The 57,671-nt window shown below is 58.4% G+C and carries 45 protein-coding genes and 3 pseudogenes (1 of these 48 cut by a window edge); 22 read left to right on the top strand and 26 right to left on the bottom strand.

Annotated features, from left to right (window positions below; translation table 11 throughout):
- The 10 genes from ACVWVY_RS39335 to ACVWVY_RS39290 all read right to left on the bottom strand — a co-directional run.
- Positions 1-459: the 5' portion of a cytochrome b gene (locus tag ACVWVY_RS39335; protein WP_456631421.1), read on the bottom strand. The gene continues 75 nt to the left of window position 1, outside the view; 459 of the gene's 534 nt are visible here — the first part of the coding sequence; it begins with the start codon at positions 457-459; its stop codon lies beyond the left edge, outside the window.
- Between the two features lie 253 nt (positions 460-712).
- Complete coding sequence (locus ACVWVY_RS39330; RefSeq protein WP_456631420.1) at positions 713-1,528, bottom strand: hypothetical protein; 816 nt, start codon at positions 1,526-1,528, stop codon at positions 713-715.
- A gap of 232 nt (positions 1,529-1,760) precedes the next feature.
- Positions 1,761-2,069, bottom strand: a complete 309-nt coding sequence (locus tag ACVWVY_RS39325; protein WP_456631419.1) for a hypothetical protein — start codon at positions 2,067-2,069, stop codon at positions 1,761-1,763.
- Between the two features lie 328 nt (positions 2,070-2,397).
- Positions 2,398-2,637, bottom strand: coding sequence for a hypothetical protein (locus tag ACVWVY_RS39320; protein ID WP_456631418.1), 240 nt, complete (start codon positions 2,635-2,637; stop codon positions 2,398-2,400).
- Positions 2,638-2,903: 266 nt separating this feature from the next.
- Positions 2,904-3,521 (bottom strand): glutathione S-transferase family protein, encoded by a 618-nt coding sequence (locus ACVWVY_RS39315; RefSeq protein ID WP_456631417.1) that lies wholly within the window; start codon positions 3,519-3,521, stop codon positions 2,904-2,906.
- A 352-nt stretch (positions 3,522-3,873) separates the two neighbouring features.
- A complete protein-coding gene (locus ACVWVY_RS39310; protein ID WP_456631416.1) occupies positions 3,874-4,938 on the bottom strand; it encodes an SDR family oxidoreductase in 1,065 nt (354 codons plus the stop codon).
- Between the two features lie 449 nt (positions 4,939-5,387).
- Positions 5,388-5,753 carry a transposase gene (locus ACVWVY_RS39305; RefSeq protein ID WP_456632433.1) on the bottom strand — a complete coding sequence of 122 codons (366 nt, stop codon included), beginning with the start codon at positions 5,751-5,753 and terminating at the stop codon, positions 5,388-5,390.
- Positions 5,754-6,118: 365 nt separating this feature from the next.
- Positions 6,119-6,940 (bottom strand): caspase family protein, encoded by an 822-nt coding sequence (locus tag ACVWVY_RS39300; RefSeq protein WP_456631415.1) that lies wholly within the window; start codon positions 6,938-6,940, stop codon positions 6,119-6,121.
- A gap of 108 nt (positions 6,941-7,048) precedes the next feature.
- A complete protein-coding gene (locus ACVWVY_RS39295) occupies positions 7,049-7,408 on the bottom strand; it encodes a hypothetical protein (RefSeq protein WP_456631414.1) in 360 nt (119 codons plus the stop codon).
- A 19-nt stretch (positions 7,409-7,427) separates the two neighbouring features.
- Positions 7,428-7,583, bottom strand: a complete 156-nt coding sequence (locus tag ACVWVY_RS39290) for a hypothetical protein (RefSeq protein WP_456631413.1) — start codon at positions 7,581-7,583, stop codon at positions 7,428-7,430.
- Positions 7,584-9,113: 1,530 nt separating this feature from the next.
- Between ACVWVY_RS39290 and ACVWVY_RS39285 the strand changes: the two genes are divergently transcribed.
- The 8 genes from ACVWVY_RS39285 (at position 9,114) to ACVWVY_RS39250 (ending at position 15,796) form a co-directional block, all read left to right on the top strand.
- On the top strand, positions 9,114-9,680 hold the full coding sequence (locus ACVWVY_RS39285; protein WP_456631412.1) for a sensor histidine kinase: 567 nt from the start codon (positions 9,114-9,116) through the stop codon (positions 9,678-9,680).
- A gap of 485 nt (positions 9,681-10,165) precedes the next feature.
- A complete protein-coding gene (locus ACVWVY_RS39280) occupies positions 10,166-10,939 on the top strand; it encodes a heme ABC transporter permease (protein ID WP_456631411.1) in 774 nt (257 codons plus the stop codon).
- Between the two features lie 7 nt (positions 10,940-10,946).
- Complete coding sequence (gene ccmD / locus ACVWVY_RS39275) at positions 10,947-11,096, top strand: heme exporter protein CcmD (protein ID WP_063623380.1); 150 nt, start codon at positions 10,947-10,949, stop codon at positions 11,094-11,096.
- The gene (locus tag ACVWVY_RS39270) at positions 11,093-11,716 is read left to right on the top strand and encodes a DsbE family thiol:disulfide interchange protein (protein WP_456631410.1); all 624 of its coding nucleotides are present in this window, start codon (positions 11,093-11,095) and stop codon (positions 11,714-11,716) included. The genes ccmD and ACVWVY_RS39270 overlap by 4 nt, the downstream gene beginning before the upstream one ends.
- Before the next feature lie 212 nt (positions 11,717-11,928).
- Positions 11,929-12,810, top strand: coding sequence for a c-type cytochrome biogenesis protein CcmI (gene ccmI / locus ACVWVY_RS39265; protein ID WP_456631409.1), 882 nt, complete (start codon positions 11,929-11,931; stop codon positions 12,808-12,810).
- A gap of 11 nt (positions 12,811-12,821) precedes the next feature.
- Positions 12,822-13,277 (top strand): cytochrome c maturation protein CcmE, encoded by a 456-nt coding sequence (gene ccmE / locus ACVWVY_RS39260; RefSeq protein WP_456631408.1) that lies wholly within the window; start codon positions 12,822-12,824, stop codon positions 13,275-13,277.
- A 42-nt stretch (positions 13,278-13,319) separates the two neighbouring features.
- Complete coding sequence (locus tag ACVWVY_RS39255) at positions 13,320-15,317, top strand: heme lyase CcmF/NrfE family subunit (RefSeq protein ID WP_456631407.1); 1,998 nt, start codon at positions 13,320-13,322, stop codon at positions 15,315-15,317.
- The gene (locus ACVWVY_RS39250) at positions 15,314-15,796 is read left to right on the top strand and encodes a cytochrome c-type biogenesis protein (RefSeq protein WP_456631406.1); all 483 of its coding nucleotides are present in this window, start codon (positions 15,314-15,316) and stop codon (positions 15,794-15,796) included. The genes ACVWVY_RS39255 and ACVWVY_RS39250 overlap by 4 nt, the downstream gene beginning before the upstream one ends.
- A gap of 172 nt (positions 15,797-15,968) precedes the next feature.
- On the opposite strand, the gene ccmB is transcribed toward ACVWVY_RS39250, so the two are convergent.
- The 5 genes from ccmB to ACVWVY_RS39225 all read right to left on the bottom strand — a co-directional run bounded on the left by ccmB (position 15,969) and on the right by ACVWVY_RS39225 (position 20,283).
- On the bottom strand, positions 15,969-16,640 hold the full coding sequence (gene ccmB / locus ACVWVY_RS39245) for a heme exporter protein CcmB (RefSeq protein ID WP_456632432.1): 672 nt from the start codon (positions 16,638-16,640) through the stop codon (positions 15,969-15,971).
- A 127-nt stretch (positions 16,641-16,767) separates the two neighbouring features.
- A complete protein-coding gene (ccmA, locus tag ACVWVY_RS39240; protein ID WP_456631405.1) occupies positions 16,768-17,394 on the bottom strand; it encodes a heme ABC exporter ATP-binding protein CcmA in 627 nt (208 codons plus the stop codon).
- Positions 17,395-17,689: 295 nt separating this feature from the next.
- The gene (gene hemA / locus ACVWVY_RS39235) at positions 17,690-18,940 is read right to left on the bottom strand and encodes a 5-aminolevulinate synthase (protein WP_456632431.1); all 1,251 of its coding nucleotides are present in this window, start codon (positions 18,938-18,940) and stop codon (positions 17,690-17,692) included.
- 580 nt (positions 18,941-19,520) lie between these two features.
- The gene (locus ACVWVY_RS39230) at positions 19,521-19,775 is read right to left on the bottom strand and encodes a transposase (RefSeq protein ID WP_456631404.1); all 255 of its coding nucleotides are present in this window, start codon (positions 19,773-19,775) and stop codon (positions 19,521-19,523) included.
- Between the two features lie 28 nt (positions 19,776-19,803).
- The gene (locus ACVWVY_RS39225; RefSeq protein WP_456631403.1) at positions 19,804-20,283 is read right to left on the bottom strand and encodes a transposase; all 480 of its coding nucleotides are present in this window, start codon (positions 20,281-20,283) and stop codon (positions 19,804-19,806) included.
- Between the two features lie 517 nt (positions 20,284-20,800).
- Here ACVWVY_RS39225 and ACVWVY_RS39220 point away from each other — a divergent pair.
- The 3 genes from ACVWVY_RS39220 to ACVWVY_RS39210 all read left to right on the top strand — a co-directional run bounded on the left by ACVWVY_RS39220 (position 20,801) and on the right by ACVWVY_RS39210 (position 23,206).
- Positions 20,801-21,439, top strand: coding sequence for a cytochrome P460 family protein (locus ACVWVY_RS39220; RefSeq protein WP_456631402.1), 639 nt, complete (start codon positions 20,801-20,803; stop codon positions 21,437-21,439).
- 9 nt (positions 21,440-21,448) lie between these two features.
- Positions 21,449-22,045, top strand: coding sequence for a cytochrome P460 family protein (locus ACVWVY_RS39215; RefSeq protein ID WP_456631401.1), 597 nt, complete (start codon positions 21,449-21,451; stop codon positions 22,043-22,045).
- Between the two features lie 66 nt (positions 22,046-22,111).
- Positions 22,112-23,206: a DUF7482 domain-containing protein gene (locus tag ACVWVY_RS39210; RefSeq protein WP_456631400.1), complete on the top strand. Its 1,095-nt coding sequence runs from the start codon at positions 22,112-22,114 to the stop codon at positions 23,204-23,206.
- 533 nt (positions 23,207-23,739) lie between these two features.
- Here the strand turns inward: ACVWVY_RS39210 and ACVWVY_RS39205 are convergent.
- Both ACVWVY_RS39205 and ACVWVY_RS39200 read right to left on the bottom strand, forming a co-directional pair.
- Positions 23,740-23,942, bottom strand: a pseudogene (locus tag ACVWVY_RS39205) (LLM class flavin-dependent oxidoreductase); the annotation flags it as partial.
- A gap of 14 nt (positions 23,943-23,956) precedes the next feature.
- Positions 23,957-24,120, bottom strand: a pseudogene (locus tag ACVWVY_RS39200) (IS5/IS1182 family transposase); the annotation flags it as partial.
- 506 nt (positions 24,121-24,626) lie between these two features.
- On the opposite strand from ACVWVY_RS39200, the gene ACVWVY_RS39195 reads away from it, so the two are divergent.
- Positions 24,627-25,856: an ABC transporter substrate-binding protein gene (locus tag ACVWVY_RS39195; protein WP_456631399.1), complete on the top strand. Its 1,230-nt coding sequence runs from the start codon at positions 24,627-24,629 to the stop codon at positions 25,854-25,856.
- A gap of 253 nt (positions 25,857-26,109) precedes the next feature.
- Here the strand turns inward: ACVWVY_RS39195 and ACVWVY_RS39190 are convergent, their stop codons facing one another.
- The gene (locus ACVWVY_RS39190; protein WP_456631398.1) at positions 26,110-26,361 is read right to left on the bottom strand and encodes a hypothetical protein; all 252 of its coding nucleotides are present in this window, start codon (positions 26,359-26,361) and stop codon (positions 26,110-26,112) included.
- Between the two features lie 1,279 nt (positions 26,362-27,640).
- Here ACVWVY_RS39190 and ACVWVY_RS39185 point away from each other — a divergent pair.
- On the top strand, positions 27,641-33,556 hold the full coding sequence (locus ACVWVY_RS39185) for an AAA family ATPase (protein WP_456631397.1): 5,916 nt from the start codon (positions 27,641-27,643) through the stop codon (positions 33,554-33,556).
- On the opposite strand, the gene ACVWVY_RS39180 is transcribed toward ACVWVY_RS39185, so the two are convergent.
- Positions 33,522-33,911, bottom strand: coding sequence for a response regulator transcription factor (locus tag ACVWVY_RS39180; protein WP_456631396.1), 390 nt, complete (start codon positions 33,909-33,911; stop codon positions 33,522-33,524). The two genes, ACVWVY_RS39185 and ACVWVY_RS39180, sit on opposite strands and share 35 nt — an antisense overlap.
- A 1,001-nt stretch (positions 33,912-34,912) precedes the next feature.
- Between ACVWVY_RS39180 and ACVWVY_RS39175 the strand changes: the two genes are divergently transcribed.
- From ACVWVY_RS39175 to ACVWVY_RS39165, 3 genes are all read left to right on the top strand, one after another.
- Positions 34,913-35,548, top strand: coding sequence for a response regulator transcription factor (locus ACVWVY_RS39175; protein WP_456631395.1), 636 nt, complete (start codon positions 34,913-34,915; stop codon positions 35,546-35,548).
- Positions 35,549-36,195: 647 nt separating this feature from the next.
- Positions 36,196-36,867, top strand: a complete 672-nt coding sequence (locus tag ACVWVY_RS39170; protein ID WP_456631394.1) for a winged helix-turn-helix domain-containing protein — start codon at positions 36,196-36,198, stop codon at positions 36,865-36,867.
- Between the two features lie 497 nt (positions 36,868-37,364).
- Positions 37,365-37,757, top strand: a complete 393-nt coding sequence (locus ACVWVY_RS39165; RefSeq protein WP_456631393.1) for a hypothetical protein — start codon at positions 37,365-37,367, stop codon at positions 37,755-37,757.
- A gap of 1,355 nt (positions 37,758-39,112) precedes the next feature.
- Here the strand turns inward: ACVWVY_RS39165 and ACVWVY_RS39160 are convergent.
- The 5 genes from ACVWVY_RS39160 to ACVWVY_RS39140 all read right to left on the bottom strand — a co-directional run bounded on the left by ACVWVY_RS39160 (position 39,113) and on the right by ACVWVY_RS39140 (position 43,855).
- Entirely contained in the window at positions 39,113-39,715 is a 603-nt protein-coding gene (locus ACVWVY_RS39160) for a sulfite oxidase-like oxidoreductase (RefSeq protein WP_456631392.1), read from the bottom strand.
- 182 nt (positions 39,716-39,897) lie between these two features.
- Positions 39,898-40,431, bottom strand: coding sequence for a PAS domain-containing protein (locus ACVWVY_RS39155; protein ID WP_456631391.1), 534 nt, complete (start codon positions 40,429-40,431; stop codon positions 39,898-39,900).
- Between the two features lie 406 nt (positions 40,432-40,837).
- On the bottom strand, positions 40,838-41,227 hold the full coding sequence (locus ACVWVY_RS39150; protein WP_456631390.1) for a response regulator transcription factor: 390 nt from the start codon (positions 41,225-41,227) through the stop codon (positions 40,838-40,840).
- A gap of 114 nt (positions 41,228-41,341) precedes the next feature.
- Positions 41,342-41,977, bottom strand: a complete 636-nt coding sequence (locus ACVWVY_RS39145; protein WP_456631389.1) for a response regulator transcription factor — start codon at positions 41,975-41,977, stop codon at positions 41,342-41,344.
- A gap of 6 nt (positions 41,978-41,983) precedes the next feature.
- Entirely contained in the window at positions 41,984-43,855 is a 1,872-nt protein-coding gene (locus tag ACVWVY_RS39140; protein WP_456631388.1) for a PAS domain-containing sensor histidine kinase, read from the bottom strand.
- A gap of 799 nt (positions 43,856-44,654) precedes the next feature.
- Between ACVWVY_RS39140 and ACVWVY_RS39135 the strand changes: the two genes are divergently transcribed.
- The gene (locus tag ACVWVY_RS39135) at positions 44,655-49,400 is read left to right on the top strand and encodes a trifunctional serine/threonine-protein kinase/ATP-binding protein/sensor histidine kinase (protein WP_456632430.1); all 4,746 of its coding nucleotides are present in this window, start codon (positions 44,655-44,657) and stop codon (positions 49,398-49,400) included.
- Positions 49,401-50,292: 892 nt separating this feature from the next.
- A pseudogene (locus tag ACVWVY_RS39130) lies at positions 50,293-50,544 on the top strand (epoxide hydrolase); the annotation flags it as partial.
- A gap of 107 nt (positions 50,545-50,651) precedes the next feature.
- Here ACVWVY_RS39130 and ACVWVY_RS39125 read toward each other — a convergent pair.
- A complete protein-coding gene (locus ACVWVY_RS39125; protein WP_456632429.1) occupies positions 50,652-51,335 on the bottom strand; it encodes a response regulator transcription factor in 684 nt (227 codons plus the stop codon).
- Between the two features lie 227 nt (positions 51,336-51,562).
- Here ACVWVY_RS39125 and ACVWVY_RS39120 point away from each other — a divergent pair, with 227 nt between their 5' ends.
- The 4 genes from ACVWVY_RS39120 (at position 51,563) to ACVWVY_RS39105 (ending at position 56,132) form a co-directional block, all read left to right on the top strand.
- Entirely contained in the window at positions 51,563-51,976 is a 414-nt protein-coding gene (locus tag ACVWVY_RS39120; RefSeq protein ID WP_456631387.1) for a response regulator transcription factor, read from the top strand.
- 670 nt (positions 51,977-52,646) lie between these two features.
- Positions 52,647-52,949 (top strand): ATP-binding protein, encoded by a 303-nt coding sequence (locus ACVWVY_RS39115; RefSeq protein ID WP_456631386.1) that lies wholly within the window; start codon positions 52,647-52,649, stop codon positions 52,947-52,949.
- 717 nt (positions 52,950-53,666) lie between these two features.
- On the top strand, positions 53,667-54,515 hold the full coding sequence (locus ACVWVY_RS39110; RefSeq protein WP_456631385.1) for a sensor histidine kinase: 849 nt from the start codon (positions 53,667-53,669) through the stop codon (positions 54,513-54,515).
- A gap of 642 nt (positions 54,516-55,157) precedes the next feature.
- The gene (locus tag ACVWVY_RS39105) at positions 55,158-56,132 is read left to right on the top strand and encodes a LysR family transcriptional regulator (protein ID WP_456631384.1); all 975 of its coding nucleotides are present in this window, start codon (positions 55,158-55,160) and stop codon (positions 56,130-56,132) included.
- Between the two features lie 1,128 nt (positions 56,133-57,260).
- On the opposite strand, the gene ACVWVY_RS39100 is transcribed toward ACVWVY_RS39105, so the two are convergent.
- Entirely contained in the window at positions 57,261-57,383 is a 123-nt protein-coding gene (locus ACVWVY_RS39100; protein WP_456631383.1) for a hypothetical protein, read from the bottom strand.
- Positions 57,384-57,671 lie beyond the last annotated feature (288 nt).

The following is a 57,671-nucleotide window of genomic DNA, read 5'->3' as shown; positions in this document are numbered from 1 at the left end:
CACGCCGGCAACCCAGAGGATGGCGTTGCCGAGGGTGGTGTGTATTTCCATGATCAGCTGCCCCAGTCCATGCGCCTTCGCGATCGGGGGGGCGATGTCGAATCCGGGAAGGGTGACCGGAATCCCCACGAGCCAGGTACCGAGCACCGCCGTTGCTGGAATCGCGATGAGGAGCGAATAAAGCGCGAACTGCACGAGCTTCGCGGCCGCAGCCATCCATCGCGGCATCGGCCGCTTCGCGGGCGTGCTGTCGATCAGCCGCCATAGCAGCCGCAGCACGACGACAATGAAGACGAGCACCCCGAGCATCTCGTGAATCCTGCGGAGCCCGTCCGCGCCGGCGGAATAGAGCGAAGCGGGATCGCCCTTGCTCAGCACATAGGCGACTAAAACCAGCATGACGGTCAGCCAATGGAAGGCCTGGGCCCCGGCGCCGTAGCGAGAGGAAGTGCTGCGCAAACCGACTACTCCGATCTTGAGCCCGCCGCAGCAGTTGACGAACGGTGGCGGCGCGTCCCGAGAGATTTGAGTGCTTGGTAAGCTGGCCGGTTCCCCCGGGCGCTCAACTTTACCTTATGACGAACCCATTGCCCCAGGCGTCCTCAATCGGTGTCTGAGCGTCCGGCACTCTTGAACCCGGACTGCAAGAGGGAGATCATCATCGCAGCTGCGGCGGAGATTGGGGCATTCGCCAAAAAGATCAAATAGTGGTTCATGTCCTTTTCAAGCTCGTCCTCGATCGCGTCGCACTCTTGCTCTTCCGGAATGACGGGCGTTGCCGGCTTGGGCGGCGCCAGGAGGCGCCCGGCCCAGCACCGGGCTTAGGGCCAGGAGCGGCAGGCGCACCCATCGCCGGGGCTGGCCGGCAATCGGCGGTCGCAGAGGGCGCATCCCGGCGGCAGCGGGAGGATGCGGGGGACTGCCGCCGGGAGCGCCGACGCCGGGCGGGGGTGGGGATTCCCGGCGTAGCTTGTGCCGGCGCTTGCGGCGCCGGCGGAGTGGAGAACGGGTTCGTGCCATCGAGCGCGGGACGGTCATTGTGGCCCATCATGTCGGCGCTCTTCGGCTTCTGCGGCCGATCATCGCGAACCTTCACCGGACCGGCCGCCGGCAGCATCTCGCCCATGGCATTCGCCCGGAACAGCGAGCACGCTTCTAACAACAGCGGATGGCGGACCGCCGACATGCCTTCCAGCGGCGCCGAGGATGAAACCGATGTTGCGGTGGCAGTCTCGATCACCAGCCCGAGCGCCTTGAAGCCTTCGGACAGCATCTCCAAATGCTCGCGGCGGGACTCGCCATCGCGCCTGATACCTTCGAGCAATTCGTTCGCAATGGTGTTCAGCTCGCCATCATCCATCTTCGAAGCCAAGTCCGCATAGAACTTGTCATCGACGACGGACCGCCAGCGGCCCGAGCTGAAAGATCGATCGAGCCGTCCGGGTTTTCCGTGACGGCGGCGCCATCTTGCACGGTGGTAGTCGGGATGAGCGAACAGCTCATGCTTATTGTTCTTCAGGATGGGCATTGGATTGCATGTTCAGTCGTGTAGAGGGCTGAGACTCAGCTTTGTGACTAGGGCGCGTGCTAAAGGCGTAGATGTTAGCTTCTAACGGCCAAGCGGACAGATCGCGATCAATCTGAACTTTACCGCTCGTGACCCAAGAGCGACGTGCGCATGACCGAGGAACGCTAAAATCTCTCAAATACATGCTGGCTAGCGGCGGTTCGAGGGAGCCGGACGCTGCCAAGCTTTGGTGTCACCACCGGTCGTAGCCACCCCAGCCGTAAGAGAAGTCGGGATAGTAATAGGTCGGATGGCGCCAATATGAATTATAGGTCGGATAGCCCCAGTACGAAGCGTAGGGATAATCATTCGGCGTGCGTTGCACGTCGCGTGTCCCCCGATCCCGCCGCACCCGATAGCGCACGTCCGTCGTCGCGGCTGGTACCGCCGCCTTGATCGACGTGCCATTGATCGGGGCAGCAGACGATTTGGCCGTGGTGGCAACTGCGATAGGAACAGCAATTGCGAGCGCAATCGTGAGGCTGCAGACTTGAATCTTCATGGTAGCTCCTGTTCGTGTAAAAGGTGACCATCCACCACCCGATGAGAATGACCTTGCAACGTCGGCGAGGGAAATCACCTCTTGCCATAGAGTCGATAGAAGATCGTTATTGCCGCCGCGCCGCGCGATGCCGTAGCGAGGAATGCCATCAGCCGTACCTGCAGAAAACTCTAAACCCGTTGCCGCCCCTTGGACCAATCGAGGTTGCGCGTCACCCGAAGCGATTGTGAACCATGCACTGCGTAGACACGACGACGCTTGGCCGTTGCCATCGCGAACCTTCATAATCGACAGCCGGAAATCCATATGCTTGTTGTTCCGCCCCGCATCAATTCGTCCGGCCCCAGAAGAAGATCGGCCAAGGGCCAATCTTGTGTCCCACGGTATAACGATCTCTCTTTTCGATGTTCAGAATTTCCGAGGTGGTCGGCGTCTCAAGGCCGGCGAAGCCCGCAACCTTGTTCCGCGCAATCAGTAAAAGGTTCATCCAGACCGACCGGTGGGCAAATATCGCAAAGAAAATTTCAATGACGCCCGCTTCGGGCGGCGCAGCGGTGAGCGGTACCAAAATCCGCGCGTTCGATCAGAGTCTTGCCTCGGGCGCTCCCGGAAGGCACTCGTCGCACGCGGCGACAGTCATCCTGGTCTCGGAGTAAATGACGTTGCACCGCGGACGCTTTGCAGGCGGACTAATGCTCCCGCCTGCGCGGAAGAGATGAAAGGAATAAACGCAGTAACCACGGCAAACATCGAACGCATCGCGTACCTTCCTTCCCCTGCCGAGCGGCGTTGGGCGGACGAGCGGATGAGGCACCCGCAATGGCCGCGACAATTCTATTCTCGTAATTTGCGAGCTGCCTGCGCCGCCGGTCTATTGAGGCTCGCAGCCAGCCAAGCATCAAGTCTTGGGTAGGATGTGAGGTCCAACGTTAGACGGGCGAGAACGCACAGCACGCACGCAACCATAAAATCGGCCATGTCCCATTTGCCACCGCCGAAAAACTGAGTTTTGACGAGCTGGTCCTCAAGTATCGCGAGTTTTGCGCGCAGGGTTTCTTCTGCCTGAACGGCCAAGGTCTCGTTCCGCTGCTCCGGCGGAAAGAAGATCCGATTTCTGAACAGCGTTATCAGCGCCGGTTCGACCTCGGTGGTCGCAAAGAATGTCCACTGAAGCGTCCGTCCGCGGTCTTGCGGCTTCGACGGATATAGGGAGTTCTTGTAGGTCTCGGCGAGATAGAGGTCAATCGCCGCGGTCTCCCACATGACAAAGCCGCCGTCATCAATAGCGGGCACAAGTCCGTTCGGGTTCAGCGCGAGATACCAGGGTTCTTCGCATTGCGCATTTGGCACGTTGAACGTTACAGGAATGAGTTCGTAGGGAATGCCGATCTCGTTTGCGAGCCAGATGACGCAAAACGCGCGGGAGTGAGGCGCTCCATAAATCTTGAGCATGCGATTGACCCTCCGGGATAGGACTGATCCGCAAACTGAAGGATACCTTGCGCCATCCGGGGCGACAACCGCCATGCAGCCGCGCAACATCACAGGCGGCGTGTATCGGATCTACCAGCCTGATGGGTCTGCGAAGCATTTCCCGACCTTTGCCCGTATCGACGTAATCCACCGCTGGTCCACCTTTGCCGCGCGGCATGAGTCTGGAAGTGGCCCAAAGCGGCCCTGCGGAGCGCACTGAGCGATGTCCATTGCTAGGGGACAACCGGAAGTAGCCCGGTGCCGCACGAATTCCCTCTTGACCTAAGCTGAAGTTACGCTCGGTCCGAACGGATCGCGCGAGCCGCCTCGCTTAAGGTATGATTCGCATCTCACGCAGCGTAGTGAACAGCTCGAAGAAGCTTTCATCTGTCGCCTGATAATCAAGGAAACCCAGTCGACGACTCTTGCTCATGTCCGTGACGACCTCGACCGGCCGCCCGAGGTCCGCATCGGTGTGCCACACAGACGCCACCCGGTTGAGATCCGGTTCTGCCAAATGATGCTCTTGGGCGATATCGGACCAGATCGGGCCGGCGTCACCCATCTGTCGCTCAAGCGGAACGCCTTCGCCCGGAAACGCTGAAGGCTGCAGTCCGAACCAATCTGCCAAACGCCCCCACATCCATTTCCACCGAAACACGTCCCCGTTGACAACATTGAAAGCCTGATTGCGGGCCGCGTCTGTAGTGGCCGCCCATTCCAGATGTCTTGCCAGCAGTCTGGCGTCCGTCATATCGGTTAGCGCGTTCCACTGAGTTGCAGAGCCTGGAAAGAGAAACGGCCGTCTGGTCTCGCGGCAGATTGTGGCATACGCTGCAAGCGTCGTACCCATGTTCATAGTATTGCCAACGGCATAGCCTATGATTGTATGTGGCCGGTGGATGCTCCAGGTAAAGCCGTCACGTTTCGCCGCAGCGAACACTTCGTCTTCCTGCGCGTAGTAGAAATTATCGATATCGAGCCGAGGTTGGTCCTCCCGAAATGGTGTCACGATCGAGCTGCCTTGGCCATAGGCTTCGAACGGTCCGAGATAGTGCTTGAGGCCAGTCACAAGTGCGACGTGCTTGACCGAGCCGGCAGACGACAATGCATCCAGCAAGTTGCGCACCATGGCAGAGTTGACAAGGATATTCTCTGCCTCGGTCTTCTGTCTCAGCCATGTGCTGATGAAAACATGCGTAGGACGCAAATCGCGCAGGGCCGAACGGAGGGGCGCCGGATCCAACAGATCAGCGGTGATCGGCAACAAGCCGGGAATATCAATTGGCCGCCTGCGTGCCAGCCCGTACACCTGCCACCCCCGCTCACGGAGATGTCGGCCAAGATTGTTGCCGACGATGCCGGTCGCTCCTACTGCAAGCGCGGAACTTTCCATCTTCCTACCTCTTGCATTTCATCCGAGATAGGCGCGCGATTTCGCGCGAGCAATCCGAATCCCTATTTCGTGATGCTGCGAGATAGGTCGGTTTTGGCCTAACTCGGACCTCTGGGGAGGTCTGCTATTGCGCCGCTATCAGGGGCACAGCGGACCTACTATGCACCAGATCTGCATCGGTCCGGGCTGCCGTGATGTCCGGGTTCAGCGAGGCGTCCAGCTCATCATGGTCCTTTGTCGTCGATGACCGTTTCGCTTTGAGACAATAGCGTGTCGCCACGCTTGTCGAGATCATTGACGCTTTGCGAGATCGCCGCGGCGCGAGCGTCTTGTTTCTTTTTGCTGGCCTAAATCTTGGCAGACAAATCGGCAAGGCTTGTCATTGTGCCTCCTGGCGTCGTCGTCGCCTGTGCCCCAGGAACGCTGGCGAGCGTCACCGGAGGCGTTTGTCATTCTGCGTCCAAAATTTGAACGCCGATTGACACGCCGGCACGAACTGTACTTCTTCCGCTTCGAAATGATCGTTTTCGCAACTGACGTCTCGAGCCAAACAACTGCCGCGGCGACAATCCATGCCGTCGGGCTACTGAACAAACCGAGCCGCCCCTCGCCACGATCTCCGCAACGACCGCGCCTTGTCCTCGTCGCTCCACTTCCGCCGACGACCGGCTCCGGTGAACACCTCGAGCCGCCGTAGTGTGGACACTGGTGGTAAGTTTCCAGCCAGCACCAGCGCAAGCCACGCTTCCTCGCCGCGTAGCGTTCCTTCGCACAGCCGATCCACAACCGCTTTGATGGCCAGCACCCCTGTTCATGTCCACGCCAAGTGGCTTCGTGAGAACGATCTGTGACAAGGTGTGGCTTCGATCTCGACGATGAGTTCTCCCCGATCTGGCAGCACCCTCATCGGCACGCCCAGAGCGCGTCCGAGGCGCCCAGCGGGGACCACCGTCGGTTCCGTGGTCTGCCCGTCCAGCAAACAGGAGCATGGCAGTCGCGCGCGACAATGCTCAGCGCCGCCTCGCGCGTTGGTTGCTCCAAACAAGGCGGAGATGATTGAGGGGCGCCCGCCATGGGAAGTCAGCCTTGACTCTTTGATCTTTGGAGGTCAGCCGTAATCTGTTTGATCACCCGCGGCGACCGCTAGGTGCAGAGCCAACGGAGGACACCGGAGCGCCGCTCAGTGCCGGCCGAAGGCTACACTCTCGCTTAGCGTAGATGACACAGCTGGAATCTGTTGGCCCTGAGTAGCAACCGCCACCGCTTTTCGGGTGTTGTTGAAGACCTCTTCGATCGTCTTCGAAGAATTCATCTGCGTAAGAAGAACGGTCATCAGCTGACTATGTAGTTCATCCGATTCTTCAACGACCTGGCCAGGCGCTGCTGAGCTCAAGATGAGCGTGTTCTCACTCGTTTGAATGGGTGCAAGTCCGTGTGAGTAGCTCCTGAAACGTCGTTCATAGGGGTTGCGGCGCGAGGCTTCGATGACTACGAGCCGGACACGTGCTCCAGAAGTCTTGAGTTTCGAAAGGAGGAGGTCAATGCTTACACCTTGTCGACGAACATCCTCTTCATACCAGATCTTCGCATCGACTGGGATTAAGTAATTTTGACCGTCAGACTGAACGCCGTAACCTCCAAAATATATTAGCACAATCGAGTTCAAATGTACTCTTGCCGTTAAATCATCGATTGCGCGGGCCATGTCGCCGCGCGTCGCATTGTCAACGGCGACCACCAGGAAGCCATTCTTGCGAAGAGCATGTGTCAAACCTTCCGCATCGCGTGTCATTTGGGGAAGAGGAGAGTCGGCATCGGGATAGTTTGAATTGCCAATCACCAGCGCTAGCCGATTAGTATCGAGGGGTGCGGATTCACCCAACCAGCTGGGCGCGCTCCTGGGTTGGCCGTGAGCCGTCTCCAGCCGCACTGTCTTGCCGAGACCGATCGATAGCCAGCCGAGCAGGACTGCAGCGCCGACTAGTATTCTGGGAACCGTCATCTCGTTAAGAGCTCCAGTTACCGAGGAACCGGTCCTCTCCGTAAGATGACTTGGCGCTGCCAGCGTCGCGCCACAGTCGCACCCGATCGCGTGTCGCCGTCGCGTCCTTCAATTGCGTCGCGCCGTCCAGTAGCCTGAGCATTGTGCAGTTCCTGAGTGGCCGTTCCAGGTCCCCTTGCCGGACGTTGCGAACAATTTGCCCGCACCCGAGGCATATTTATCCTGGACCGTCACCGAAGCGCGAACCGCGCCGGATTTTGCGACGTAACCTCGAAATTTCACGAGATTGGGATGCGTGACAATTCCGTTGCTCACGTCGACAGTAAACCCGTAACTGGAATCGCAGGCTCCTCTTTGCGTTACGAAGACGAGGTCCCAGGAGCCGTCGTACGCTGAGCGTCCGTATGCTGCCGGTGCAAAGGCAATGAAGTAACTTGTTGCCGCGATTAAAAGCGAACGCTTTATCACGATAGTTCTCCTAACTTTGTTAAAGCAGACCATGTGTTCGAGCGTTGGCGCCCACCGAGGTAATCGCCATCACGCTCTTGGCTTCGAGATCGTCGCCGTCGGCGATCAGTTTCCGTTGATCCTTCGAGATAGCGATGTCGTCGGGTGCCGAGGTCGACCAGACCGTTTTTGGCAAGTGCGTCCGTGAGCCGAAACGACAGCGGATCAAGGCGCAACGCACCCTCGGCCAGCGTGGCCCCTGCCCAATTCAGTACGGTCCTCCGCGATCGGTCGCATACATCCGCCCCCTCTCGTCGAGCTGACGAAGTTGTTCTCTCCACGTTATTCCTCCAACTCTGGCGTCGGCCGACCCAACCGAGGTTGTGTGCCACGGCACAGCGGCCTTAAACGCATACTGCGAATTAGTTGGAGGATGTCGCCGCCGCCGGATAAAGGGAAATACCCTGTGACTATTTATCCAATAACCATTTATCATAGACCTTAATTCAGACGCGATCGCATCGCGGCAGGCCTTGCCTGCTGCGGCTGCCGTCATCACCTCGCCGTATCTTCAATCGGCGTTCTGGCCATCGGGGCGTATCCCTGCACTTGGCGAAAGGCACGGAGTGCAGCGAGCCTACGCTTACAACACCAAGTCGCTGCGTGACCGCGAGATGTTGATTGCGGCCCAGGCGGAGCAGAGCTACGAACGATTCGTGTCGAAATGGAAACCGCGGCGACCAAAAGCCGGCGCGCGGGCGCCTCAGCTTTATTCACGGCAATGCATGCGCCTCTATTGGCACCCGATCGTATCAGGTTCTCGGCGTAGCCACCGCCGGTCAAGTGATAGTGCAGCTCTGCTCCCTTCGGCGTTGCTTCAAGAAGCGCGCGAAGCTTCGGAGGAGATAGGACCGCCTCATCGAAGTGCATTTTTGCGGCCGAGCGTGGCTCTTTCGAATAACCGGGCGGTTGATCAACCATGAAGATAAAGCGATCGGTAAGCCGACCGCCCAAAGGAATCGTCGCATTTCATTCCTCCGTCGACCTGCGTCGCGTATTAAGAGGCCTAGAGTTGATTTAGGTGAAGCGCCGCTTGAGGCGGGCTCTGGGAATAGCATGGGTCATGTGAATCCGACCTCAGTATCGAAGACGTGACGCAAAGATTTTAGGCTACCGCTGTAATTTGAGAGTTGCTGTTACCGCCCGATAACTAATCCTTATCGGTAGCATTCCCAATCTTCATTTCAGCATGTGCTCGCACTCTGGGATGATGACATCGCTGGATGCGAGACACTTCGCTCTCAGCGAAAAGTCCGACGAGACCGCTTGATCACCTGGAAACATTTCATGAGTCATCTTCGGCAATGATGCGTTCCGAAAAACCTGCGAGACCAAATTGGCGATGTCGATAAGTGTACAGGGCGAAAGAGTCGAGGAAGAGCAAGACGCGACCTTGGCTCTTATCGAGGCAAGAAGCCGAGAAGAACTCGCAAAGGCGCTCCTCGAACTGAAATGGAGATCTCCTGTATCGGGGAATCGTCATCGACGTTACAGAAAGGAAGGCCGCCGAGAGATTGTTTGCCGAAACTCAGGCCGAGCTTTCGAACGCTTTGCGCCTGGCGGCTTTGGGCGAGCTTGCCAGCTCGATTGTGCACGAGGTGAATCAACCAGTGAGCGCGCTGATAACCAGCGCGGAGGCCTGCCGCTGTCGGTGTAAAGATGTCCAATGGAGATATCCGAGGTGGTCGAAGCCGCTAACCAGGTTGTAAACAAAGGAAAGCGCGATGTTGCGTTCGTGGGTCGATTGGAAGTGCTGGCCAAGGGGGCGCGGGCGAACCTCAGATTCATCAGGATCGACGGCGTCATTTTGGAAGTATTAGGCATGTTGCGTGACGAGTTGGAGAAGTCATCCATTTCCGTGCGTGCCGATATCGATGAAGGGTTGCCGGAGCTGAGAGGAGATCGCCTGCAGCTACAGCAGGTTGTTTTCAACCTGCTGCGAAACGGCATCGATGCGATGAAGGATGTGCACGGCCGGGCGCGAAGACTGGAAATATCGTGCCGTGCCGACAACGTCGAAATGCTAACTGCATTTCGCCATTGCGGTGGTGGCTCAGGGACAAACACAAACGATATGAATCGTTTGTTCGATCCATTCCTCACCACAAGAGACGCCGAAATGAATTTAGGCCTATTCATAAGCCGGCGCATCATAGAGGCGCATCGAGGACGGATCTGGGCGGAAAGGAATGAGGATTGCGGTCTGACTATCTGGTTAGCGCTGCCGCTATGAGGATGGGCCAGGAGCGCTCAGGGCGCGCTGCAGTATTTCCATCTGCTTACGAAGCAGGAAGCTTGGGCCTCCCGGCTGCGAGCAACGCCACCGAGCGAAGCCGCTGCTTCGCCCGAAACACGTCTGGTTCATCCGCACAAAGCTTCAGGTGGAAGGTTAGCTTCGAGGCCGTGCTCGGTTCAATCTCGCCATCGACAGTAATCTCCCTGGCGCTCAACGCCCATCGTTCGCAGATGTCAAAAACGGTTAAGCCGGTCAGGCCATTCGACTGCGCTGATACGCGGCAAAGGGTTCCATTCGGATGCGCCAACGGCATCGAAACGATGACCGATTGTAATTGGCGAAGTTGCCGCGGTTGCGTTGTATTACGCAATAGGCACGTCACGTGCTTTGCTGATGAAGCAATTGGGCACTAGCTGTTGGCGACCAGTCTCGAAAGAGCTCTCAACCACATCCGGGGCTGTCGATTTCAGGAGATCGGAAACTTGAAGGTCAGTTTCATCGCCTACGCCAATCCCGCCAACTTTCTGCACATTGCCGCGAAGCTGCTGCCGTGGCTGTGGGGCTTGACGGCGTTAGCCTTTGCGCTCGGCCTCTTCGGTGCGTTCACGGCACCACCCGACTACCAGCAGGGCGGGATTGTGCGAATCATGTACATTCACGTTCCGGCCGCCTGGGTGGCGATGCTAGCCTATACGCTGATGGCGATCTCGGCGGTAGGCTCGTTGGTTTGGCGCCATCCGCTTGCGAATGCGGCGCAAAAGGCTGCCGGGCCGCTCGGTGCCGCCTTCACTTTTGTTTGCCTTGTCACCGGCTCCCTCTGGGGCAAGCCGATGTGGGGAACGTACTGGGTGTGGGACGCCCGGCTTACTTCCGTGCTGGTCCTTTTCCTGATCTATCTCGGTCTGATCGGGCTCTGGCAGACAATCGAGGACACCAGCAGGGCCGCGCGGGCTGCATCGATCATGACGCTGGTCGGGTTCATCAATATTCCTATCGTCAAATTTTCGGTCGACTGGTGGAATACCCTCCACCAGCCAGCCTCCGTGTTTCGGATTGAGGGCTCGGCGATCGCCGGCCCGATGCTTTGGCCACTGCTCGTCATGTCGCTTGCATACACGCTTCTATTCGCGACGCTCCACGTTATGGCGATCCGCAACGAAATCATGCGGCGCCGCGCTCAGCGGCTCGCGATCATGCTGGCGGCCGTCGGCGAATCCGCTGGGGCCCGAATGCAATCGGTCGAAGCGGTTTCCTGAGGGTCCGATGGCTCAGCATGGCGGGTTCATCGTGGCGGCTTATCTGGTGACGGGCACGATCCTGATCGGGACGATCGCGGCCGTCCTCTTCGACTATCGGCTTCAACTCCATGCGCTGGCTCGCCTTGCACCAGGCCGTCTTGGCAATCGCTCATGAACGACACTCCTCCCTCGAAATTCCTCTCGCCCGATGTCGCGGCCACTCGGCACCACTTGGTCCGCATTGTGGCGGCGGTCCCGATTCTGGTCTTCCTCGGAATTGCCGCACTGCTCGCGGTGCGGCTCGGTGTCGACAACCCGTCGCTCGTGCCTTCCGCCCTGATCGGCAGGCCGGTGCCGCAATTCGCGTTGGCGCCGCTTGAAGGGTTCGCCACGCCCGGGCCGCCCGGCCTGTCGACTGCCGACCTGAAGGCTGGACATGTGACGCTTGTGAACGTGTTTGCGTCCTGGTGCGTCGAATGTCATAACGAGCACGAGGCGCTCATGGCCTTGTCGCGCGAACCGGCGCTGCGGCAGCATGGGGTAAAGCTTACCGGCATCATCTACAAGGATGACCCAGGGAAGGCGCGGAGCTATCTCAATGCCAAGGGGAACCCGTTCGCACAGGTCGGCATTGATCCGTCCGGCAGGACCGGCATTGATTTCGGCGTCTATGGCGTCCCCGAGACCTACGTAGTCAAAGGAAATGGAACCATCGCCTACAAGCTGGTGGGCGGCATCTCGGACGCGACGCGTCCCGCTTTGATGGCGGCAATCGCAAGCGCGCAACCGCCATGACGGCTACCTTGCCAAGTCTCGATCCATATACAACAGGTCCAAAAAGTCTGAGCTTGCTTTTACGCGCGGCGTCACTGGCTTGCGCCACGGGCCGGCAATCGATCAGCTCGAAGGAGCTGCACTGCAGGAGCATTGGTCGTGGAGAATGGCGAACGTACCATGTTTTGCAAGGTCACGCGTTCGCGGAAGTCGGCGGTAAAGGACCTTGAGACATGCTTTGGCTTGCCTTCGCAATGATGACGGCCGCGGTCTCGCTGGCGCTGCTCCGGCCGCTCTCGGCGCGGCATGAAGAGCGTAACTCGCGCGCTTCTGACATCGCATTCTATCGAAGCCTATTGGTTGAAGCGGACGATGATGTCCGCCGAGGCTTGGTCGTGGCTGAGGATGCCGTGGCGGCGCGAGCCGAAATTGCGCGCCGGCTGCTCGCCTCCGTCGACTCCGTGCCGAAGGATCGGCCGCATGCATTGGCGCGACCGAGGCGCATCTGCGCCGTTCTGGCGGTTTTTGTGGTGCTGCCGTTTATCGCGCTGGCGCTTTATCTTAGGGTGGGCGCGCCTAACCAACTTGACATGCCAGCATCACGCCGGACGGGTGCGGAGGTCAACCCCACGGCTGTAATCCCCAAGATCGGAGCGAATCAGGCGGTCGACTCCAACGAAGGACACGGCTTCCAGGCGATTGCGGTCGAGCAAGACGGCAGCACAGAAAAAGCGGGCCAACTCTGGGAGGCGCAACGAGCGGTTTCGCGATCCGACGCGCCGTGGACGGATGCTGTACATCCGCATTTGGCTGCTGTTGCCGGAGCGCCGCAGCCGGGCGTGGAGGCCGCGCGGTCCGGCCTAGACAGGACTGGCGTTGCGGCGCCGCCTCCAGAGCAGAGGACAGAGGCGACCAGTGGGATGGTGGAGGGACTCGCTGAGAAGCTCGCGAAGGACGATCACGATCTCGACGGGTGGCTGCGATTGATGAGGGCCTACGCGCCCCTGTGTAAGCAAGAGAAGCTCGAGGAGGCCGTGCCAAATGCGCGGGCCAGGTATTCGGGCAACATGAAGCGTTGGCATCCGTTGATGGGCTCGTCAGACACGTCGGGCTGAAAGGATAAATTTTGGCAAGAAAGAAAAAGCGCCTCCTCCTCATCGGCGCGGCCGGCATAACTTTGGCGATCGCGATGAGTCTCGTACTCTTTGCGCTACGCGACAGCATCGTCTTCTTCTACGGGCCGACCGAAATGGCCGAAAAAGCGCCGCCGCTGGGAACCCGGCTGCGCATCGGCGGGCTGGTAGAGCAGGGCTCAGTGATCCATGAGGGGCCGTCGACCGTCACTTTCGCGGTGACCGACCTTAAGAAGCACATCAAGGTCATCTACACGGGATTGCTACCCGATCTCTTCCGGGAAGGGCAGGGTGTCGTGGCCGAGGGTACGGTGGAGGGCCCAGGCCTCTTTCATGCCGACACTGTGCTCGCCAAACATGACGAGCGCTACATGCCGAAAGACGTTGCCGACGGGCTCAAACGGCAGGGCATTTGGCGTGACGGCGAGAAATCCGCGCAGACACAATAGAGTTGCCGTTTATGGTTCACATCAGCCTCCAGGAGTGACAGCGTGATCGTCGAAACTGGACATTATGCGCTCGCCCTCGCCTTGGCGGTCGCCCTGCTGCAGTCGGTTCTGCCGATCTGGGGTACTCGCCGCGGCGATCTCGGGCTCGCCTCCATGGCGGTGCCTGCCGCGATCACCCAATTTGCGCTGGTGGCCTATGCCTTTGCGGCGCTGACCTACGCTCATGTGGTGTCCGACTTCAGTCTCGTAACGGTCGTTGAGAATTCGCTCACCACCAAGCCGCTCGTCTACAAGATCGCGGGCGTCTGGGGCAATCATGAAGGCTCTATGCTGCTCTGGGTTTTAATCCTGGCGATCTTCGGAGCCGCGGTGGCGAGCTTTGGCCGCGGCATGGCAGATGAACTGCGGGCCAATACGCTGGCGGTCCAGGGCTGGATTGCATTTGCCTTCCTGCTCTTCATTCTGCTCACATCCGACCCCTTCGCGCGCCGATTTCCTGCACCCTTCGAGGGGCAAGACCTCAATCCGTTGCTGCAGGACCCTGGCCTCGCGATCCATCCGCCGCTGCTCTATCTCGGCTATGTCGGCTTCTCGATTGTGTTCTCCTTCGCGGCGGCGGCGCTGATTAGCGGCCGCGTCGATGCCGCCTGGGCCCGATACATTCGACCATGGGCGCTGATCGCTTGGAGTTTCCTGACGCTCGGTATCGCGATGGGTTCCTACTGGGCCTATTACACCTTGGGCTGGGGTGGATTCTGGTTCTGGGACCCGGTCGAGAATGCCTCACTGATGCCCTGGCTCGCGGGCACGGCGTTGCTGCATTCTGCGGCCGTCATGGAAAAGAGAGACGCGCTCAAGATCTGGACCATCTTCCTCGCGATTCTCACCTTCTCGCTTTCGCTGCTGGGCACGTTCCTGGTCCGCTCGGGCGTGCTTACCTCGGTGCACTCCTTCGCCAGCGACCCATCACGCGGCCTCTTCATCCTCGCGATCCTTATCCTATTTATCGGCGGGTCGCTCGTTCTCTTCGTTTGGCGCGCTCCGGCCTTGCGACCCGGCGGCCTGTTCGCGCCTGTGTCTCGGGAAGGTGCGCTCGTGATCAACAACCTAATGCTGACCATCTGTTGCGCCATCGTCCTCACCGGTACCCTTTACCCTCTGGTGCTTGAGACCTTGACCGGCGACAAGATCTCAGTTGGCGCGCCTTTTTTCAATCTGACCTTCGGCCCGTTGGTCATCCCCATCCTGCTACTTATGCCGATCGGCCAGTCGCTTGCCTGGAAGCGCGGCGACTTTCTGGGCGCTGCGCAACGGGTGATGGTTGCGGCGGTGGCAGGCGTGGCCCTTTCACTAATTTTGGCGGCGGCCCTGCGTGGCGGCCCGGTCCTCGCCCCGATAGGTGTGGGCTTGGCGGTCTATCTGATCCTCGGATCGTCCAGCGAATTAGTGTCGCGGATCTGGGGCAAAGGGCAGGCCTGGCGGGCGACTTTGGCCCGCGCGACTGGGCTTCCGCGTTCGGCTTGGGGCACGGCTATCGCCCACGCGGGGCTCGGCGTGACATTGTTGGGGCTCGCCGCAACCGGTTGGGGCGTGGAGCGGATCGCGACGGTCAAGCCGGGGCAGACGGTCGATCTCGGACCGTATCAAGCCACCATAGTCAAGATTGAGGAGCGACAGGGTCCCAACTATTCCGAAACAGGGGTCCGTGCGATTATCAGCCAGGAAGGTTCGACGGTGACGACGATTGAACCGGCCAAGCGCACGTTTCCGGCGCGCCAGACTACGATAACAGAAGCCGGCATCGTGACCCTGGGTTTTGGGCAGGTCTACATCTCGCTCGGGGACCAGCACCCGGATGGTTCGATCGATGCCCACATCTTCTGGAAGCCGCTCGTTACGACAATCTGGATTGGTGCGATCGTGATGGCGTTCGGAGGAATTGTGTCATTGTCCGATCGGCGTCTCAGGATCGGCTTTGCGCGTCGCGCCATTCACGGCCGCTTCTCTGGCGATCCCGTAGCGCCGCAGCCCGCAGAATGACCGCGCTCCGTCGCTTTTTCATTCTTTTGGCCGTGTTCGCGGGGCTCGCGCCCGGTCTGGCGAGCGCAGTGCAGCCCGACGAGATCCTAGCCGATTCAAAGCTCGAAGCGCGCGCTCGGGGAATTTCCGCTGGGCTGCGCTGTCTTGTCTGTCAGAACCAGTCGATCGACGATTCGAACGCGGAGCTTGCGCGGGATCTCCGGCTACTGGTTCGCGAACGTCTGAAGGCGGGCGACAGCGATGCGCAGGTGCGCGATTTCCTGGTGCGGCGCTATGGAAATTTCATCCTGTTGAAACCGCCATTCGACTCGGAAACCGCCCTACTCTGGGGCACGCCGGCCCTCCTGTTTGCGGTAGGCGGGATCCCGCTTCTTCTCGGACTTCGCCGCCGCAGGGAGTACCCGCCGCCTGATCCGCTGAGCCAAGTCGAGTGCGACCGGCTGGCGTCGGTATTGAACGCCGATATTCCCTCTGATTGATTTTGGCATTAGTCGGATCGTTTATCTTGCGAGATGCACGTGCCGAGGCATTTCACCTCTTCGCTTCAAGCAGTGCCGTTAGTCGCATCGCGCCGCAGATAGTCTACATGTCGGAGCCGTTTCACTGACGTGATCCGGTTCGGAACGAACTTATTTCCATCGCTTGTATCCTTTATTCCCCAGCCCCGCGAAGCGCGGCAGCTGCAGCGATCGGGGCGAGCGCGAAGGACGCGAGACCAAGCGCGCAGAGGATCAGAAAGGGCGTTAGGAATGACACCGTGCCACTCGCCGCCGCCGAGGCCGCCGAGACGCTAAAGATCATCACCGGCACCGCCAGCGGTACGACGAGAATCGAGAGCAGAAGGCCGCCGCGTCGCAACGTGACGGTAAGGGCTGCGCCGATCGCGCCCAGAAAAGTTAAAGCTGGTGTGCCTACTAGCAGGCTCGCGGTCACTCCCCCGAGCGCCGGACCATCCAGGGCCAACATCAGGCCGAACAGGGGAGAGACGATCACCAGCGGCAGCCCCGTAACGCACCAGTGGGCTAGGCACTTTACCAGGACAACGAGTTCTAGAGGTGCCGGTGACAGAAGCATCTGGTCCAGCGAACCATCCTCGTGGTCGGCTTGAAACAACCGGTCAAGGCCTAGCAGGGTCGCCAGGAATGCTCCGAGCCACAGGATGGCCGGACCGATTCGCGATAGCAGGTTCAAGTCGGGTCCGATCGCGAAGGGCACGATCGTGACGAGACCGAGGAAGAAGATTATCGCGAGAGACCCTCCGCCGCCGATGCGGCGCGAGAGCACGAGATCGCGGTAAAAGACGGCAAGAAGAGTATCTGTCATGGCCTCCATCCGCCGCCGCCATAGCGGCGTGACCGTCTCCCTTGAAGAAAAGGATCGGCCCGGCCTTGTTTCTCGCTCCGGGGCGCATGGAAGCGGAGCAGGCGGGTAGGGCGCCACGGCACTGCCCTCATTGCGCCTCAAGCCTCAGTTCGCGGGTCCCTGGCAGACCGAGTGGTTCGTGGGTCGCCGCAAGCACCAAGCCGCCGCGTCCAAGATGATCGGCCACAATACCCATCAGCATGACACGTGCGGCCCGGTCGAGTGCGGTCAACGGCTCATCGAGCAGCCATAGAGGGCGGTCAGCGACCAGGAGCCGGGCCAAGGCGACGCGGCGGCGCTGACCTGCCGAAAGATAGCCTACCGGCAAGTCGACAACGTGGGCGAGCTCGACGCGGTCGAGCGCCTCCGGAGGGGGCAGCCGGGGCTGCCCTGAAAGGGTCAGACCGAATTGGAGGTTTTCGCGAGCGGTCAGCGCGGACTTCAACCCGTCGAGGTGACCCACGTAGTGGACGCGCTCTGCGAGAGGCGCCGGATCCTTGGCTCCCCACTCGTTCAACGACGCGCAGCCGGACGCTGGGGGTAAGAAGCCGGCGATCACACGCAGCAGGGTTGATTTGCCCACGCCATTGGAGCCCGTTACTTCGCCAAGCTGTCCGGCGTCCAGCCGTAACGATACGCCACGGAGTACTGTGCGCCCTCCGCGCATAACGCAGAGGTCCGCGACTAGGAGATGGCAGAATTGTGTGTGGCTCATTTTCGCTTTCAGTTAGCTATGCCCGCGCCGCTCGCTTTTTAGAACGCTCCTCTGCTTGCTTCTCGCTCGTCGCGGCGCAGCCGGAGTCCAGGTTGGCATCACGTCGAGAGAGACACCCGACTTCGCGACGGGCGCCAGACGTGACGCCACAGTTGGGCCGATGACCCCCACCCCTCGGATGGCGGAACTTCGGTGGCTCGGCCCAGCTCGCCCATTGGCCCAACCATCGGAGCGCCCTGTTCACGTGCGGCCGAGCGCCCCGCTGTCGAGGACCCAGCTCGCCTAGGGACACGGCTCAATCGAAAGCCAGAGTATCCCAGGTCTCGACGAGCGCGGCCGTTAGTTTCGCTATGTGTGTCGCTCCGTGGAAGGGCGAGGGCGTGATGCGCAGACGCTCCGTGCCGCGTGGGACAGTAGGGTAGTTGATCGGCTGGATGTAGATGGCGTGGCGCTCAAGCAGGTGATCGGCAGCCGCCTTGCACCGCTCTGCATCACCGACCATAACCGGCACGATGTGAGTGTCGGTGATGAGCACCGGCAGACCGGCGGCCTTGAGCGCGGCCTTCGTTGCGGCGGCCTGTCGCTGGTGTGCCTTGCGCTCGGCATTCGAGTACTTGAGATAGCGCACGGAAGTGAGGGCAGCGGCGGCAACCGCAGGCGGCAGGGCCGTGGTGAAGATGAAGCCCGAAGCGAAGCTGCGTACCGCATCGCAGATTGTCGGCGAGGCCGCTATGTAGCCCCCGATGCAGCCGAAGCCTTTGGCGAGGGTGCCCTCGATTACATCCACGCGATGCATCACTCCGTCGCGCTCGCTGATCCCGCCCCCGCGGGGGCCGTAAAGGCCGACCGCGTGGACCTCGTCGAGGTAAGTCATTGCGCCGTACTGATCCGCAAGGTCACAGATCCTGCCGATAGGTGCCACGTCGCCGTCCATGGAGTAGACGGACTCGAACACGATGAGCTTAGGACGGTCGCCCGCCTCGTGTAGCAACGCCTCAAGATGGCTATGATCGTTGTGGCGGAATATCCGCTTCTCGCAGCCCGATTGACGGATGCCTTCGATTATCGAGTTGTGGTTGAAGGCGTCGGACAGGATCAAGCAGTCCGGGATCAACTTGGCGATCGTCGAGATGCCGGCCTGGTTCGAGACGTAGCCCGAGGTGAAGACGAGGCTCGCCTCCTTGCCGTGCAAGTCGGCGAGCTCGCGTTCAAGGTCCACCAGTGGCGAGTTATTTCCCGCGATGTTGCGCGTGCCGCCCGCGCCGACGCCGCAGCAACGGGCAGTCTCGATCATCGCGGCCACGACCTCAGGGCGCTGCCCCATGCCGAGGTAGTCATTGGAGCACCAGACCGTGATCTCGGTGGTCATCCCGTCGGGCCGGCGCCACTTGGCGACCGGGAAGCGGCCAGAAATGCGCTCAATGTCGGTGAAAACACGGTAACGCCGCTCATCGTGCAGGCGATCGAGGGCCTCGCGGAAGTGGCGCTCGTACGCTTGCTCCGCGCCCTTCGTGTTCTCCGGCCCGGACGCGACCCTTGCGGGCAAGTACACGGCTGGCGCTCCTTGCTCCGACATAGCGCCCAAGCACGGACGTGCTTTGCCGGCACGCGCGCCAGTTTGAAGTCTCGCCAGCAATTCCGCCTCTATAACGTGATCTGCCATCTTTATCAGGCCCTAAAGCTGAAGCCCCCGGTTGTCCATGGCTCGTTATCTTTCAGGCCCTCTCGTCTCGCACAAGTTATTGTTTGTATGCCCTCTGATAATTGCCATGCGCGTCGGCTAAATGCGATCTTTGGTGTTAGGTTGAGAAGGCAAGTAGCGCGATTCCAGCGACCTCATGACAAGAATGCAGTTCGCTGCCTTGCGCTCGGTCGCAAGCACTTGCGCGGTCGGGTTTGTGGCGCGTCGGCAGTCCATCAGTTTGTCTAGCAGTCTGCTGAAAAAACCCGGTTTGGCGGCGGAGGCTGCACGCCGGTCAATTCCACTGGGTTCACACCATGGCGGTCGACCAGCTTGGCAAGTTCATAACCCCTTGAAATTGAAATTCGCGGGGAACAGCATCGGCTTTTCTCTTGTGGACGTAGCTCTGGTGATGCGGTCGATTGTTCGGGGTTGGTGGGCGGGCCTACGCTGGGACGAGTTTCGGAACGGGGATCAGGTTGTAGGCGATCAGGTTGAGCATGAAATCGGCTGCAACGCGGCAGATGACGCGATGTTTTGTTTTGCGCAGTGAGCCATGCTGCTTGCCCCAACCGAAGATGCATTCGATCATCGCCCGGCGCGATTGCGGTATGCCATAGCGTTGGTGGCGCCTGGTCCGTTCGTCGATGGCGCTCCGGCGGCTCTTGCCAGTTTTGGTGATGCCATTGTCCTGCGTCACGTGTGGCGTGACGTTGAGGCCTTGATTTTCAGCATCCCTTCCGAGGAACGACGCTCGGCGGTGCCGTTGGCGAGAGTGAGCATGGTGGCCCATGCCGGTTCTCGATGGTGGCGTGGCCCGTGTGGGAGAGCTTTGCATCCCGCCCGGCGCGCTTTGCGAAGGCGACGTCGGGATCACTAGTACTCGCATGAGTGTCGTTCTTGCGCTTCTGGCCGTGAAAGTTCGCGCCGTCGCCGTCATCGCTGCCGTCCTTGAGGCGCAAGTTCTTCTGTGAAGCACAGGCTTCAATCTGAGGATGGTTCTCGTTCATGAGCTTCGTAAACATGTTGCCGTTCTGCAGCCGCTCACGGTTCTTCGTGAAGCTGGTCGGGTCCCAGACCGGATCGTCCGGCGACAGCCTCACGGACCGGCAGTACAAGTGATTGTCCAATTGCTTCATCAGCTGTCGTTCCGACCGAATGCCGTAGAACGCCTGCACAGGAATTGCTCCGGAGGGATCGAGGGGCATCCTTCGTTCGAACAGCTCACCAAAGCTACGGTTCAGCTGCCCAGCGCATCACAGACAAGCGCCCGAATCTTTCTCAGGGGATGGTTCGGCGGCACCAACGTCTCGGCGAGATGTACGAAAGCAGCCGGCGCTGATCCACAAATGCGCCCTGCATACGAGCCTCCACCGATCGTGACAAAAAAGTGAATCAGAAAATTCTCGCTACAGCGAGGTATTTTTCAGCAGACTGCTAGTGAGTGCTGGACCAGGTGCACGCTCTCGACGTTAAGCGCAGAGATCGCCTCGTCGAGCTGCAAATTCACAATTGCCACCGCCTTGCGAGGCAACAAGGTGCCTGGCCAAGGCAGTATCGTGTCTCGAACGATAAACTGCCCGGGATCCGCATTCCCAATGGGCATCTGTTCGATGCCAACATTCGATTTTCGCGACGCGGGCACCTGGGTTAAATCTCGCCTTGCTGAGGAAGTCATTCTCATCGCCGCCGCGAGCGAATCGCGGTTTGACTGGAGAAAAAATCATGAAGCACACGGTGTCAGTATTACTTTCCAGCGTTCTTGCTGTCGGCGCGATCACAACGGCGGTATTCGCGCAGCAACCAAAGCTTCCTCCACCGGACGACTGGCATGCGACTGGGCGCTATCTTCCGGAATACACGAGTGATGGTGCTCTCGTGCTACCGAAAAACTTCCATGAATGGGTTTATGTTGGCTCGCCTCTGACACCAAACATATTGAACAATGGGAAAGCAAACTTTCCGGAATTCCACAATGTATACATCGAGCCGGGTTCCTATGAAATCTATAGGAAGACGGGCGTCTTCCCCGAAGGAACCATATTCGTAAAGGAGCTCCAACTTATGTTGCCCGCCGATCGTGCGGACGGCTCGAGGCTAGAGCCCTCTGGGCGCGGATTCTTTCCGGGGCCCTTTAACGGCGCCGATGTAACCGTCAAAGACACCAAACGGTACACCGAGACCAATGGCTGGGGTTACTACAACTTCAACCACTTCGAGCCGAAGGCCGCGACCGCCACAGTCAGGCCACTGGAGGAATGCGCGTATTGTCATATCGCTAGTGCTAAACGGGACGACGTATGGACGCAGTTTTATGGCCTGCTTGATAGCGTACCCGTCCCCGCCGACCAAAAAAAGAAGTAGGAGGCTGCGATGAAGATTCTCAGACCAACGATGGCGGCTTTGTCGGCGTCCATAATCGCAACGGGCATTGGATGCCTTGTCTCGCTGCCAGCGGGCAGTCAGGCCGGCTCTGCGCAGGCCCAGGCCAGCTCCGCGCAGGCCCAACTCGTCGATGCGGCAGGCAATATGCACATACCGGACAATTACCGCATCAACTATGAATACCTTGGAAGTTGGTCTGTCGCAGGCGATGAGAAGGGCGCGAAAGAGATGCACACCGTTTACGCCTCACCGGGAGCTGCGGAGGCTTATCGCGCCACGGGCAAGTTCCCTGATGGATCGGTCTTAGTAAAAGAGGTCCAGAGCACATCGACTGCAGTAATGACAACGGGCACCGTCAGTCATGTAGATCGTCTCAAGGGTTGGTTCATGATGGTGAAGGACAGCAAGAACAGCCACCCTGACAACAAGCTGTGGGGTAACGGCTGGGGCTGGTCCTGGTTTGATGCTGACAATAAGGTCAAGACCACCTCGAAGGATTTTCGTACTGATTGTCTGGGCTGCCACATTCCGGCCAAGGCGACGGATTGGATCTATGTCTCCGGTTATCCCGAGCTGAAGAAGTAGGCGCGAAATCGCCAAAAGTAGTGGTCTGGCCGAGGCCAGCTATCAACACCAGTGATCGGAGCGATCATGAAATCAAGCAAGCTCCTTGGAAAATATGTTTGCCAGTCGGTGATGGCCCTGTCTGTGTTCTTCCTCCTGATGGAGGGGAGTTCGGCGGCGGACACATCCACCGAAAAGAGAATCACCAAGCTGTTCCTCACCTCGGGCCAAGTCGATCTTGCGAGAGAAGTGGTAAGATTGCCGCTTCATCGCGGTCGCCTTTCCTCCGGAGAGACAGTTTGGTTCGTTCTCACCGACGTAAGCGATTTCGCCATTTCCAAGAAAATGGGCCTCACATGGGCGCCGAGCCTCAGTAAGGTAAAAGACCTCGCGAGCACGCGGATCGCAGAAATGGATGAGTCCAATAACTTCACCTTCAAATCGGGGCGGGTTGATTTCTCACCAGTTCAAACGTTGACGGCCGGAGAGACGCCAAACTTCTTTCCGCCTAGGTTGGCACGGGCCGGGTCTGTCGGGGATGCGCACTACAGCCCGTTGGTCCGGGTGGCAAACCGTAATGACATTGTTTTCAACGCCCCCATGATCGCCTTCAACGTCGGACCAGAGAAAATCTCGTTCTGCGGCGGCAATCCCGATTACTCGGTTGTGACCGATTCGGTGGCAAGCATCTGCCCTGACAATGGCACCGTCGACTTGAAGCTGCGCTTCGGATTTGCGGACGGCAAGCACCTGCGGTACCTCAGCTTCGACGCCAACTCCGAGGAATCAGCAGCACTCGAGGCGTCTACCTTTGCGCCTGCCGAAAGCGACATCCTCCAAAGCGGCGCGACGGAGATTATCTACACAATCGTAAATGGTCGGACCGGTCCGAAGGATCCTGAGCGCCAAGGGCTTAACAGCGCGCTCAGTGGCGAAGGCCCTTCACTCGACATTCTTGCGCATTTCAAGGAGATCAGTGCCGGATATTCACCGATGTGGGATGTCCAGTTGGCCGAGTGGACCAAAGAGACTATCGAAAAGAATCAACGAAAACTTATCACTGACGGTGACGACATTACAGCCAAGAGCGAAGCTGGCTTGTTGGTAAGCCCCGTCGGAGGTCCGGTTAAAACGACCGGAAATCTGGTGAATTGCCCAGTCGTGGGTTTCACCAACGAATGATTCTTCGACGAAGGAGATCGGCGCCAGCACCGTGAGTATTCAGGTGGATTCGAGCAACCTCACCGATCTCGACCGTGTCTACGATCGTATCAAGCAAGCCGCTCGGAAGTTCGGCGCGGTTTTGGCGAATGCGGGCGGAGGGTCCGTTCTTGCACTTGCGTTCATCCAATCCGACGACACGTTCGGCCGCAACGTGCAGTGTGTTCTGTCGCTCTCCGGAGGGCGCTGTCTGATCCCGCGTTTTGATAGGGCGTCCTTGTCCTCCGAATCAAAGGACGCACTATGGGCGAGGTTCTTCATCGAAGCGCCACGTCGACAGAGGCGATCCGTCGAGCGATATGAGCTGAGCCCCTTCTTTCATCCAGCGATGAGCAGAGTCTCAGTTGATTTTGAAGTGAGACCAAACTTTGGACCACCCAAAGCTAAGTTTTTCGACTCTAATCACGAGGGCCCGGCTAGCTGCGCCATCGCGGTTTTGCAGCACGATCGGCGGCTTGTTGCGGATCGATCCGTGGGGCGTTCCTCATTGTTTTCGAGTCGGCACCCCACCAGATCCGCTCGCGCAAGGCTTCGGAATACGGTTCCAGGCGCAGCAAGCCTGGCGGATTGGGAAACATAGGCTGAGGATTGGGTTGCGCAAAACCCTCGCCACGGAAAAGGTCGAGGAAGATCACGGCGTGGCGTCGCCCGATGTCGGCATCCGTTGGCCTTCGGCCGGCTCATAGCCGAAATAGTCGACCGTGAAGAACTCTAATTTCGGGCTGGATTTATCAGCGTCTCGGCGAAGAGTGCGGCCAGGATTTGGCGCAACAAGAGCTGAACCATCGGATCAGGCGGCGGAAGTTGTAGCCGGCGGCGGCGAGGACGGCGTTGTTGGCATCGCCGCGACGGAACCAGAGATAGTTTCGGCCAAGCACGTCGGCCCCGCGGTGGGGCTGTCCTTCAACTCGCACCGCACGATGATTAACTTTTGTTGTAGCGGGAGATGGTTGTCCGGTGCTGCGCTTTCGGCGTGGCGGATGCCAACTGTAACCACGACCAAGTTTAGCGGTCCCCCGGCCATTTTGCGAGGAGCGAAAGACAGGCTGCCTGGTTCGTCCCGCACCCGCAACGCGGCTCGTTCTTCGGTGTCGGGCACCCTGAGCAGAAGTCCCGTCGGTTGTTTGATCTCCAGCGGCGGCAGTGACTGTGTTCGGTCTATTTGTCCGCCCCCATCATCGCACTTAGCTTGGCGGGCCTTAGTCTTGAGAATTAGGGTCAGCTCCGTTGACGAAGCGCGCGAACTGACGCCGAAAGCGCACGCGAGTGGCGTTCGTGAACATCGACAACGCCTGTTGAAAGGTGTTCACTCTCGAAGAAGAGATCCGAGCGATGTCTCCAGCAACAATAGACCGTTCATTGGTTCATAGGGAGAAACGAGATGTCCTTCGTCGCGCGACGATTGGCGGCGTTTTCGACCGCCATCATAATACTTGCTGCCAGCGGAGGCAGTGCACTTTCCCAGACGAAATACGATGCCGGCGCAACCGACACGGAAATCAAGATCGGCAACATCATGCCCTACAGCGGGCCGGCGTCGGCTTACGGCATTACAGCCAGGACCGAGGCCGCCTACTTTCGCAAGATCAACGGCGAAGGCGGCATCAACGGCCGCAAAATCAACTTCATTTCCTATGACGACGGTTACAGTCCACCAAAAGCGGTCGAGCAGGCGCGCAGACTAGTTGAGAGCGACGAGGTTTTCCTCATCTTCGGCTCGCTTGGTACGGCGTCCAACACCGCCATTCAGAAATATATGAACGCGAAGAAGGTGCCGCAACTGTTCGTGCAGACTGGCGCGACCAAATGGAATGATCCGCAGAACTTCCCGTGGACTATAGGTTGGTCGCCCAACAATCAGAACGAGGCACGGATCTACGCGAGGTATATCCTGAAGGAAAAGCCGAACGCCAAGATCGCCGTCCTCTACCAGAACGACGACTACGGAAAGGATTATCTCAAAGGCCTGAAGGATGGCCTCGGCGCCAAGGCTGCGTCGATGATCGTTGCCGAAGACGCCTATGAGGTGGCCGAGCCGACCATCGACTCGCACGTCGTCAAGATGAAGTCGCTCAATGCCGACGTATTCGTCGACATCACCACGCCAAAGTTCACGGCGCAGGCCATCAGGAAGGCGGCCGAGATCGGCTGGGAGCCACTGCACGTCCTCAACAGCGTCAGCACCTCCATCGGAGCCGTCATCGAGCCCGCCGGTTTCGAAAACGCACAGGGCATCATTTCGGTGGCCCATCTAATGGACGCGCTCGATCCGCAATGGAAGGATGATCCCGGCATGAAGGCCTTCGACGACTTCCTCGCCGACGATTTCCCACAAGGCAATCGGGCCGATAGTCTGGTGATGACAGGCTTCAATATGGCCCAGACGCTGGTGCAGGTGCTCAAGCAGTGCGGCGATAACCTCACGCGCGAGAACGTGATGAAGCAGGCTGCAAACCTCAAGGACTTCAGGACCACCAACCTGCTGCCCGGCATCAAGATCAACACCAGCCCGATCGATTTTGCGCCGATCAAACAGGTGCAGCTCAGGAGGTTAAAGGGCGACAGATGGGAGCTGTTCGGGCCCATACTAAGCAGCGAAATGGGAGGCTAGAGCGCTTCATTCGATCAAGCGGCGGATTTGATCCGGCGCGACTTCTCCGAGCTTCAACGCGTGCGATGCCACGTCTGTATCGCGCAGCCAGCCCACGAGACGGCTGTATGACTCCCAGTCCCGGCGCTGAACGTCGTCAATAGCTCGGTGCGAATCTGGGCGAGTATTTTGTCGGTCTGGTTTGGCATCGGTAAGGCGTCAGTCTGCGGATCGATCGGCTGGAAGCGGTTGCCAGCCGGCGTGCGTGTCGTAATCACACCTCCGGGATCATTGCGTGCGGCATACCCCGTTGGGGGACCTCGACCGACCAGTCGCGAAGCCGCGCGACCTTGACGAAAGCCTCCAGCGCTGGCGAGTAGCGGCGCCCCTGCACAGCCAGCAGCCGCACCTTCCGCGAAACCGGGTTGGCTTCGAGCGGGATGGTCTTGAGCGCCGGGAGGCGCGGCATGTGCTCGGGCGCGAGTATCACGGTGGAGCCTGCCGCGGCCATGTGCTGCAGGTGCAAGTCGTGACCGCTGCAGTACCCGAGCTGGGGTGGTTCCTCGGGGAAATACGACCGTTGGATCTTCGGGGCGCCGTCGAATCCGGCGCGTTCAGCAAGACGGTCTCGCGGAGGTCGTCGATGCCGATCGAGGGACGGTTTGCGAGCGGGTGTGTCGGCGCGAGAACCGCGACGTAGCGCTCCGTGAACAGCAACCAGTCGTCAATGGGGCGGGTATGTCCCGCACGTCCCAGGCCATTGCGGCATTGATCTCCCCCTCAAGCAAGAGCTCGATGAGCTTTTCCGCTGAGGCCTGGCGCAGCTCGACGTGAAGTCCGGGGACGAACTTCGCGATCTCCGCCGATCGGATCGAGGACGAGCGACACCGAGATAGAGGGGCGAGGCCGATCTTCAGCGGCGCAACCTCCTTGCGTTGGAACTCTTGGGCTCCGCGACGCGCGGCCTCTGCCGAGGCCAATGTGCGCTCAAGCATCGGAAGGACTTCCTTTCCAAGGTCCGTGAGCTGCGTCAACAGGCAGCTGGCCGCCGAACTCCTGCGAGAGCTTCTGCACTCCCTTGGTCAGGGCTGGGTGATATTGCACTGCTCGGCTGCGCGGGTGAAATTGAGTGTGGACGCGACGGCAAGGAAGTAGCTACTTCATGAAGCTCCATGGGTTGTTCTCTGTCAAGTTGCTGCGGACCATACTGACGAGCGTTGCGTCGCCCATCCAGACTCGGGGGCTCGTGGTCGTTCACCAAGAGGAAGGCGATCTCGGTGACTGTCAACGGCCCGCCGGTCGTCACCTTCAATAAGGTCGGGTCGGCGGCCGCCGCGGGGCTCGGACTCGTCTCCACGCTCGTGGGCGCCGCGAGGAAGGAGATCTCGCAGGGTCTGCTCGTGCGCGTCCTCACTGACTGGGACATCGGTGAGGTCGAGCTGCACGCCGTCTTTCCGTCGCGAAAGGCTGCGAAGCCATCCGCGCGTGCACTAGACTTGCTCCCTTCAAGTGCCGTCATGATCTTTCCTTCTAGGTCGCAGCTGCGCTCCGAGTTCCCCCTCGGAACAACGGCCATGGCGCTTATGCGTGCGCCGCCGCGACGAGTGAAGTCGGCAAATCGCTCCCAATTGCTGCTAAAAAGTAGGAAGATCCGCGTCCGCCGTATCCAGCAAGACCAACGGACGGCTGGCATTTCTCGGGCGACGGAGTACGATTTCTCCAGGCTGGAGAGAGACCGCGCGTGTGGCGCACGAAGAGCTTGGTCAGCCGACTTCAAGCCGAAGCCCCACGCCGGGGTCTGACAGATGGTGCAGCAGTCGCTGAACGTCGCGTACTCGGACGGTAGCTCTCAGGTATTGTGGGAGGACGGGGAGCGCGTGTTCAGCCGTGGCTGGCGACTGGACGACACTGGCAATCGGTTCGCCGTGCTGCTTGTTGCCCCTGCCGGCGACCACCCGTCTCGGTCAACACTCGATCGCCTCGCGCACGAATACGAGCTGAAAGATGAGCTCGACAGCGCATGGGCGGCGCGGCCGCTGGCTCTCATGGGCGACGCCGGTCGGACCGTGCTGGTGCTTGATGATCGGGGCGGCGAGCCGCTCGATCGTTTGCTCGGTGGGCCCATGGAGGTTGGACACTTCTTGCGCGTAGCTATCGCTGTTACCTCGGCTCTGGGCAAGCTTCATCAGCGAGGGCTCATCCACAAAGACATCAAGCCGGCTAACATTGTGGTGGACTGCGCGGATGGACACGTGCGGCTCACCGGGTTTGGCATCTCATCGCGCCTGTCCCGCGAACGGCAGGCGCCCGAGCCGCCCGAGACCATCGCCGGTACGCTTGCCTACATGGCACCTGAACAAACCGGGCGGATGAACCGCTCGATCGATGCTCGAAGCGATCTCTACGCGGTCGGCGTCACGCTATACCAGATGCTCACGGGCGCTCTGCCCTTAACGGCGGCCAATCCCATGGAGTGGGTGCACTGCCATATTGCCAGAAAGCCGGTGCCGCCAAGCGAGCGGTTAGAGAGTGTCCCAGCGCCCGTCTCGGCGATCATCATGAAACTGCTCGCCAAGACACCCGAGGATCGTTACCAGACCGCCGGCGGGGTCGAGCGCGATTTGCGGCGCTGCGTTGCCGAATGGGAAGCTCAATGCCACATCGGCGAATTTCCGCTTGGCGAGCACGACACACCAGATAGGATATTGATTCCTGAGAAATTGTACGGGCGCGCGCGAGAGATCGACGCCCTGCTCGCCACTTTCGACCGGGTCGTGGCCAACGGCAGGACCGAATTGGTGCTCGTCTCCGGATATTCCGGTATCGGTAAGTCCTCTATCGTCAATGAGCTGCACAAGGTGCTCGTATCGTCTCGCGGCCTTTTTGCCTCGGGTAAGTTCGACCAATACAAACGTGACATTCCTTATGCCACTTTCGCGCAGGCCTTCGGGAGCCTTGTCCGCCCGCTTCTCGGCAAGGAGGAAGAAGAACTGAACATCTGGCGCGATGCCTTTCGCCAGGCGTTCGGGCCAAACGGGGGACTTATTGTCGACGTTGTCCCCGAATTGAAGCTAATCATCGGAGAACAGCCGCCTGTTCCTGTCCTTCCGCCATTGGATGCGCAACGCCGATTCCAATTAGCATTCCGGAGATTCATAGCCGTATTCGCACGGCCGGAGCATCCGCTTACGCTGTTCCTCGACGATTTGCAGTGGCTCGATGCAGCAACGCTCGATTTTCTCGAAGATCTTCTGAGCCGGCAGGACGTGCAGTACATGCTGCTGATCGGCGCCTACCGAGACAACGAAGTGGACTCCGCCCATCCCCTGACGCGCAGGCTCGAAGCGATCCGCAAAGCTGGCGCGACAGTGCAGGAGATCGCCCTCGCACCCCTGGCCTGTGAAGACTTGGGACAATTGATTGCGGATTCCCTTCACTGCGAGCCGGAGCGCGCCACCTCGTTGGCGCAACTGGTTCACGAGAAAACCGCTGGCAATCCATTCTTCGCTAATCAGTTTATTTGTTCGCTTGCCGACGAGGCATTATTGATTTTTGACCACCGCAACGCGCGATGGTCTTGGGATCTGAATCGCATTCACGCAAAGGGTTACACCGATAATGTGGTGGACCTCATGGTTGGGAAGTTGACTCGGCTGCCCGTTGAAACTCAAAAGGCAGTGCAGCAGCTTGCGTGCTTAGGCAACAGCGCGGATTTCGAGCTACTTACGAAGGTTTACGGAGAGTCGACGGATGTAGTGCACCGCGATCTCCTGGAAGCGGTCCGAGTTGGGCTCGTTCTCCACTCAAAAAGCGCCTATAGGTTTCTGCATGATCGCGTCCAGGAAGCGGCTTATTCACTAATACCTGAAACGGCCCGTGCCGAAGCTCATATTCGAATTGGCCGCCTCCTCGCAGCCGGCATTCCGCCAACGCAGATCGAAGAAAAGATCTTCGATGTCGTAAACCAGCTCAATCGCGGCTCACATCTCATAACGTCAGATCAGGAGCGTGAGTGGGTCGCAGAATTGAATCTAGTTGCAGGTAGACGCGCGAAGATCTCAACGGCGTATACTTCAGCGCTTTCGTATCTCGTCGTTGGGCGGGCGTTGTTGACCGAGCAGATTTGGGACTATAATTACGAGCTCATTTTCGCCATCGAATATCTAACAGCCGAGTGCGAATTACTGACCGCGAGTAAGGTGGCGGCCGAAAATCGACTTTCGATGCTAGCGCGTCTTGCCAAAAGCGGCCCCGATAGCGCCGCCGTCACACGTTTGCGGCTCACGCTTTATACCACTTTGGACCAGAGCGATCGCGGCGTCGAGATATGCCTTGAATACCTCCAGCGTAGAGGCGTTGATTGGTCAATTCATCCGACCACTATCGAAGTACAACGCGAATACGATCGAATCTGGTCCCAGCTTGGAAGTCGACAAATCGAGGAACTCGTCGACTTGCCTTTGATGAGCAATCCGGACCTACTCGCCACTCAAGATATATTAGCCGAGTTTCCGGCAATGCATATCGAGGAGAACTTATCTTCGCTCGTTGTTTGTCGAATGGTGAACCTGAGCCTCGAATATGGCAACAGCGATGGCTCATGCTTCGCTTATGTATGGTTCGCCCAGATCGCCGGACCTCGTTTCGGCAACTATCAGGACGGTTTTCGTTTCGGCCGGCTAGGCTATGAACTGGTAGAAAAGCGCGGCTTGCAGCGCTATCAAGCTCGAACGTACATGTCCTTCGGGAACATCGTCATGCCGTGGGCAAGACATGTCTTAGAGGGACGTGATCTGGTACGTCGCGCCTTCGCCGCCGCCGACCGCACAGGGGACATTACATTTGCGAGTTATAGTTGTAATCACTTGATAACGAACTTTTTGGCGGCGGGAGACCCGCTTGCTGAGGTCGAACGGGAAGCGGACAGGGGTTTCGAGTATGCGCAGAAGGTTCGGTTCGGTTTCGTCATTGACAATCTCACCATGCAGCTCGGATTTGTTCGGACCCTTCGCGGACTGACTCCGACGTTTGGCTCCTTCAACTACGAGGGATTCGATGAGCTTCGATTCGAGCGCCACCTAGCGGGTAATCCGGTCTTGAAGCTGCTCGAGTTTCGATATTGGGTCCGCAAGTTACAAGCCCGGTTCTTCGCTGCGGATTATGCTTCCGCCATGGATGCGTCATTGAGAGCGCAACAGCTACTTTGGACGTCACCATCACATTTTGAAACGGCGGAGTATTGCTTCTATAGTGCGCTCGGCCACGCGGCAGCATGGAATTCCGCATCTTCGGACGAAAAACAGCAACATTTCGAGGCTCTTGTCGCCTGTAGCAGGCAGCTCGAACTTTGGGCGAGGCATTGCCCGGAGAATTTCGAAAACCGGGCTGCGCTGGTGAGCGCTGAGATTACACGTATCGAAGGCCGCGAGCGCGATGCCGCGCACCTTTACGAATGTGCGATCCGCTCTGCCCACGCAAATAACTTCGTTCACAACGAGGCGCTCGCCAATGAGCTCGCCGCCCGTTTCTACGCGGCGCTTGGATTCGACAAGATCGCACTCACGTATTTGCGTGATGCCCGGTACTATTATTTGCGTTGGGGAGCCGATGGCAAGGTGCGGCAACTTGAAGGACTGTATCCGCAGCTCAGACATGAAAAGCCATTGCACGATCCGACGACGACGATTGTGACATCCGTCGAACACCTGGATCTTGCTACGGTAATAAAACTCTCGCAAGCCATATCGGGCGAGATCCTCCCTGAGCGACTGATCGACACGCTCATGCGCACGGCGCTTGAACAGGCTGGCGCCGAACGAGGCTTGTTGATTGTTTCACGCGGGGCTGAGCAGCGGATCGCCGCCGAAGCCACGACCGATGGCGATTTGGTAACTGTGCATCTGCGCGACGAGGACGTGGCTGCGACACTGTTGCCGGAATCGGTGCTCCACTATGTCCTGCGCACTCGGGAAAGCGTTATTCTCGACGATGCGTCATCTCACAATCCATTTTCTGCCGATCCCTACATCACTGAGAGTTATCTCCGTTCTATTCTCTGTTTGCCGTTAATCAACCAGGGAAAGCTTACAGGCATTCTCTACCTAGAGAACAACCTGACACCCAGAGTCTTTACGCCCGATCGCGTCGCTTTGTTGAAGGTGCTTGCGTCGCAGGCGGCGATCTCGCTCGAAAATTCGCGGCTTTATCGCGACGTCGCCGATCGCGAAGGGAAGATTCGGCGATTGGTCGACGCCAACATCATCGGGATCTTCATCGTCGACCGCGAAGGTCGGATTCTTGAAGCCAATGACGCGTTCCTACGTATCGTAGGATATAACCGTGAAGACTTGGTTTCGGGCCACGTGCGCTGGACCGAGCTGTCCCCGCCCGAATGGCGCGAGCGTGACGTACTCATCCAGGCTGAACTAAGCTCGACCGGCGTCGTTCAGCCCTTCGAGAAGGAGTATTTTCGGAAAGACGGCAGCCGCGTCCCTGTGCTTATTGGCGCCGCGATGTTCAAGGAAGGAGGTGACAAGCGCCTCGCATTCGTGCTCGATTTGACCGAACGCAAACGTGCCGAGGAGGCGCTCCGTGAAAGCGAGCGAAGTTTGCGCTCGGCGATTGATGGGATACCGGGGCTCGTTGCGATCTTGACCCCGAAAGGTGACCTCGAAGCCGTAAATCGTCAGATCTTTGAATACTGCGGCCAGTCGCTGGAAGAGCTGAAGAACTGGGGCACAAACGGAACGATACATCCCGATGACCTTCCCCATCTCGCTGAAGTCTTCGCAAAATCGATCGCCGCCGGCGTTCCCTTTGGCACCGAAGCACGCGTGAGGCGCTTCGACGGCGAATTTCGTTGGTTTGAGATCCGCGGCATTCCCGTCCGGGATGCCTCCGATCGCATTGTTCGCTGGTATTCTCTGCTGACTGACACCGAAGATCGCACACAAGCGTTGGCGCGGTTGCAGCAGATGCAGTCGGATTTTGCCCATACCAACCGCGTGAGCATGATGGGAGAGTTAGCAGCCTCGCTGTCGCACGAAATCGCGCAACCGATCGCCAGCGCCCGCAACAACGCCAGGGCGGCCGAAAATTTTCTGAAGATGCAGCCGCCCGAGCTGGGCGAGGTCGGGGAAGCACTTTCCTGTGTCGTCGGAGATGCTGATCGGGCCGGAGAAATCATCGATCGCATCCGAGAGCAAATCAAGAAAGCGCCGCCACGCAAAGAGTGTTTTGATCTCAACGTGGCAATCAAGGAAGTGATCGTATTGGCTCGAAGCGTGACCCTCAGGAATGGCATTTCAGTCCAGACCCGGCTTGCAGAGGGGTTAGTTTCGGTTCTGGGGGATCGCGTTCAGCTGCAACAGGTCTTGCTGAATCTGACTCTGAATGCGGCTGAAGCAATGGGTTCGATGGAGGAGGGGGCGAGAGAGCTGTTGATCAGCACAGAGGAGGATCAAGCAGGCGTCGTCGTGGCCGTGCACGATTCCGGTCCGGGTATTGAACCGGACCGTCTCGAGCGGGTCTTTGAGGCCTTCTACACCACGAAGCCCAGCGGAACGGGCATGGGGCTGTCGATCTGCCGGTCTATCATCCACGCTCATGGAGGGAAGCTATGGGCGGAGGCGAACGAACCTCGCGGCGCCGTATTCCAGTTCACCTTGCCGGGAGCGGAACGGGAGCTCACGACCCCTCCTCAGGCGAGCCTGCCGACCTGAGAGCCGCGCAAACACATTGCGTCAGATGGTCCTCATCCACCGGCTTACGTAGGTAACACACGACTCCATCGTTCAGGGCGCGAGCCCGATCTGCATCATTTGGAAAGGCCGTCATGAGGATTGTCGGTATCGCGTTGCCCGTGTCGATAAGGTGCCGGTAGAGTTCGAGCCCGGTCATAGCAGGCATATGGATGTCGGCGATCAGGCAGGCTGTTTCGCTAAGCCGCGGGGAGGCGAGAAAATCGGCTGCAGACGAGAAAATGTCGACGGTATAGCCCAGCGATCTCATGAGCCTGCACATGGACTCACGAAGGAACCGATCATCTTCAACGACCGAAAGCAGTACCTTTTTCATCATGCCGCCTATGGCCATTCACTGGACCCGTCATGTGGCAGCCAATTATCCAATCATGGTGACTTGAGAATGCCACCAGTGTGCCTCCCGTGCCCCGTAAACTTTGGTTTATCTGAACGATGATCGCGAAACCAATCCGCATGGGTTGTGATCGAGGCTTCCGCCCGACGAATGCGGTCGCGGGATCGTAGCGGCGAACTCTAGGACTCATCCGAGCGCCCTAAGCCTTCGTATCATCGTCCCGCCCCCTTTGAATGCCCGAGCTCAACCTGCGCTCAATTGAGCCGCTGGTGACAATTCTCCTAATCTTGGTGCAGGCCAAAAGGAGAAAACAATGCCTTACCGCTTCGAAAGTCACGGGTCTGACAAGGCGATGCGATGCGCAGTCTGTGAGGGCAAATTTGGTCTCGTCCGGCATTATTTGTGGCGAACGCCGCTTTGCTCCAGCAAGTGCGTCGATCGATTCGAGGCGCGCCGCCAAAGTGACCACAATTGGATGGGCTGGTTCCAAATCGCTTTTGACCAGTCGCCCGAAAACCGCGCGAGCGCGTCATGACGCTTCATATCTCGTGACGAGGGGAATATTTGAAGACGCCGCAGACTTTGCTTCGCACTGCCAAGACCATGCGGACCACTGATTGCGGCTCAGCTTAAGGCTCTTGCCGACGACTACGAGCGGCGAGCCGACAAGGCTTCGCGCCGATACAGCCAAGGCTTTGGCTCGCCCCGCGCGCTGAATACTCGTGGCATGCATGAGCTGACGGGCAGCTTCCCTCAGCAGCTATCGGGCCGACCAAAGATCGAACTTCGGCCGAAAGTCGACCCGGTCGTCGGAGGGGAGGGAGCCGTGTCATCGCGCGTGAGGTTTGGTATACCCGGCTCGTATCTTTCAGAAAAAAGGGCTGTTCAGGTTCCACGATTGGGATTAGAAATGCGCGGTCTGCCGGACCTGCAAACCAAGCTGCAGGCTGATTTTCGTTGATCTCTTCCGAGTGGCAGCAATGTCTGACGCAACCTCCACCGTGTTCGTTATCGACGACGATCCGGATCTCCGCGCGTCGGTCGGGCGCCTACTGCGATCGCTTCGCATTAACGTTCAGCTATTTGCCTCCATTTCCGACTTCCTCAAATCCGATGCACCGGATTGCCCCACCTGCCTGGTGCTCGATATTAGATTGCCCGGACAAAGCGGCCTCGATTTCCAACGCGAGCTAGCTGCGGCAAACTGGGAGATCCCGATCATCTTTGTCACGGGCCATGGCGACATACCGATGTCTGTGCAAGCAATGAAGCGGGGTGCCATCGAGTTTCTGACCAAGCCGTTCCGCGACCAGGATCTTCTCGATGCCATTCAGCTTGGTTTGGCCCGCGATCGTGCGCGGCGGGAGAATGACAGGGACTTGGTCTCTCTTAGGCAGCGTTTCGCCTCCCTAAGCCCCCGGGAGCGCGAGATTGTAATTCAGGTGGCGCGCGGCCGCCTCAGCAAACAAATTGCCCACGATATAGGCATCGCCGAAGCCACGGTGAAGGTGCATCGCAGCAGGGCGATGCAGAAGATGCAGGCTGGTTCGCTTCCAGAACTCGGCCGGATGGCTGACAAGCTCAAGCTGATGCCCGACACCCCGCAACGCTCTTAAGGTGCGCGTTTTTACGCGATGTGCTATTCGCGCGGCCGGATGAGTTAAGCAGTCGCGCAATCTCCAAAGCAAACCAAGAGAAAAGGCCGGCGGGCGCTACGCCGCCCGCCTTTTCTTGCAACTGCCGGCTCGCGGGGTCCGGTTCCGCTGCGATTCTCTGCACTGAGTGTCGGAGCAAAACGAAGAACGGGCTTCTGGGCACTTGGCGGTCAGCATCGATTGAATCGTTACCACAGAAGGACCGCCGACTCTATCGTACGTCGGCATGGCGCGAATGTACGGAGAGAGGTTCGCATTACCGAATCCGGATGCCAATTATACGCCGATTTATTGATCACGAAGTGCCGCGCAGATGCGCAGTAGCCTCATGTTTTTCCCCTGGGTTACTATTGTGATTTGCACCAAGCGCTGCCATCGCAAAATGATCCAATCTGCGGCATCCCCTGACTTGATCCCGCCATAGCACTCACAGTCTGCCGCCCGACTGAAGCCGTCTCGCCGGCTTGTAAATCTAGGTCTAGGCAACGCAACCAAATCTGTCATTGCGCGCCACCCGCGTGGAATAGCTCGCAGCACTCCAAATCGTCAGACTACGGGTCACTAGCATCTTTGCGGGGATTAGCCCTGCCAAAGCAAGCGAGGTCACTATGCGATCGACTGCAGCTTTCGGACGCTTGGAGAAGTTTCATCTCGAACCGGAGCTTGACGTCGGACGCGCCGTTCAGCGCCCGGATGCGGCCAGGCCACTCTTCAAGAAACGAACCGAACCAGCCAGCGCAACGCCAACAGAAGTTTCGTTCGGACCGTTTCGCCTGCTTCGAACGCAGTTCCTTTGCTGGAAGGCGACAAGCCCACCTCTCGGAAGTCGCGCTCTGGAAATCCTGATTGCTTTGCTTGAACGCCACAGAGAGTTGGTCAGCAATCAGAATTTGATGGCCCGCGTTTGGCCCAATGTTTTCGTTGAGCCCACCAACCTCACGGTTCATATGTCAGCGCTGCGTCGCGCGTTGCGTGACGGTCAGGATGGGAATCGCTTCATCGTCGACATCCCCGGACGCGGCTACTGTTTCGTCGCCTCATGTGCTCTAAACCGAACTACGAGTCTGGTGGGACGAGAACGTCAAAATTTTTCAAGTTGGTCTACCAAACGGATTTCGAGTCCCAGGATCTCGAGGTGGTCGAATTCGGAGTCCCATCCGCATGGCCATTTTTTGCGCAAATCGGAATCCGGTCCGATCCGCACGTCGCAGAAGGGCCATATGCGGAAGCGGCATAGGTCGCGAAACGGCATTTGTGCAAACCGTGAACGGCTCCACTAATCCATGTATGCGCGAAAATCCGTTGCGGTGGAGGTCCGCCACTCATTCGTGGCACACGGCGGGATAGCTCCGCGCTGCCCCGCCTTTGTAGGCTGCGCTGAACCGTGATAATCGCCTTCACTGAAACACGATCCGCCAGCCCGCGTAGCGTTAGGACATTCCCGAACCACACTCGGCTCTGACGGCGTCAAGGCATTGCCTTTGTTTTTTGGAGTGAGGACGATCATGTTGATGCCAATCTCGCTGAATGGCTGCGCCCAAGCAGTTTCTCATCGCGAGTCGGCAATAACACGCGCTCATAAGCAAGCTTGTAGGCGTATGTGGCCGTTAGCCCGTTGCTCATCGCAAGTTCGGTTCCTTTGATCGGATCGCCTAGATAAGCATACAGGATTTGCTCGCCGTTAGTGCTCCTGTTGCGGCTATTCCACGTTCCAGTTGTCGCTTGGCGCCTCCTTATTCGAAGCAATACACGGCATCGGACGAGTTGGAGCTAGTGGGTGGAACTGCTGATCGCCCTGCGCTGTGGATCAGCCCATGCTCCCCGGCATGAAGCATCTGACGCCAACGAAAACACCGTTCAAATAGTAAGGCCAGTGACGATCATTAGTTTCCCAATCGGCGTCATCAATGCGCTTCGCATCGCTGCCATCGCAGCAGGGCCCTTTGCCGCTGTGCAAACTCTCATACCAACTGTTCAACTCAGGGTGCTGATAATCGTGGGCGCGGGCGTGACCGATTGTAGAAATCGGCAGCATGACAGTGAATACAACAAGCGTTGCATGCCAGATGTGATTGTTCATCTCACACCCAATCCCGGAATCTCTCTGTGCAGCCAGGAAATTCATTCATCCGCTTCAACATGCGTAGCCTTCTCAGCTCGCCGCTGGTAATGGTCGGCAAGGGCCTTAAGCTGACCCGCAATCGCTGAGTCGGTCATGCTTTTGGCGGCGCGGAGCAAAGTCTGTGCTATCTCTAGATATTCCTTGCCTCGTTGTGAGATCTGGACCGTCATAAAGCCCTTGCGCGGTTCTCGGGCAGCTGGTCGAAGGCGATTCCGAGCCAGTTCAACCAATTGCGGTCACTTTCCCTGCGAGTTCTGAAGCGATCGACGCACTTCTTGGAACAAAGCGGGGTTCGCCAGGAGTAGTGCCGGACGAGACCAAATTTGCCATCACAAACTGCGCATCGCGCGGCACTGCCAGATCTAAGATTATCGGAGCAATGGGGCATCGTAGTCTCCTCTATCGTCGCTGTTCGTCGATCATCCTTTTCAACCGTCGCCCTGCGTGGGCCTGTGCGCCTTTCCTACGCGCGCAGCCTAGGACGCTCGCGGTTAGCCGCTCAATTGAACGTGGGTAATGCGCCGGCTAACCAAACGGCCAGTGAATGATACGAAGGTTTAGGGAACGCGCCCCTAAAGCCGACCACTTGCGCGGTGGCTTAAAAATGCGACCTGCGCTCGACGACTGCTCGTAGGCCAAACCGGACGTTCAAGCGGGGGGCGCGGACTCGTTATTGGCTGAAGCCCGACTCGTTCTTGCCTTTAGAGTACAGGGAGAGCGGCTGCCCGCAGCGCAGGGGCGAGCCGCCCCGATTCCTCTAGGTGCTCGACGACAAGACACCCGGCTGCGCGGACTTCCGGGGCAACAGGCAGTGCATCAGCGTCGGCAATGTCGACGCCAACGACCGTGCTGCCCTTATCTTGATGGACTACCCGAACCGCTGGTGTCTCAAGTCTACGTGCACGCGGAATTGAGAGACCTCGCCGAGTTCTACTATTCGACGCGCAAGTTGAAGGCGCATTTTTTCGGCGGGATCTTGCTTCGGCGGTGCACGCCTCTGCGCGCGCGGTACCGCTGCTCTGGACGTCGAACAGTTTCTTCTCATCGGACGACAGGCGAGGCCACACCTCCCGCAATTTGTCGATCGTGTTGACATTGGGAATAACGGCGTGATGCCTCGCGCCCTCCAGCCCTTGAGTGCTATCTACCCAAGCCGTTAGCGGAGTCTTCCCTGATCGACCGTCTTCGGGCCGCGGTCGCGCGTCGTTGGACAGTCGTTAAGTCGCCTCGGGTGTCCTATATTCCCGGATACTTTTATCTGAAGATTGTGTAGTACTATCTTCTGTCGACGTGAATCCTTATGTTGTCGTTCTGATGAAGTCACGCCTGCAGGTGAAACAGTCTAACGATTGGGTTCGAGCAGCCGTACTTGAGACCGACCCATACCTCCAGCGTCCCGATGTTCAGCTCGAAGAGCGTTGCTCTTTGAACGGGTCGCCGTAAATGTGATATCCGTTAAATTCCCATAAGCCCGGCGATTCGCGATCCAACAACTCGATCCCGCGCACCCACTTCACGCTCTTATACGCATAGAGGTTTGGCACCACGAGGCGCAGCGGGTAGCCATGCTCAGCCGTAAGGGGTTCGCCGTCATGCCGCAGGGCGAAAATCGTCGTCGGGCGCAGAAAATCCGAGATTGGCAGGTTTGCCGTGTAGTTGTTTTCGCCATGGACCATCACATGCCGCGCCTCTGGCCGCAACTTCACTCGCTTCATCAATTCTGTGGCGAGCAATCCTCCCCAATAGTTGTCGAACCGGCTCCAGTGCGAGACGCAGTGCCAGTCCGCAAATACATCGTTCTGCGGCAGATTGGAGAGCTCTTCCCACGAAAGCCGCAGCTGCTCTTCTACCAGGCCGAACACGCGAAAATCCCACGTCCTGGGATCAAAGAGCGGCACCGAGCCCACATGCACCACCGGCGACTTGAGCGTCAGCGACTGTCCTGGGGGCAGCCGCCCGGCGGCACGCATCTCACGTTCCCGTTCGCGTCGCTCGTTCGATTGCACAAACAGCTCCTCCGCAAAGGTATGCGCGGCTTAGTTGGCGCACGTAGTAATTTTCGGGGCCTGAAACGCGGTCAGCCGGGTTGCGGCGGGGACATAACCAAACATTGGGTTTCTGGTACCCCACACTCCGGGCAGCGACCGATCAAGATGCTAGTCCAGCCCGAAGCAGCGAAGGGGGAGCCTCACTGCTCCCCCTCATCGATCTTGGAGTTAGAACTACTTGCAGACTCGGAGAGTAAGCCAGGGACAGTCTTGTTGGTATTGTGGCGGAAAATGTTGACGGCTCCGATCACTTCGTCCTCGTTGTCACGAATTGGAAAGACATTAACGAGCGCCAGAAGACGATTACCGTTAGGCTGTTCGCAGATCACATCGGCGTTCCGAACGGTGCCGCCGTTGTTGATCGTCACGGAAGGTGGTGCAAGTTCGTGCGGCATCACTTCTCCTGAGGGGTAACGAAGAAGGTGTGACCCGCAATACTTTTCCGAGGTTCCCAGAGACGGCGTGCGTCCCCAACCCGCGATTGCAGTTTTGTTGCACTTGACGACGGTGGCATCCCTTTCGAGAACGTATATCCCTACTGGGATAGAATCCATTGCCGCTTGGTCTGCGAGAATTCCTTTTGCGACGAGGTGCCCGTCGACGAGTTCTCCTCGGAAGTCGATTTTGTCGAAGTCGCCATCCAAAATCATCGTGCTTGTTGCGCTGGTTGCCATTTTCAACCTCCTTTGGTGGCTTCAATATCCATGAGTGATCATAGGGGCGAACATGGCGCAATTCCATTCGCGCTTTGCTGGCGCTGTTGGAATAAAGAGCAGTCCACCTTGCGTGTCGTTTAGATGAGTGCCCGTTTCGTTGACTAATTATCGGGCTCTATTCGCGTTGCCAATCGCCATATGCGGCGAACCAATCAAGGTGCACGGGAGATGGAAGTTAGTTTATTACTAACGGACGGAGTGCGCCCCCAACGCGGAATTCGCGGGTTGGTCGAACGATTCGGGTAGGTACCACCGAACAAGAGAGAGAGCTCACTCGCCTGTTTGGGACGATGTGACCAGCTCGTTAGGCAAACCGGAAGGGTCAATGAGACCGCCGCCGCCTCCCTGTGGACTCCCGTGCGCCTCACGAGTCGCCTGATCGCAAAACATTTCCCTTCCCCTCGTCTCCAAGCGCCCGCTGGAGGCGTTTCTGCAGCGTGGATCGGTCCAATGGCTTGGTGAGGTACGCAATTGCGCCCTGCTTCATTACCCGGTCACGGATGTTACAGCGAGGAAATGCTGTGACGAAGATAACGGGGATTTTTATGCCCGAGTTTATGAGATGCTCCTGGAGCTGTGGGCCGCTCATTCCGCACATTTGCACGTCAGCTATCAAACATCGTGTCTGATCGAGCAACCCGGAGCCCAAGAATGCTTCACCTGATTCAAAGGTCTCGACGTCGTATCCGAACGTCTCCACCAGCCCGCCCATTGCCACGCGGATGCTGTCGTCGTCATCTACAATGGATATCAAGGGAACAGACGTCGGGTAATCCTCCCGGTGTCCAATATGGCAGAGGCTTGGGCGGCTGCAAATCGCGAGTTCGCTACCGCTATTAATCAAATGAGGGCTGGCTTTTCGTTCCGATTAGTCAACCTGCTTTTTCGACGATACGAGGCTCAATTTGTCAGCCATTCGAACCAAATCAGCAATCGATCGCGCGCCCATCTTCGATATGCCCTGGCTCCGATGAATGCGAACCGTCATAGCGCTTATGCCAATTTCAGCGGCGATTTGCTTTGTCATCCGCCCATCGGCTAGCAACGCCATTATCTGTCGTTCACGAGGTGTGAGCGACGCAAACCGAGCCTGCAGATCGGCTAATCTCCGGACTTCCGCCCGGCACGATCGATCGCGCTCGATGCCCTTTCGAACCGCATCAAGGAGTTCCTGGTGCCGAAATGGCTTGGTCAGGAATTCTATCGCGCCGGCTTTCATGGCGCGGACCGACATTGGGATGTCTCCATGCGCGGTGATAAATACAATTGGGGTTTGGTTATTAGCGCTGGTAAGCTGCCCCTGAAAGTCGAGACCGGAAGGGCCGGGCAACCGCACATCCAATACAATGCAATTAGCCGGGCGTGACTTGCTCGCTCGTAAGTACTCCTCGACCGATCCGAACAGCTCTGCCTTCAGGGAAACCGTCTCGAACATTCTCCCCAATGCCTCACGGATCGACTGATCGTCGTCGATAACCGCAACCACGGCTGGTTCCTCGGTCATGGAACATCACGGTCCGTGGGGCAAACTGAACTGAAAAACAGCTCCATGAGGTATTCCTGGCATAGCAGAGATATGCCCACCATGAGCTTCGATAATCGATCGGCAAATAGACAATCCTATTCCCGTTCCATTTGGTTTGGTAGTGAAGAAGGCTTCGAAAATGTGGCTTGCTGACGCCGGATCGATGCCTATGCCCGTGTCATGGAAGGAAAGCTGGATTTCGTCCTCTTTGAATGGTCCCGACTTAACGGAGAGGACCCTCGGCCGATCCTCCACAGGCGCCATTGCCTCTATGCCGTTCAGGATGAGATTGAGGATGACCTGTTGCATCTGGATTCGATCAGCCAAGATCATTGGAAGCGATGAGGACAGTTCAGCCTTCACCGATACTTGACGTTTCCGCAACTCCCAAGCCGTCAGGTCCAGCACCTCGTGGATCAGAACGTTCATATCGAGAGGTACCCGTTCAGAGACAGTTTTGTTCATCAAGGACCGAATACGTCCGATGATGTCAATCGCGCGATTCGCATCCTGTCCAATTCGTTGGGTAATCGTTCTCACCTTTTCGATGTCGGGCTTTTGGCTTGCTAGCCAATAGAGGCTAGTCTCGGTGTCGCTTATTATAGCCGACAGCGGCTGCTTTATTTCATGGGCGATAGATGCGGTGAGTTCTCCCATCGCCGTAAGGCGAGACATCCAGGCGAGTTCTTCCCGAGTTTCGCGAAGCGTCTCAGCGATCTGCTTACTTTCTGTCAAATCACGCACGAATGCGCTGAATGTCCATTGATTACCCACCTTCACAGGCGCAATCGCCAACTCGATCTGCAGCTCATGTCCGTCTTTATGGAGACCTGTGATTTCGATGCGTTTGTCGAGCAGTGGGCCTTCGCCTGTGGCGAGGAAGCGTCTCACTCCAGCCTCGTGCGCTGTTCGATATCTCGGAGGAATTATTTTATCGACCAACCGCTTTCCAAGTATCTGCGCACGAGGCCATCCAAATATCACCTCCGCCTGTTCGTTCCAACCCGAAACTATGCCATCGGAGTCCATGACGATGATTGCATCGAGCGCGCGATCGACGATAAGACGCGCTCGCTGTTCTGCGGTCTCAAGCCCTTCCTGCGCAACTTTGAATTCCTGGATATCGGCACAAGTGCCAACAAATCGAAACAGAGTTCCTTTCGAATCTTGCACCGGGACAGCGTGACGAAAATGCCAGTGATAGGCTCCATCGGCATGGCGGATGGGAACTTCATAGGCCCACCCTCGGCCCGACTCGACACCATTCCAAAATGAGCTGGCTGCGCGGTCACGATAATCCGGATGGACGCCGGAAAGAAATGGCGGCAGATCACGCGGGGACTTCTTCCACACTTCGGTCGGCGCCGTACAATAATTTGCGGACAGGCCAGTGACCTCAAGGTAAAAGCGATTGACAAACTCGCACCTACCATCGGGCGCGACCGTCCATACCATCGACGGAACGTTATCAAGAACCTCGAGCTGAAGCTGCGCGACATCCAAAGTTGCGCGTTGCCGAGAAACCTGGCTACGCAGCATGTTATTTTGCCTGCCAAGCTCGGTTATTCGCCGGCGTTGAGCTCGATCGGCTGAGATCAGCGCCTCATGCTGCGCCGACGCAATGCTCGCACAAATCGCGACGGCCGTTCGGATGGGTTGCGACCACTTTGAAATGGGGCCAAGGCTAGTTGATGCCCAGTCGAAGGATCGGACCGACTCGCCTATCTTGCCGCTGGCGCGCGGCGCACGTTTCTGACGCGACCGACCGGAAATCGCAGCCTTCTCATGCTGCTGACCGTTGCGATTGTTGGGCCGGTTTGCTCCGCGCGATGGCTTGTTATCTCCGCTTACTCGCACACGCTGACCTCTCGTTGTTATATTACAGAGGCTTGCGTAACTTATAATGCTGTGGCGTTCTGAGGGCAACACAATGAGTGGACGGTTCCGATTGCGGTTCCAGTCTGCCGCACGTTGCGAAGGTGTTGCATCTAACGGATGAGTTGCGGAGCGGTAGCTCAATGGCTTTGAACCAAAGGACCGATGAGCGATTCCGCTCATGAGGCGTTAGCTGGCCGCCACATCTCCGATAGCGGAACTATGATCCAGATGATGGGAGTGACGAGGGCGATAAATCGCGCGTGACGTGGACGGGAGCGTGAAAGATCGCGGGGCGGGGGTAAGCGCAGTTCACCGTTCAGGCATCATCTGTTTTTGGAACCTGAACCAGGTAGATTCCCAATTGCAGATTCAGCAAGTTGCGGGAGGCGGCGCTGAGGGGATGCCGGAATATGGCCGAAAAGCCGCAATCCAAGAAGCGGACTTCTTGAGACTTAGCTCGTTTTTATGAGCAAACGCCCCGCTGGAGGTTAATCCCGTCCGCCTTGGGCACATCTGCGCAGAGGCTTGGCGGAAGCCAACGAACTCGCTGGTGAGCAGGAGTGCCACGGCGGGGAGAATGCTGTTGATGAAGAGACTCTTTTCAGTTCGTTAGAAAGTTCCAGTTCGTTAGAAAAATTGAACCAACTCTACGGCGGGCCATTGATTACTTCGTTCCTCTGGGCATCTTTCTAGTGTCCTGTCCAAATGAATATTCCGAAGTGGTGATGCCGTGGCGACAAGAATGTCACCTATCCCGGAGCTCTCAGGGTACGTGCTGGTGCCCCTGCGGGAAAGCGCGGACGTTACCCTTTACCGCGGCCGAAAGCACGACGACCCCTCGCCAGTCCTCGCGATCGCACCTCAGAGTGTCAGGCGGCTAATGCACGAATACTCGTTCGCAGCCGAACTCGATCCCGCGTGGGCTGCCAAGCCTCTGGCCATTACTCGTCACGAAGGGCGGACGATCCTCTTACTCAAGGACCCTGGCGGTCAGCCGCTGGATCGGATTCTTGAGCGTGACCAGGGGCAACCGCTCGACCTGACTCGCTTCCTTAGCACCGCAATTGGGTTGGCAAGAACACTCGGTCAAGTCCATCAGCGGGGCCTCATACATAAGGATATCAAGCCTGCGAATGTCCTCGTCGACGACACCGGCAACGCGTGGCTCACCGGATTCGGGATTGCGTCCCGACTTCCGCGCGAGCGCCAGTCGCCCGAACCTCCCGAGTTCATCGCGGGAACGCTCGCCTACATGGCACCCGAGCAGACGGGACGAATGAACCGTTCGATCGATTCTCGGAGCGACCTTTACTCGCTTGGAGTGACGTTTTACGAAATGCTGACCGGGAGTCTTCCATTCACGGCCTCCGACCCGATGGAATGGGTGCACTGTCACATCGCGAAACAACCGGCCGCACCCAGTGAGCGGGTGGGAACCGTGCCGGCCTCGGTCTCCGCGATCACGATGAAGTTGCTCTCCAAGACGGCGGAGGAGAGGTATCAGACAGCGGTGGGAGTTGAGAGCGATCTTCGGCGCTGCCTGTCCCAATGGGAGTCCCAGGGGTGGATCGATGACTTCATTCCTGGCGCGGGCGACACCCCGGATCGCCTCATGATCCCCGAGAAGCTGTACGGGAGGGATCGCGAGGTTGACACTCTGCTCACCGCTTTCGACCGCGTCGTTGGCGGTGGTCGAGCGGAACTGGTGCTGGTCTCCGGATACTCGGGCATCGGCAAATCCGCAGTTGTCAATGAGCTTCACAAACCACTCGTGCCGCCACGCGGATTGTTTGCGTCGGGCAAATCCGACCAGTACAAACGCGACATTCCGCATGCCTCGCTGGCCCAGGCGTTTCAGAGCCTCATCCGGCGGCTCCTCAGCCAGAACGAGGAAGACCTGCGCAAGTGGCAGGACGCACTTCGTGAGGCGCTGGGTCCGTACGGACTGCTCATCGTCGATCTCGTCCCGGAATTGAGGCATGTCATTGGCGAGCAGCCGCCAGTGTCCGAATTGCCGCCACGGGAAGCGCAGAGACGTTTTCAGATCGTATTTCGACGGTTCATCGGCGTATTTGCGCGACCTGAACATCCGCTCGCGCTCTTCCTCGATGACATGCAATGGCTGGATGCCGCCACACTCGACCTCCTCGAAGATCTGTTTACCCGCAACGATTTGCAGCACTTACTGCTCATTGGTGCCTATCGGGACAACGAGGTCAATGCCACCCACCCGCTGGTATGTAAGCTGGAAGCGATCCGTCAGGCCGGAGCGGCAGTGCAGGACATCGTTCTCACACCACTAAGTCGCGGCGATCTAGGTAAACTGCTTGTGGACTCCCTTCACTCCCAACTGGAGTGCGCCGCCCCACTGGCAGACTTGATTCACGAAAAGACCGCGGGCAACCCGTTCTTCGCAATCCAGTTCATTTCTACTCTGGCGGACGATCGCCTGCTGACATTCGATTACCGCGCGCGGCGTTGGGTATGGGACCTGCCCCGCATTCGTGCCGAAGGCTTCACGGACAATGTTGTAGAGCTGATGGTCGAGAAGTTGAAGCGCCTTGCGCCAGAAACCCAGAAGGTACTCCAGCAGTTCGCCTGCATGGGCAACAGTGCAGAGTTCGAGATGCTGAGGATGGGGTATCAGGGCTCCGTCGAGGACATGCACGCCCATCTCTGGGAAGCCGTGCGATCGGGCCTCATCCTCCGTGCGGACAATTCCTACGGCTTCCTGCACGACCGCGTGCAGGAAGCCGCCTACTCGCTGATCCCGAAGGAGCTGCGTGCCGAGGCTCACCTGCGCATAGGAATACTCCTCGCCGAGCACACGCCCGCTGAAAAACGTGAGGAGGCGATATTTGAGATCGTCAATCAACTCAACCGGGGCTCCCATCTCATCACCTCTGTCGAGGATCGCGAGCGCGTCGCAGAACTGAACCTGATCGCAGGCCGGCGCGCGAAACTATCGACAGCATACGACTCGGCGCTCAATTATCTCAGGGCCGGCAGAGCCCTTCTTGCAGAAGAAACTTGGGAACGTAATCAGCAGCTTATCTTCTCGATCGAGTATCTGACAGCCGAGTGCGAGCTGCTGACCGTCACGGTTGGCCTCGCCGCCGGGGATCCGCTCGCGGAAGTGCAAAAGGAATGCGAGAACGGCCTGGCATTTGCTAGGCGGGTGCGTTTCGGTCTGGTCATCGAGCGCTGCGGAGCACAACTCGGTTTGATACTCACCTTGCGCGGGCTGACTGCGACGTTCGGGTGCCTGGATCATGAGGGATACAGCGAACTCGATACCGAACGCCGCTTGGCCAAGAGCCCCGATCTGGTGCTCGCCGAGTTTTATTACTGGACGCGAAAGCTGCAGGCGCACTTTTTCGCCGGAGACCTTGCGTCGGCGGTCGACGCCTCGCTCCACGCGGAACCGCTGCTTTGGACGTCGGCGGCAATGTTCGAGTCAGCGGAGTATCGATTCTATGGCGCGCTGGCGCATGCGGCGGTCTGGGATCACGCCACACCGGAGCAGAGAGGGAGGCATTTCGATTCTGTGCTGGGCCACCACCGGCAGCTCCAAGAGTGGGCGGAGCTCGACCCCGAAACCTTCGAAGACCGCGCTGCCTTGGTTGGCGCCGAGATCGCTCGCATTGAGGGCCGGGTACTGAACGCTCAGGAGCTGTACGACAAGGCCATCCGCGAGGCTCACAAATACGGGTTCGTGCACAACCAGGCGATTGCCAACGAGATTGCCGGGCGTTTCTACGCAGAGCGCGGTTACGAGAAGATCGCGGCGACCTATTTCCGGGCCGCGCGAGCCTGCTACCTACGCTGGGGAGCCGACGGAAAGGTTCGCCAACTCGAGGAGCTTTATCCGCACCTCAAGGTGGACAAGTCGATCCCAGATTCCACGGCGACGAAAGTGACACCCATCGAGCAGCTCGATTTGGCTACCGTAATCAGGGTCTCGCAAGCAGTGTCAGGCGAGATCGTTTTCGAGAAGTTAATCAACACGCTCATGAGTTCGGCAATCGAACACGCGGGCGCCGATCGAGGTCTCTTGATTCTTCCGAGAGGCGACAAATATCAAATTGAAGCAGAGGCCACAACCAGCAGTGACAGCGTGAACGTGGTCCTGAAACACGCACGCGTCACGGCCGCAGATCTACCGAAGTCAGTGTTTCACTACGTCCTTCGGACAAAAGAAAGCGTTCTCCTGCACGATGCGTCCAGTCAGAACTCGTTTTCAGCGGATGGCTATATTCGCGACCGCCGCCCACGGTCAGTGCTCTGCCTGCCGATACTTAAGCAGACCAGGTTGACTGGGGTGCTGTACTTGGAGAACAACCTCGCGACTGCCGCGTTTACTCCTGCTCGAATGGTGGTCCTCACACTGCTCGCTTCCCAAGCGGCTATCTCAATAGAGAACGCCAGCCTGTACCGTGAGCTAGCTGAGCGGGAGGCCAGGATCCGACGGCTTGTGGATGCCAACATCATCGGAATCTTCTTCTGGGATGTTCAAGATCGGATTGTCGAGGCCAATGACGCGTTTCTTCGCATGGTGGGACTCGACCGCAAGAATCTCGTTTCGAACGGCGTGCGTTGCATGGATCTGACACCGACAGACTGGTACGAACATCAGCCCCAATTAAAGGAGCGGGGTAGCTTACAACCGTTCGAAACGGAGCTCTTCCGGGAGGATGGCAGCCTTGTGCCCGTGTTGATTGGTGTGGCGACCTTGGAGCAAGGTGGATACCAAGGTGTGGCATTCGTGCTTGATCTTACTGAGCGCAAGCGTGCCGCCGACGCGCTAGGCGCGTTGCAGACGGACTTGGCGCACGCCAACCGCGTGGCAACGATGGGACAGCTCGCCGGCTCCATCGCACACGAGTTGAATCAGCCGATTGGGGCGGTACGGAATAACGCCCATGCAGCTCTGCGCTTCCTCACGGCGAATCCGCCCAACATGCCAGAAGTCAAGGAGGCTCTGGAGTGTCTGGTGGGCGAAACCTACAGGGCAGGTGACATCATCGGCCGGATCCGGGATCAGATAAAGAAGGCTCCGCCACGTATCGAAAGCATGGACCTGAACAAGGCGGTCGAAGAGGTGCTCGCGCTGGTAAGGGGGGAGCTGTCGAAGAATGGCGTATCGGTTCACGTGCGTACTGCGGAAGGACTGTCTCCTATTAAAGGAGATCGGGTTCAGCTTCAGCAAGTCATGCTTAACCTCATTCTCAATTCCATCGAAGCGATGACGAGTGCGGACGTTTCGGAGCGGAAACTGGAGATCACGACGGAATCGCGCCGCACGGATGGGCTGCTCGTGGCCATAGCCGATTCCGGACCCGGCGTCGCAGCGAATGATCTAGAGCGGATTTTTGAATCCTTCCACACTACAAAGGCCAGTGGGGTCGGGATCGGCCTCTCAATATGTCGCTCTATCATTGATGCCCATGGAGGACGCTTGTGGGCAGAAGCGCATCAACCACGTGGTGCCGTCTTCCGATTCACACTGCCGACTCACGACTAAGCCAAAGTTCAGCGCGCCCAACAATCAGGCGATCGCCTTAATCCTTTGCTTTCGCTTCGTGGGTGGGAGTCGTGTGGGCAATAGCGGGAGTATCGACCTAAACCTTGGCGCAATGGAAGCCAACCCCGTGCGTCGTGCTGTGATCTTGCGCAGGTCGTAAGGGCAAGGTAGTCATCAGCTTGCCGAGGGGTCGACGTGAAGAAAGCGCCCGGCCCTCAATCGTCGTCGTTTTCGCGGAGCTGCCCCGGCAGCCGCTGCCGCGAGCCTACTAGGCTTTGGGAGTCTGCTCGGTGAGGAAATTTGCTTCTTGTCGCGGACCGCAGAAAAACCCTACTCCGTGATCCCCCGTCGTCGGATGCATATCGGCAAGCATGTGGACCGTTATCACCGTAAGGGTGCTGCTGGCGCTTGATCTAAACACCGCGCTGGCGCAGGAGGGTACAGCGCTATCCGAGAGTCAGGTTGAGGAAATCATCGTCACCGCTGAGAAGTGGGAGCAGGCGGCCAGCACCATTGGCATGTCCATCACCACTGCCAACTATGATATGTTCCAAGAACGCGAGTGTCCGACAATAGGCCATTCTCTTAATCCGCTAATCTGGCAATCACCAGCGTTTCAATTGCGGCGAGGCCGTGCGGGCCGATACCGACATGTCGGCCTCAAAACCATCGCGCAATTGAAGCAAACCAACGCGCCGTGCTGTGATCCGACGCGGGTTGTTAGCTTTTCCGCCCCGCACCTCAAATCCGGAAACCCCGGTTACCGACGGCGCAATCGTCGGAGGTCGTCATGCGGAAGACGTCGGCTGTACCGTCGTCTTGTCGGAGGCCGCAGCCGTAACCGTTGCTGTGAGCGTTAGGTCTTCCGAGTTTGGTCCTTGCAGAAGGGAGGGCGCGTCTCTACTCGGAGTGCTTCGAGAACAAGATTTATTTCTTCTTCGGCGTCAAAGGTGTCTCCATCCCGGTCACCGTGAGCGTGTTTCCGGATGAACTCTATCCGGCTCCGCGGAGTTGGGCAGAGCGGGCGTATCCGAAGTTGATCCACTACAACAAGCTTCCCAAGGGCGGACACTTTGCGGCCTGGGTGCAGCCGAAGCTCTTCGCGGACGAAGTACGCGCCGGGTTCCGGTCGTTGCGCCGCTGATGAAATGGAAATGGAGGCCCGTGGAGATCATCTGCGATTTCCAATTTCGAGATCGCGCAAAGCCGCTACTTTAGCGCTGCCGTTGTGGCCGTTGGGCTCTCCACAGCTTAGGCGAGCTTGGAGTTCCCGGGCAGCAGCTTGAGCAGCTTCAGCTTATCCACCATTCGGCAGAGTTGTGGTACCGATGCGGCTTCGATCTTCCGCATCATGTTGCAGCGATGGACCTTCACCGTGGTTTCGGTGATGCCCAACTCGCCGGCAATCTGCTTGTTTAGCCGACCCTCCGCAACCCGAACCAGAATATCGCGCTCGCGCGGGGTCAGCACTTCAAATCGCGCCCTGAGTTCGCTCAGGGCTTTATCATTTTGGCGGCGCACACGGTCGCGAGCGAGCCCAACACTTATGGCATCCAGAAGATCCTGCTCCCGGAGCGGTTTCGTCAAAAACTCGACGGCGCCCGCCTTCATTGCTTGCACGCTCATCGGAATGTCCCCGTGCCCGGTGACGAAGACGATCGGGAGCGCGGCGCCGGCCGCGGCGAGATCGCGCTGAAAATCGAGTCCGCTTCGCTCTGGTAGCCTAACGTCGAGGACAAGACAGGTAGGGCAATCGGGTGGGTCAGATCCGACAAAATCGTTGATCGACGCAAACAGCCGTGGGTTCACGCCCGCGGACCGCAAAAGTCGTCCGAGCGATTCGCGAAACCCCTCGTCGTCGTCGATGACGACTACGCAGGAATGTGAATTTGGCACGGCCGCCGCTCGTGATCCAAGGTCTGTGGATGGGCGCATCTGCTCTCTCCGCATTTTATTTTGTTATTTTGCCTGCCCTCTGCGCCTATCTTAGTCCTAACGAAAACGCTTGAACAGCCGTCCGCCGACTCCTAGTGGGCAGACATCCTAAACCAAAGTTTAGAGTCGCGGGGTTTGTTACAGCGTTATGCTCGCTACCGATGCTGCACCCAACCGGCCTCACAGGCGCGGTGTAGCCGCTGCCGATAACCCATCGGGAGGTCACATTGTCTGAGCGCCCACTAATCTCTGTCGTCGATGACGACCAGTCCTTCGGCGACTCCATGCGCAGGCTTCTCAAGGCGTTGGATTACTCTGTCGCAGTGTTTCCGTCTGCGGCGCAATTTCTTGCATCTGCGGAACTTGCGGCCACCGCCTGCTTGGTCGCCGATATTCACATGCCAGAAATGACGGGCGTCGAGCTTTATGACCATCTGGTCGAAAGTGGGCACGCAATCCCGACGATCTTGGTCACCGCCCATCCTGATGAGCGCCGGAAGGAGTGTATGCTGACCCGGGGGGTGCAATGCTACCTTCGTAAGCCGCTGGTGGAAGCTGCGCTGATCGACTGCCTTCGCACCGCAGTGGCACGGCTAAGCGTGTCGGGCAGTGCAGTCGATGAGCCTACACGCACTTTCTGATCGTCGACTAAACAATGGAGGGCGATGGATGAATGCAGCCACCTTATCGCACGCCAGTGGGCGAGATGACTCCGTGGAGGTGCTGTGGGAGGACTCGGAACGCGTCTCTGTTGCAAAAAGATGCCGAGGGCGATAGGGACGCGTTCGCACCCATCCCCTGGCGCCGAACATCCGACGTTTGAGAGCATAAATCGTCTCGCATGCGATTGCGATACTTCGATGGCTCGTGGGCGTGCGCCCCTTGGAACTGGTGTCATTGGGCGTACAAATTTTGACCCCTAAGGGGATATCGCATGCGGGCCGCCTAGTCCCGATGGGACACCTAGCCGCCTCCGTCGCGCACGAAATCAATCAGCCGATCGGTGCGGCTCGCAACAACGCCCACGCAGCGCTGCGCTTTTTCTTGCCCGGGAGCCGCCCGATCTAGCGGAGGTCAGGGAGGCGCTCGACTGCGTAATCAGCGAGACCTATCGAGCCGCCGACATCCTCGGTGGGATCCAAGAGCAGATCAAGAAAGCGCCACCCCGCCTGGAGTCCTTCGATCTGAGCGAGGCCATTGAAGAGTGATTAAGCTCGTACGAGGCGCGCTGTTTAAGCAACGAGTATCAGTTCAGAGACGGCTGACGCAAGGGTTGCCACTTGTTCAGGGAGATCGAGTTCACAGCAGGTCGTGCTGAATCTCATCGTGAACGCGATAGAGGCCATGACCAGCACCGATGACGACGCTCGCGAACTGGTGGTCAGCACGGAATCGAGCCCGGCGGAGGGCTTGCTCGTCGCGCTAGGCGACTGGGGGCCTGGCGTCGCTGCTGAGCGGATTTTCGAGTCCTTTGTCACCACGAGGCCTGCCGGAGTGGGGATTGGCCCTTCGATTTGCCGCTCCATCATCGAGGCCCATGACGGGCGATTGTGGGCCGACGAGCATGAGCCGCGTGGCGCCGTCTTCCGGTTCGCGCTGCCGGTGCGGCTCTAAACCAACATTCAGCAAACCGAACGATAAGCTGAAGTTCTCAGCCTGCTGGTTTAGCCAACAGCAGCGATCGTCCAATAGAAACGAACCACGCGTCCTGCTGTGATGCCTCGCAGGACGTGAGCCTTTGCGGGCCCGCACCTCAAATCCGGCAACCCCAGTTACCGAGGAGGCCGTCATGCAGAAAACGCCGCCCGGTATGAATCGCCGTCGTCTTGTCGAGGCCGCAGCCTCAACCGCTGCTGTGAGCACGTTAGGTCTTCCGAGTTTGGTTCTTGCAGAAGAGAGTTCATCCATGAGCGCTGTTGCACAGCCGAAGGGCAGTGAAAAGACCGCTATCCACCCATTCCACGTGAATGCTCCCGAGGCCAAGCAGACCGAATTGCGCAAACGCATAAGCGCGACCCGCTGGCCTGAGCGAGAGACTCACGGACGAATCGCAAGGCTGCAGCTCGCGACGATCCAGGACTCGCGTGTTATTGGGCCGCCGACCATATGCCGATCCCCGCAGGTGCAGTTGAGCCTCGCGACACACGCCTCTAGCCTGTTGGTGTGCAGGAGTAAGACCGGCTCAAAAGCTCGAAGGTGAAATCACAATGCGCCAGAGCAGACGTCATTCACCAGCCGTTGAGATTTCTCCATCCGATATCGTGACGCGCTTCACGCGTAGCGTGCCGATCCATTGCACTAGGTCTGTTAGTCGCCCGAAAGAGGAACATCATGCGCGAATCGAGCAATAGCATCGAAACGGCCGAACGCAGTGGGAAGCTAAAGAAAAGCGGTGTCGTCCCCCAGCCAATCACCTGGAGTATGACTGCGACCGCCGATCCGCACCAGGCTCACAACTTCGAAACTCTGTTGCTTGCGATAGCTGGGCACGATCTCCGTCAACCCCTGCAGATCCTTCAGAGCGCCAACGAGCTCCTAGGGCACGGACCTCGGACAAGTTCCGAGTTGCGGCTTCTTCGTTCCGGTCAAGATGCGATTGACCGGTTAAAAGAACAATTGGCGCAACTAGTGACGGCCCTCCCGTTCCGTGAGCGCTCGAAGGAAGCGCGACTCGCACCTGTGCACGTCGGCGAAGTCATTCGGCAGGTGCGGCGCGACAATGAAGAGACGGCTCTGAAGAAGGGCATCTTCATCCGCTCCGTTCCATCAGATGCATTGGTATTAAGCGACCGTCTGCTTCTAAGCGCTGCGCTGCACAACTTGGTAAGCAACGCGGTAAAATACACCCAGCCGGGTGGCCGCATCGTGCTTGGCTGCCGCAACGTAGGCTCGTTCATCCGTATCGACGTGTACGATAACGGCATAGGCATCCCAATCGACCAGGTGCCGAAGGCCTTCGAAGCTTTTACCCGCCTCGATGCTACGCGACGCGACGGCCTTGGCATCGGCCTGTTCATCGTTTGTCAGGCGATCAGGCTTCTTGGACACCGCATCGACGTCGTTTCCACTCCATGTCGGGGATCTCGTTTCTCCATTTTCGTCGGCCGTGCGGCGCAGGAGGATTGCGATCAAAAACGAACGAGGGAGAACGAGCTTGAGCACCCGGAAGTACGGCCATGAAATTCGTACTGGTGAATTGCAGGACACCTGTCGTTCCGTCGAAATGCGCGGCGTGTCGCCGTCCGGTGGAGAAGGGTTATTTGCGCGATCTCTCTACTCTAAAGCAGTATTGCGGAGCGGAGTGTTACCGCGGATGGAATGGGAACGTCCCACCTCTTGGACCATATGCAGAGATCAATCCGTTCGAACTGATCTTTGAATGGCAGGAGTCAACGTCCGACATCGTTTCCACGCTATTCGGGTTGGGGTGAGCACCAGCACGCTGCCTCTTCTGACAGAGACCATTCCGAGCGTTGCGGATGGCATGTACCGCAGAAATCATAGGAGCGTTTGCTGACCGACTGGTGGTTCATAATGGCTCGCTGACACGACGCTTATCGGGCGGAGAAAAGATGGCCAAGCTGATCCCGATGCAAACCCTGACATTTAACTGGTCTTGCCTATGATGGTCTATGCAACCGCGACGTTAATAGGAAGCAGCGTCGGTGAGAACACCTTGCGCAAGACGCGGGTCGACAATTCCGAGCCTGCGCACACCTGTTTCCGCGGAAGCTCCACGACAAACCGCTTGACCACCGCCCCTGCCTACTATGGCAACGAACTGGAACGGTTCGAATCACGGCAAATCTTTCGAGTATGAGTATGCAGCTGCAGCTTTATCAGGTGCGATACTTCCTAGCCCTAGCAAGGACACTCAATTTTACGCGGGCTGCGGAGCAATGCAATGTGACGCAGCCGGCGCTGACAAAGGCGGTACAAAAGCTGGAGCAAGAACTCGGTGGCGCGTTGATTCACCGTGAACGTCACCTCACCCAGCTCACGGAGCTGGGCAAGATGATTTTGCCCACGCTGGAGAAAATATTTGCCGCCACGGAGGCAGTACGGCTTCAGGCGCGAGGCTATCAAAAGAAGACAATCGCCCCACTGAAGATCGGGCTTGTGCCGTCAGTCTCCGCCGCACTCATTACGGAATTGCTTTTGGAGCTTGCCAGGATCATCCCTGACCTTCGAGTCGATCTGCACGAGGCGGACGCCAACGGGCTAGTTGCGATGCTTTTAGAGGGCGAGATCAATGCCGCATTCGTCGGTGACGCCGTGGAGCTACCTGAGCGTATCGACCGCTGGCTTCTGTTCGAGGAGCGGTACGTGCTCGTCTTGTCTCGGAAACATCCGATGGCGAGGCAAACCGTTATCCCGCTCCAAGACTTGCAGGAGGCGGTATTTCTCGAAAGGGTCGGATGCGACGTCGCAGGCCGATTCAAGCAGGCTTGTTTTGCCGACCATCCTGGCCCTAAAGTTGTGCACAGGAGCGCTCAGGAAAGGCATCTTGAGCAAATGGCATCCGCCGGTTTTGGGGCCATCCTGGCCCCAGAGCACGCACCCAGGCTGCCGTCGCTCGCCGCTATTCCAATTGAGGGCGACCCCGTCCGGCGCGAGGTGCACCTTTTGGCCGTGGCGGGGAGGCAGTATTCGCCGGCGCTTGACACCTTTATCAAGGTTGCTCGTGTTCGCGACTGGACGAGTGCGCTGGACAAGCTCCGACGCGCATCTGCCCCTGCCTCGAACAAGGACAATGTTCGCAAGGCTGACGCACAAGGTGCCGACTCCTTGATCTAAATCACGGGCTCCGGTCCCGCCTCCTCAGGCCCGAGCTTGTCGCGGGCATCCAACCGTTGTTGCTGAGGTGACGCGAAGTCGTGGATGGCCGGGACAGGCCCGGCCATGAACTGTGCCCGGCTCGGTCGGAACCGCTGCTTTTCGATTTTGATGTTACAGCGGCGGACAGAGTTTTCAGTTCGATCCCATGCAAGAGGGCGAGGCTTTGACAGTCGCGATCCGATAAGCAGTTTACCGGGTCCTTCTGAGCGCGCCGCAACCGCGGGGACCGCGCGACGGCGCGGTATGAAGATATTTGCAATTCATCATATCGTCCTAGTTTACGTACCATCTCGCACGCAAAGGCTGTGCTGATGCTGCTGGCCTGATCGTAGACGCCCAGCGGCGGCGTGCGGCAAGTTTCGGCTCCCAATGATCGACGGTGTGACGGCAAACACATAAAGAAGGGCCGCCTGCGTTGCCACAAGCGGCCCAAGTCTAGGGAGGAAACGCCCTGAGGAGGGCAGCGATAGCGGGTCTGAGGGGACAGGGGGGTCTCGCTACCGCATACCCATAGCTAAGACGATCGCGATCAACGGCTCAATTGGACATAGGTAAACCTCGGGCATCAAAAGGGGGCACGGAACGATACGAAGGTTTATGGCGCTCGCGCTTAGCCGACCACTTCCGCACTGGGCCCTGCTCTTCATCGCGCTGGTCGTCGTCATAGTCGCGGTCGCGCTGCTGCTGCTTCTGGCGTGAGCACAAACCTGCCACAGGGCCGCCAATCGAGGCGGCCTTGCCCCAGCTCCCATTCTAGACCCTTCGTACGCCTCCCAGACTTCGGTGCCGCTTCGCCGTGATAATCGTACCAAGGTCTATTGCGGGCGATCAGAAGAGGTTATGCGACCGCACGCACGTCTAATGGAAGAACCTACCCAAATCGCGGATTGTGTCGCGCAGCAGAGGCGCTGCTCAGGACCTGCGCTCTGTTCGGACGAGCGTCGCACATGGCAGGTGTATCATGCGCAATCACGATTTAGTCTCCGACGCGTTCCTCACGCTGATAGCGGCCAGCCTCGTGCTGCTGGGTTCGAGCTTGCTGGCTTTCGCGATCGTGTGAGGCGGCTGTTGCCGCGCTGCTATGGCTTACTTACTGCGCTGCTTGATCGTCCACAGCCGATACGCCTCGTCCTCGTAGGGGTCATCAGCGGTCGGCGGTGGGATCAGCTTCGCGCCTTCTTTGCGGAAATGATCGAGGCCACGGCCCATCGCCTTGTCTTCATCGTGTGCGTGTCGAGGGCAAAGTCGGGGATTGTCGGAGCATAGAAGCCAATTCCGACAGCCGCCCCCCGTCAACAGCACGTCAACAGCAAACATCGTTTCGTTCGGATCTTGTACTTTCTCTGTTTGCACATCTACCGGCCTTTCGCTTTGATTTTGCGCGAGAATTCGCGTTCCGGACTACCTTGACATGGTTGGAGTGCGGAAGTCGCGATTTGCCCGAGCCGCTTCAGAGCCGGTCACACTTGACGAAAAGCCATGGCTGCGAACTTCAGG

It is taken from the genome of Bradyrhizobium sp. URHC0002 (assembly GCF_054059515.1).
The sequence above is the reverse complement of the archived record's forward strand: the minus strand, read 5'-3'. Positions and strand labels throughout refer to the sequence as shown.

Bases quoted from the DNA above. Each gene is read 5' to 3' on its own strand.
- ACVWVY_RS39330 (WP_456631420.1), bottom strand. From the start codon at position 1,528: ATGCCCATCCTGAAGAACAATAAGCATGAGCTGTTCGCTCATCCCGAC.
- ACVWVY_RS39325 (WP_456631419.1), bottom strand. From the start codon at position 2,069: ATGAAGATTCAAGTCTGCAGCCTCACGATTGCGCTCGCAATTGCTGTT.
- ACVWVY_RS39315 (WP_456631417.1), bottom strand. From the start codon at position 3,521: ATGCTCAAGATTTATGGAGCGCCTCACTCCCGCGCGTTTTGCGTCATC.
- ACVWVY_RS39310 (WP_456631416.1), bottom strand. From the start codon at position 4,938: ATGGAAAGTTCCGCGCTTGCAGTAGGAGCGACCGGCATCGTCGGCAAC.
- ACVWVY_RS39305 (WP_456632433.1), bottom strand. From the start codon at position 5,753: ATGAACAGGGGTGCTGGCCATCAAAGCGGTTGTGGATCGGCTGTGCGA.
- ACVWVY_RS39300 (WP_456631415.1), bottom strand. From the start codon at position 6,940: ATGACGGTTCCCAGAATACTAGTCGGCGCTGCAGTCCTGCTCGGCTGG.
- ACVWVY_RS39285 (WP_456631412.1), top strand. From the start codon at position 9,114: ATGGAGATATCCGAGGTGGTCGAAGCCGCTAACCAGGTTGTAAACAAA.
- ccmD (WP_063623380.1), top strand. From the start codon at position 10,947: ATGGCTCAGCATGGCGGGTTCATCGTGGCGGCTTATCTGGTGACGGGC.
- ACVWVY_RS39270 (WP_456631410.1), top strand. From the start codon at position 11,093: ATGAACGACACTCCTCCCTCGAAATTCCTCTCGCCCGATGTCGCGGCC.
- ccmI (WP_456631409.1), top strand. From the start codon at position 11,929: ATGCTTTGGCTTGCCTTCGCAATGATGACGGCCGCGGTCTCGCTGGCG.
- ACVWVY_RS39250 (WP_456631406.1), top strand. From the start codon at position 15,314: ATGACCGCGCTCCGTCGCTTTTTCATTCTTTTGGCCGTGTTCGCGGGG.
- ccmB (WP_456632432.1), bottom strand. From the start codon at position 16,640: ATGACAGATACTCTTCTTGCCGTCTTTTACCGCGATCTCGTGCTCTCG.
- ccmA (WP_456631405.1), bottom strand. From the start codon at position 17,394: ATGAGCCACACACAATTCTGCCATCTCCTAGTCGCGGACCTCTGCGTT.
- ACVWVY_RS39225 (WP_456631403.1), bottom strand. From the start codon at position 20,283: ATGCCCCTCGATCCCTCCGGAGCAATTCCTGTGCAGGCGTTCTACGGC.
- ACVWVY_RS39220 (WP_456631402.1), top strand. From the start codon at position 20,801: ATGAAGCACACGGTGTCAGTATTACTTTCCAGCGTTCTTGCTGTCGGC.
- ACVWVY_RS39215 (WP_456631401.1), top strand. From the start codon at position 21,449: ATGAAGATTCTCAGACCAACGATGGCGGCTTTGTCGGCGTCCATAATC.
- ACVWVY_RS39210 (WP_456631400.1), top strand. From the start codon at position 22,112: ATGAAATCAAGCAAGCTCCTTGGAAAATATGTTTGCCAGTCGGTGATG.
- ACVWVY_RS39195 (WP_456631399.1), top strand. From the start codon at position 24,627: ATGTCCTTCGTCGCGCGACGATTGGCGGCGTTTTCGACCGCCATCATA.
- ACVWVY_RS39185 (WP_456631397.1), top strand. From the start codon at position 27,641: ATGGTGCAGCAGTCGCTGAACGTCGCGTACTCGGACGGTAGCTCTCAG.
- ACVWVY_RS39180 (WP_456631396.1), bottom strand. From the start codon at position 33,911: ATGAAAAAGGTACTGCTTTCGGTCGTTGAAGATGATCGGTTCCTTCGT.
- ACVWVY_RS39175 (WP_456631395.1), top strand. From the start codon at position 34,913: ATGTCTGACGCAACCTCCACCGTGTTCGTTATCGACGACGATCCGGAT.
- ACVWVY_RS39170 (WP_456631394.1), top strand. From the start codon at position 36,196: ATGCGATCGACTGCAGCTTTCGGACGCTTGGAGAAGTTTCATCTCGAA.
- ACVWVY_RS39155 (WP_456631391.1), bottom strand. From the start codon at position 40,431: ATGGCAACCAGCGCAACAAGCACGATGATTTTGGATGGCGACTTCGAC.
- ACVWVY_RS39145 (WP_456631389.1), bottom strand. From the start codon at position 41,977: ATGACCGAGGAACCAGCCGTGGTTGCGGTTATCGACGACGATCAGTCG.
- ACVWVY_RS39125 (WP_456632429.1), bottom strand. From the start codon at position 51,335: ATGCGCCCATCCACAGACCTTGGATCACGAGCGGCGGCCGTGCCAAAT.
- ACVWVY_RS39110 (WP_456631385.1), top strand. From the start codon at position 53,667: ATGCGCGAATCGAGCAATAGCATCGAAACGGCCGAACGCAGTGGGAAG.
- ACVWVY_RS39105 (WP_456631384.1), top strand. From the start codon at position 55,158: ATGCAGCTGCAGCTTTATCAGGTGCGATACTTCCTAGCCCTAGCAAGG.
- ACVWVY_RS39100 (WP_456631383.1), bottom strand. From the start codon at position 57,383: ATGGGCCGTGGCCTCGATCATTTCCGCAAAGAAGGCGCGAAGCTGATC.